Below are 49,416 nucleotides of genomic sequence, written 5' to 3'. Positions count from 1 at the left end.
TCTTGGCGGAAACACATGATCAAGCAGAGGCCGCCTTGCTGTCCGGCAAACGGCCACCCTCACCAAGAAACGATCTTGATGGGTTAAAACTCAAGCATAGGGGCGCGGGGAACTGCGCGACCTGCCGCAACCGCCCCGCAGACGGCAGACGCCGTTCCCGGCCGACCCGCCGAGCGGCAGCGCTAACGCTTGACCTGGCCTGCCTTCAGCCAGAACTGGTCCAGCAGGATGTCGCACTGGTCGCCGTCCTGGCAGGACAGGCTGATGGTGTTGGAGCCCTTGTTGAGGGTCGGGTAGGCGTACGTCTGCGTCCAGCCCTTGGCGTAGTCGCCCTCCGAGGCCTTGGCGAAGTTGCCCAGGTTCAGCTTGGTGCCGAAGACCTTGCCGTTGATGGTGAGCGTCATGCTCTGGTCCTTGCCGGGGACGCTGTAGCCCGCGAAGAGGGTGTAGACGCCGGTCTCCGGAATGTCGCCGACGGTCCAGGTGACCGAGGCGCCGACGTTGTTGAGGCCGGTGACGTATATGCCGCCGTCGGCGCTCGCGCCGTCGACGTCGGATGCCGTCGTCACCCCCGGCGCGAGGTTGAGGGCCTTCGCGTCGATCTTCGGCAGGTCCGTCTGCGCCGCCTTGCTGGCGCTCGGCGACGTGCTCGGCTCGGCGCTCTGGGAGGCGGTCGGGGTGGCGCCGCCGTCGCCCGCCTTGTCGTTCTCGGAGTCGCCGCCCAGCATGGCCACGCCGATGCCGATGACGACCGCGGCGACCACCGCGATCGCGCCGATCAGCAGCCCCTTGGTGTTGGGGCCGCGGCCGCGCCCGCCGCCGCCCTGCGACTGCTGCCGGCCGGTGGGAGCGCCGCCGGGAAGGGTCTCCGGCGCGGCGTAGTGGGCGTTCGGCTGGCCGTAGGCGCCCTGCTGCTGCGGGGCCTGGCCGTACGGCGCGGTCGGGGCCGTCGGCTGGCCGTACTGGCGCTGGCCGACCGCGCGCACCCGGTTGACCGAGTTCGGGTAGCCGTAGCCGCCGCCGGAGGGCGGCTGGGCTCCGTTGGCCTGCCCGTCGGCGTAGAGGTAGCCGAACGGGTCGTCGTCCTCGGGCGTGCTGGCGCCGTTGTTGCCGGACGTCATCCCTTGGTACTCCTCAACAGGTGCGGGGCGGAAGCGATACGTGAGGTCGGATGGCGAGCCTACCCCCACCTGGTGGCCCGAACGGGTGACGCAGATCGCACCGGCTCGCTGACCTGCGGGTCATCCCGCCCGTCTGTGCTGTTTGGGACGAGATCGTTTCTCTACGTACATCCGCTCGTCGGCGGACTTCAGCACTTCGTCGGCGGTCATCCCGCAGTGCGCCCAGCCGATGCCGAAACTGGCGCCGACGCGCATGGCCCGGCCGTCGACCCGGATGGGCTGGATGATCTCGTTGCGCAGGCGGACGGCGAGGTCCTGGGCGTCGGCCCGGCCGAGCCCGTCGGCGAGCACGACGAACTCGTCGCCGCCGAGGCGGGCGACGGTGTCGCCGTCGCGCACGCCCCGGGTCAGCCGCCGGGCGACCTCGATGAGGACCGCGTCGCCGGCGTTGTGCCCGAACCGGTCGTTGATCGACTTGAAGCCGTCGAGGTCGCAGAAGAGGACCGCGAGGCCCTTGGTGCCGTCGTCGCGCTCGCCCTCGGGGGCGACGGTGTGCACGTGGTGGTCGTAGGCGTCGTAGCTCTCGGCGTCCGGCCGGAAGTCGAAGCCGTGGCCGCTGGAGTCGTAGGCGGGGTGGCCGTAGGCGGCGTCCAGGGACGCCGGCGCGCCGGGCTGGGCGGGGCGCCGGCACAGCCGGGAGGAGAGGCGGGAGCGCAGCTCGGCCGAGTTCGGCAGGCCGGTGAGCGAGTCGTGGGAGGCGCGGTGGGCGAGCTGCAGCTCGCGGCGCTTGCGCTCCTCTATGTCCTCGACGTGGGTGAGCAGGAAGCGGGGTCCGTCGGCGGCGTCGGCGACCACGCTGTTGCGCAGGGACACCCAGACGTAGGTGCCGTCGCGGCGGCCGAGGCGCAGCTCGGCGCGGCCGCCCTCGGCGGAGGTGCGCAGCAGGGTGCCTATGTCCTCGGGGTGGACGAGGTCGGAGAAGGAGTAGCGGCGCATCGCGGAGGCGGGGCGGCCCAGCAGGCGGCACAGGGCGTCGTTGGTGCGCAGGATGCGGCCGTGCTGGTCCCCGCCCATCTCGGCGATGGCCATGCCGGAGGGGGCGTACTCGAAGGCCTGCCGGAAGCTCTCCTCGCTGGCCCGCAGCGCCTGCTGCTCGCGTTCGAGCCGGACCAGCGCGCGCTGCATGTTGGAGCGCAGCCGTGCGTTGCTGATCGCGATCGCGGCCTGGAAGGCGTACATCTGGAGCGCTTCGCGGCCCCAGTCGCCGGGGCGGCGGCCGTTGCGCGGCCGGTCCACGGACAGCACGCCGATCAGTTCGCCGGGGCAGCCGCCCGGCACGCCGGGGGTGTACATCGGCGCGAAGAGGCGGTCGGAGGGGTGCCACTCGTCCTCGAAGCGGGGCGCGGGCCCGTCGGTGTACCACTGCGGGACGTCGTCGTCGTCGAGGACCCAGCCCTCGGTGTGCGGGATGAAGACCAGGTCGCCCCAGCGTTCGCCCATGGTCAGGCGGCGGTCCCAGGAGTCGCGGGAGCCGACACGGCCGGTGATCAGTGCCTCGGCGGCCGGGTTGCCCGCGAAGGCGGCGACGACGAGGTCGCCGTCCGGGCGCACCAGGTTGACGCACGCCAGCTCGTAGCCGAGGCCGTTGACCACGCCGTCGGCGACGGTCTGCAGCGTGTCCGCCAGGCTGCGGGCCGTGTTCATGTCCGCCATGACCTGATGCAGTCGTCGCAGGGATGTGAGACGGACGTAGGGCTCCGACTCGGTCTCCATGCTCGCCCTCCCCCCGAGACCTCGCAGCGAATCAAGGGTGCTCATCGGCGCTTGTGGTTCAGTGGTGCCCTTGCATCTTCCCCGCCACTGAATCACAGCGCGCTGCCCACTCGGTACACAGGGTCAACAATTAATGCTTCTTGTGACTCAAGTCACAGCAAAAGATGAACAATTGAGTGGTGTTTCCGCGTTTTAGCTGTGCGTTTACCGAAAGCAAGCTTTGCGTACCCGTGGAGATGCCGCACAAGGCTACGCGGTGCATTGGTTGTGCGGTTGCATTGGTCCGGTGGTCCTAGGACCGGGCTGGTTCCGGGGTCCGATGCGGTTGCGGGGGAACGGAGATTAGCGTTTCCGTCGTGTCCAACACTCCTGCCGCACCGCCCCGTTCCGTCCCGCTGCCCGCCGCCCGGCATGCTGAGGGGGTGAGCAACGACGAGTTCCGCGCCGCCATGGCCCGGCTGGCCGCCGGCGTGGTCCTGGTGACCGCGCAGGAGCCGCCGCTGGACCCCGACGACGCCTCGGCGCCGCCCGGCGAGGACGTCGGCATGACGGCCACCGCCTTCATGTCGGTGTCGCTGGACCCGCCGCTGGTCCTGGTCAGCCTGCGGGAGGGCTCCCGCATGGACGACCTGCTCGCCGAGCAGCCCCTGTGGGCGGTGTCGGTGCTGTCCGAGGGCCAGCGCCAGATCGCCGGCCGCTTCGCCATGAAGGGCCGCGTCAGCGACCGGCTGCTGTTCGCCGACATCCCCCACGTCCGCGGCCGGATCACCGGATCGCCCCTGGTGGGCGGCGCCCTGGCGACCCTGGAGTGCCGCACCGAGCAGCGGGTGACGGCGGGCGACCACACGCTGGTGATCGGCCGCGTCCTGTCGGCGGACGTGCCGGGCGCGGAGGGCGGCCCCCTGACGTACTTCCGCGGCCGCTACCGGCACCTGGGCTGAGCCGGCGGCCGGGGCGGTCGCCGGCGCCCGGCGTCCGTCTACAGGACGCCGATGTCGAGCCGGGACACCCGCTCGGGGTCGGTCGCGATGTCCAGCACGGCGATCCGGCTCCGCACGAACGTGAAGGCCAGGGCCCGTTCCACGCGCCCGTCGACGAGCACGACGAGCCCTGTGGCGCCGTTCACCAGGGCGGGCCGCGCCACGCGCGCCAGGTGGGCGAAGCTCGCCGCGTTCCGCGCCACCGCCGCCGCGCCGGCGGTCACCCCGGCCTCGGTCCGCGCCAGGACGTCCGGGTCGAGCACCGCGACCAGGCCCTCGAAGTCGCCCTCCCGCGCGGCGGCGAGGAAGGCGTCCACGACCTCCCGCTGCCGCGCCAGGTCGGCGTCCGGCGCCTCGGCCCCGCGCACCCGGCGCCGGGCCCGGCTGGCCAGCTGCCGGACCGCGACGGGCGTACGCCCGAGGATCGCCGCGATCTCGTCGAACGGCACCGCGAACAGGTCGTGCAGCACGAACGCCAGCCGCTCGGCGGGCGTCAGCGTCTGCAGGACGACCAGCAGCGCGACGCCCACCGAGTCGGCGAGCAGCGCGTCCTGCTCGGGGTCGCCGGGGGCCGCCGCGGCGGCCGGCACGGTGGTCTCCAGCGGTTCCTCCGCGCGGGACCTGCGGGAGCGCAGCATGTCCAGGCAGACCCGGCCGACCACGGTCGTCAGCCAGCCCGCGAGGTTGTCCACCTGCCGGGTGTCGGAGCGGCTCAGCCGGAACCACGCCTCCTGGACGGCGTCGTCGGCCTCGGCGACCGAGCCGAGCATGCGGTGGGCGACGGCGTGCAGACGGCTGCGGTGGGATTCAAATCGCCGGGCGAGGAATTCCGTGGTCTCGGCGTCGTTTCCGGCGTTCGGGAATTCGTCCTCGTTCATTCGGTCACAACTCCTCGCGTGGCGGTGGCCGGTCTCGACGACATGACGAACGGGACGGGGAGGATGTGACACCGGCCGCATTGCGCGGGGAGGAGAGAGGGGCACGGCGATGTTTCCCGGCGGAACAAAAGGCGTTCGGCAAACGGACCGCGATGTCCACGCGGCGGCGGGGGTTACATCCGGTAGCGGTTGACAGCCAGTCGCGGTTCAGGACCAGTCGCGGTTCAGGACCAGTCGCGGTTCAGGACCAGTCGCGGTTCAGGTCCAGTCGCGGCCGGAGCGTCCGCGCTTGGTGTCGGAGCGCTGCTTCTTCTCCCGCAGCCGGCGCTCGTTGATGCCGCGCGGAATCCGGGTCGGCCGACGCGGCTTCGGCGGCGGCGCGGTGGCCTCGGCGAGCAGGGCGGCGAGACGGACGGCTGCGGTCTCGCGATTGCGCCACTGGGAGCGGTGCTCGGAGGCACGTACGGTGACGACGCCGTCGACCAGCCGCCCGGCCAGCCGCTGCAGCGCCCGCTGCTTCCACACCTCGGGCAGCGCCTCGGTCGCGGCGAGGTCGAAGCGGAGCTCCACCTGGGTGTCGCTGGTGTTGACGTGCTGTCCGCCGGGTCCCGAGGATCGCGAGAAACGCCACATGAGCTCGGCCTCGGGGAGCGAGACGGAGCCGCGGATCAGATAGGGACCGGACATGGGCTCCATGTTCCCGGTTCTGTCCGGTCCACGTCACCCTGTTTTCGGTTGGTAAAAGAGGTAAAGGCATCAGGAACCATGCGTACCTCTCTCGACGTTCATACGGGTAGCTGTAGCTTTCATCACGCACCGCGTACGCAACGAGGGAAGGACTCCCGAACCATGGCTGTAAGCCTGTCCAAGGGTGGCAACGTCTCGCTCACCAAGGAGGCTCCGGGCCTGACCGCCGTCACCGTGGGTCTTGGCTGGGACGTCCGTACCACCACCGGTACCGACTTCGACCTCGACGCGTCCGCGATCGCGGTCAACGCGCAGGGCAGGGTCTACTCCGAGGCCCACTTCGTCTTCTTCAACAACAAGCAGACGCCGGACAACACGATCGTCCACACCGGTGACAACCGCACCGGTGAGGGACAGGGCGACGACGAGGCGATCAACGTCAACCTCGCCGGCCTCCCGGCCGACATCGACAAGATCGTCTTCCCGGTCTCCATCTACGACGCCGAGAACCGCTCGCAGAACTTCGGCCAGGTCCGCAACGCCTACATCCGCATCGTCAACCAGGCCGGCGGCGCCGAGATCGCCCGCTACGACCTGTCGGAGGACGCGGCCACGGAGACGGCGATGGTCTTCGGCGAGCTGTACCGCAACGGTGCGGAGTGGAAGTTCCGCGCGGTCGGCCAGGGCTACGCCTCGGGCCTGGTGGGCATCGCCCAGGACTTCGGCGTCAGCGTCTGACCCACGCCCGAACCCAGGGCGACGCACGTCTGACACGCACACGCTGAGCGAGGCCCCCGGCCACCCGGCCGGGGGCCTCGGCGTCCGCGTCACGAACGCCGTGCGGCGGTCCTGAGCGGGCCGCCTAGCATGAGGGGGACGATCCCGGCCCCGGCACACATGAGGAGCGAGCGCCATGACCATCGCACCGGGCCATGCGCGGCGAGGCACCTCCCTCCCCTGCCGGGCCGTGCGAGTGGAGCGCGAGCGGTGACCGGCGGGCCGCCGGACCACGGCATGTTCCTCGAGCGGCTGGCGCCCGCCGACGGCGCGCTTCCCGGTGAGCTGCTGACCGAGCTGACCCGGCTGTACGCCTCCAACCGGGAGTTCCACGCCCTCAGCGGCGACTTCCCGGACCCCGACGACATCCGCCCGGAGCAGGTGGCGGCCGCGCTGGCCGACGAACTCGTGCATCCGGACGTCGAGGTGCTGCTGGCCCGCAGCGGCGGGCGGGTGGTCGGGATCGTGATCACGCTCGCCCACCATCCGGACCCGGCCGACCCGGACCCGTGGATCGGCCTGCTGATGGTGGACGCGGACGTGCACGGGCAGGGATTCGGGCGGCGGATCGCACGGAGCGTCGAGGACGGCTTCCGCGCGGCGGGCCGGGACGCCGTACGCCTGGCCGTGCTGGAGGACAACCTCCGGGGCTTCCGCTTCTGGACGTCCCTGGGCTACGAGGTGATCGACCACCGCGAGGACCGGCAACTCGGCCGGCCGTGCGCGGTGTTGCGCAAGGAACTGTCCGCCCCAGCCGCGTGAGCCGCTCTCCGGGAGCTGCCGGAGGTCCTCTCCGCCGGAGATCCTCGCGCCGGTGAACCTCCGCCGGACGCCGCCGAGTGCCGTGGACACCGCCTGCGGCACGCGCGGGCCCCGGCTCCGGCCCCGGCTCCGGCTCCGGCTCCGGCTCCGGCTCCGGGTGTGATGTTCTACGGCCCAAATCCGCTGTAGCTACGTGGAGTTGGCCGCGATCAGCGCGTCCGTATACCGGATCCGCAGCAACGGCTTTCGGATACGAACACGTAAAGTCTTGATGGCGCTCTGTCAAAAAGGCCGGTCGGAATGCCACTCTCTCCTCGCTCGCCGCAACTCTGTGCCCCACCTGTGCCCCCTCCGTGCCCCCACCACGAGGGCAGTCCCAAGGAGACCGAGTGAGACAGCAGTTCCGTGCTCCCCGCACCGCCGTCCTGCGCGCCACCGCCCTGATCGGCTCGGCCGCGATGGTCGTGCTCGCGCTGCAGAACGGCGCCGCCACCGCGGCGCCCGAGCGGACGAACGGCGCCACCGCCCTCCCGCTGACCGCGTCGGCGCGCGCCGCCGCCATCAAGTCGGCCCAGGCGGCCGCCGGTTCGACCGCCCATGAGCTCGGCCTCGGCGCCGAGGAGGCGCTCGTCGTCCGGGACGTCGTCAAGGACGCCGACGGCACGGTCCACACCCGCTACGAGCGCACCTACGCCGGACTGCCCGTCCTCGGCGGCGACCTCGTCACGCACGTGTCGAAGGGCGGCGCCCTCAAGGGCGTCAGCAGGGCGACGAAGGCGCGGATATCCGTCGCGTCCACCGACGCGGCGATATCGGCCGCCGCCGCGAAGAAGTCCGCCCTCGCGGGCACCGGTTCGTCGAAGGCCACCGCCCGCAAGGTGATCTGGGCGGCCGGCGCCAAGCCCGTCCTGGCCTACGAGTCGGTCGTCCGGGGCACGCAGCACGACGGCACCCCGAGCGAGCTGCACGTCGTCACGGACGCCGGCACCGGCAAGAAGCTCTACTCCTACGAGGCCATCGACACCGGTACGGGCACCAGCCAGTACAGCGGCACGGTGACCCTGGGCACCACCGCCTCCGCCTCCGGCGGCTACGACCTCGTCGACGGCGGCCGCGGCGGCCACACGACGTACGACCTGAACGGCGGCACGTCCGGCACCGGCACCCTCTTCCACGACGCCGACGACGCCTGGGGCGACGGCACACCCGCCAACCGCCAGACCGCCGCCGTCGACGCCGCCTACGGCGCCGCCGTCACCTGGGACTTCTACAAGTCGGCGTTCAACCGCAACGGCATCGCGGGCGACGGCAAGGCCGCCTACTCGCGCGTCCACTACGGCAACGCGTACGTCAACGCCTTCTGGTCCGACACCTGCTTCTGCATGACGTACGGCGACGGCCAGAACAACGTCAAGCCGCTGACCTCCCTCGACGTGGCCGGCCACGAGATGAGCCACGGCCTGACCGCCGCGACCGCGGGCCTGAAGTACAGCCGGGAGTCCGGCGGCCTCAACGAGGCCACCTCCGACATCTTCGGCACCTCGGTCGAGTTCTTCGCCAACAACTCCTCCGACGTCGGCGACTACCTCATCGGCGAGAAGATCGACATCAACGGCAACGGCACCCCGCTGCGCTACATGGACAAGCCCAGCAAGGACGGCTCCTCCGCCGACTACTGGTCCCGCACGGTCGCCCGGCTCGACGTGCACTACTCGTCCGGCGTGGCGAACCACTTCTTCTACCTGCTGTCCGAGGGCAGCGGCGCGAAGACCGTCAACGGGGTGTCCTACAACTCCCCCACCTACAACGGCTCCGCGGTCACCGGCATCGGCCGGGCCAAGGCCGAGCAGATCTGGTACAAGGCCCTGACCACGTACTTCACCTCCTCGACCGACTACGCGGGGGCGCGGGTCGCCACCCTGCAGGCGGCGAGCGACCTGTACGGCGCGGGCAGCGCGGAGTACCAGGCGGTGGCGGCGGCCTGGACCGCGGTCAACGTCAACTAGCGCCCAGCTCGGAGGAGTTCGGCCGGGCCGTCCGTCAGGGGCGGTCCGGCCTGCCCGCTCCGTACAGCCAGTCGTGCCAGACCCGGGTGAAGTCCTCGCGCGGCGCCGCCTTCTCCACGTAGGCCGTGAAGTCGGCGGTGTCCGCGTTGCCGTGGCGGTGGGCGGCGGCCCAGCCCCTCAGCAGGGCGCGGAAGGCGGTGTCGCCGACGGTCCGGCGGATCTCGTGCAGGACCATCGCGCCGCGCTGGTAGACGGGCGTGCCGGACAGGTGCGCGGCGTCGCTCGGCCGGGCGGGCGGGAAGTCCCACAGGCCGGGGTACTCGTCCTCGCCGTGGGCGTAGAGCGCGTCGAAGGTGTGCTGGGCGCTCGCGCCTCCGTGGTCCTCGTCCCACAGCCATTCGGCGTAGGTGGCGAAGCCCTCGTTGAGCCACATGTCCCGCCAGGTCCTCGGGGTGACGGAGTCGCCGAACCACTGGTGGGCGAGTTCGTGAACGAGCGTCTCGACGTCGGGGGCCTGGGCGAAGACCGGCCGGTTCTGGGTCTCCAGGGCGTAGCCGACCTCCGGCGCGGCGTCGACCACCGCGCCGGTGGAGGAGAAGGGGTACCGGCCGAAGGCGTCCTGCGCCCAGGCCATGATCTCGGGGATGCGCGCGAGCACCGGGCGGCTCGCCGCCGCCTCGGCCGGGTCGACGGCGACGTAGACCGGCAGGCCGTCGCGGGTGGTGGAGCGGCGGACGTCGTAGCGGCCGACGGCGAGGGTGGCGACGTAGCTCGCCATGGGTTCTGCGGTGTGCCAGGTGAATCTGGTGCGGCCGCCGCTGGTGGTCTCGCCCGTCAACTCTCCGTTGGACACGGCCCGCAGGCCCTTCGGCACGGTGACGGCGAGGTCGTAGGACGCCTTGTCGGACGGGTGGTGGTTGCCGGGGAACCAGGTCATGGAGCCGGCCGGCTCGCCCAGCGCGAGAACGCCGTCGGCGGTAGGCAGCCAGCCCTCCTGGGTGCCGTCGGGGTCGGTGAGGGTCTCGGGGGCGCCGGAGTAGCGGACGGTGACGCGGAAGGTGTGGTGGGCGTCGAGTCCGTCGTGGGGGCGGACGGTGAGCTCCTGCCCGGCCCGGCTGAAGCGGGCCGGACGGCCTTCGACGGTGACGCGGCGGACGTCCAGTCCCTTCAGGTCGAGGTCGAACGCGGAGAGGTCCCGCTCGGCGCGGGCGGTGAGGGTCGCGGTGCCGGTCAGGCGGGGGCGCGGGCCGGGCCGGTAGGCGAGGTCGAGGGCGTAGTGGGTGACGTCGTACCCGCCGTTGCCCGCCTTCGGGTAGTAGGGGTCGCGGACGCCGGAGGCGCCCGGGGTGCCGTGCACACCGCCGCCGCACGCGGTCAGCGCGAAGGTGAGGGCGAGACAGACCGCGGAGACAACGGGGACAGTCGGGACAAGAGGTGCAGACCAGGACACGTGAGTGATCCTAGGCGGCCGTGACACCATCTCGTACGTGCTCGACATCGGCTACGCCCTCTCCAACCGGTTCCCGGATCCGCCGCAGACGGACTACCGGCGCGTGGACGTCCACGCCCTGCGCCACGACCTGTTCTGCGGTGACGTCTATCTCGCCGACACCGAGTCGGACCGGGAACTGTCCACAGCCTGGGGATGGGTGCCGGTGCTCGACTTCGCGTGGGCGCTGTGCGACATCGTGGAACGGCTGGACCGCGACCCGGCGGGCTCCCGCGCCGCCCGCCCCCAGCACGCCGAGCTGGACTTCACCGAGTCCACGGACCGGATGTTCTTCGAGCGCCGCTTCGGCTGGGTGGACGTGGATGCCGACTGGATGCCGGCGGACGAGCCCCCGATCACCTTCTCCCACGCCGAACTGCGCCGCGAGGCACGCGACTTCCTGCACGACCTGATCGCCGACCTGGTGGACCTGCACGAGGACCTCGGGGAGAACCCGGCCATCTGGACGCTCCAGGCACGCTTCCCCCGGGTCCCGTGAGCCCGGGAGGGGCGGTCAGGAGACCCGGGAGGGCAGTCAGGAGCCCCGGAGGAGTGATCAGGGGTCCGGCAGGGGCGGTCAGGGCTCCACGCGGATGCCCAGCTGGGCCGCCAGCGCCGGTGCCAGGTCCAGCAGCTGGGCCGGGCTGATCACCGCGCCCGCCAGGCGGTCCAGGCCCCGGGCGACGCCGACCGCGGCCGCCGCTCTGAGGTCCACGTCCTTCAGCACCGCCGCGGTGAGGTCGGCCTCCTTCAGCACGCAGTCGACGAACTCCACGCGCTCCAGCCGGGCGCCTTGAAGGTCCGGTTCCACCAGGACGCAGCCCTCGAAGACGACGTCCTTGAGCTTCGCGCCGCGCAGGTTCAGGTAGTCGATCTTGCCGCCGCGGACCACCACCCGCTCCAGCACGGCGCCGTGCAGCTGGGTGCCGCCCAGGCGGGCGTCGGTCAGCTCGACGTCGCGCAGGGTGGCCTCGGCGAGGTCCGTGCCGACCCCTCTCGGCGCCGTCAGCACCGAGTCGAGCAGGCGGGCGTGGCGCAGCCGGGTCCCGTCCAGCGCGCACCCCGTCAGCGCGCAGTCCAGGAAGCGGGCGCCCCCGCCGTCCTGCCCGGCGAGGTCGGCCTGCCCGAACTCCAGCCCGTCGTAGTCCCCGTCCGACTCCAGTCCGCCGCCGTCGTACGGCCGCAGCAGCGGCAGCCGCACCTCCGGCCGGCGCGCGCCCTTCACTGTGCTCCCACCGGTCGCGCCGGCCCTGGTCCTCGCCATGCCCCCCATGCTGCACCCCGCCACTGACAATCGCCCTGACCGGCCGGAACGGCCGATGTCACATTCCGGGCGCGCGGGGCGTCGTATCCACGGACGAGCGAATCCGGCGACTGCCCCGGAAGGGGCCGGCGGGCGCTTGACCTCAAGCAAGCCTGAGGTTGAAGAGTGAGCTCGTCCAGAGGGAAGCGTCCGGTCGACAGCCATGGCTGACGAGGAGCACAGCATGCGCGCCATCCGCCTTCACGCCTTCGGGCCGCCAGAGAACCTGCGCCTGGAGGAGGTCGACGACCCCCTGCCGGGCCCGGGCCAGGTCCGCGTCGCCGTCAGGGCGGCGGGGGTGCATCTGCTCGACACCGCCCTGCGCGAGGGCGCGCGGGGCCCGCTGCCCGAGCCGGTGCGGCTGCCCACCGTGCCGGGCCGCGAGGTCGCCGGCGTCGTCGAGTCGCTGGGCGAGGGGGTGGCCCGCCTGTGGCTGGGCAGACGGGTGACAGCGCATCTGGGCTTCGCGCCCGGCGGGTACGCCGAGCTGGCCGTCACCGATGTCGACCGGGTGCACGAGATCCCCGGGAACCTGGACTTCGCGCAGGCCGTCGCCATGATCGGCACGGGCCGTACGGTGCTGGGGATCGTGCAGTTCGCCGAGTTCGGCCCGGACACGGTGGTCCTGATACCGGCGGCCGCGGGCGGCGTCGGCGGCCTGCTCGTGCAGTACGCGAAGAACGCCGGCGCGCACGTCGTGGGCCTGGCGGGCGGGGCGGAGAAGACCGCGCTGGTGCGGGCCGGCGGGGCGGATCTCGCCGTCGACTACACGGAAGCGGGGTGGGCCGAGAAGGTCCGCGCCCAGCTCGGCGGACGGCACGCCACCCTCGTCCTCGACGGGGTGGGCGGCGAGGTGGCCCGCGAGTGCGTCGCCCTGCTCGGGCCCGGCGGCCGGCACCTCGTCTTCGGCTGGTCGGCCGAGGGGATCCGGGACGGCGGGCCCTACCTCGTCGACGGCGTCTCCGAACAGGTCCTCGGCCCGGTGATGACGCGCAGGGCCGGCGGACCCGACCCCATGCGCACGCTGGAGCTGCGCGCCCTCACCGAGGCGGCGGCCGGGCGGCTGGTCCCGGCCGTGCGGCGCTTCCCGCTCGGCGAGGCGGCGGCCGCGCACCGGGCGCTCCAGACCCGCCGGACGACGGGAAAGGTGGTGCTGGAACCGTGAGCGGTCACCAGTCCCCCGCGGATGCAACGGGCACCGATCCGTGGTCTTCTGGCCGGGTGAGTGCCCCCCGGACAGGCGAGTCCGCTCCCGTGGAGGCCCCTGCGCCGGACGCCGATCCCCGGCGCTGGTGGGGCCTGGTCGTCATCGCGCTCGCCCAGCTGATGGTCGTCCTCGACGCGACCATCGTGAACATCGCGCTGCCCTCCGCCCAGCACGACCTGAACATGTCCGACGGCAACCGCCAGTGGGTGATCACCGCCTACACGCTGGCCTTCGGCGGGCTGCTGCTGCTCGGTGGCCGGATCGCCGACCTGGTGGGCCGCAAGCGCACGTTCGTCTTCGGGCTGATCGGCTTCGCCGCCGCCTCCGCGCTCGGCGGGGCAGCCACCGGCCCCGGCATGCTGTTCGGCGCCCGCGCCCTGCAGGGCGTGTTCGCCGCCGTGCTGGCGCCGTCCGCGCTGTCCCTGCTGACCACGACGTTCACCGACCCCAGGGAACGCGGGAAGGCCTTCGGCATCTACGGCGCCCTGGCCGGCAGCGGCTCGGCGATCGGCTTCATCGTCGGCGGGCTGCTCACCGAGTACCTGAACTGGCGCTGGTGCCTGTACGTCAACGTGCCCATCGCGGTCGTCGCCGTGTTCGGCGCCTTCGCCCTGCTGCACGACCGGCCCGGCCACGCGGGCGCCCGCCTGGACGTGCCGGGCGTACTGCTGGGCTGCGGCGGACTGGTGGCGATCGTCTACGGCTTCAGCGAGGCCCAACCGCGGGGCTGGACCGACCCGCTGGTGCCGACGCTGCTCGCGGGGGGCGTCGTCCTGCTGGCGGCGTTCGTGTGGTGGCAGACCAGGGCGCCGGTGCCGCTGCTGCCGCTGCACATCGTCCGGGAGCGCAACCGCGCGGGCTGCTTCCTGACCATGGCACTCGCCGTGATCGGCATGTTCGGACTGTTCCTGTTCATGACCTACTACCTGCAGGACGTCCTCGGCTACTCGCCGGTGCGGACGGGGCTGGCGTTCCTGCCGCTGACCGCGTCGATCATCGTCGGCTCCACGCAGATCGCGGCCCGGCTGCTGCCGCACGTCGCCCCGCGCGCGCTGCTGGTCCCCGGCATGGTGCTGGCCGCGGGCGGCATGCTGCTGCTGACGCGGATGACGGTGCACTCCGCGTACGCCACCGAGATCCTGCCCGCGCTGCTGCTGATGGGCGTCGGCATGGGCCTGACCTTCATGCCGGTCTTCTCCACCGCCACCGCGGGCATCGCCCCGCAGGACGCGGGCGTCACCTCGGCGACCGTCAACACCGCCCAGCAGGTGGGCGGTTCGATCGGCACCGCGCTGCTCAACACGATCGCCACCAGCAGCGGCACCGCCTACGTCGCCGCCCACCTCCACGACCCCGCCCAGCAGGCCCTGGTCGCCCGCGAGGGCGTCGTCCACGGCTACACCGTCGCCATCGGGTGGGGGGCCGGCATCATGCTGCTCGCCGGCCTGGTCGCGGGCCTGATGGTGACGCTGCGGGCGCCTCGGCGGTGACGCTCCGCTGGGTGGCGCGCCGGGCCTCCGGCCGGGGCCGGCGGCCGGACTGCCGTGTGCGTTCGGCCGGCGGCCGTCTGCCGTGTGCGTTCGGCCGGCGGCCGTCTGCCGCGCCGTCGCGGCTGGTCGCGCAGTTCCCCGTGCCCCTTCAGGGCGCGCAGGTCGCCGCGTGCCTTCAGGGCGCGCAAGTCGCCGCGGGCCTACAGGGCGCGCAAGTCGCCGCGGGCCTTCAGGGGGCGCCGGTCGCCGGGGGCCTTCTGGGGGTGGGTTCGGGTCAGTGGCGGCCTGCTACTCGGTCGGCCAGGCGGGCCAGGCGGGAGGACTCGGGGCTGTGGGTCGTGGTCTCCCTCCGGTCCGCCGCGCGGTAGGTGGCGTACATGCCGTGCACGCCCAGCCAGCGCAGCGGCTCCGGCTCCCACTTGCGCACCCGGTGCCCGACCCACGGCAGCCCGGTGAGCTCGGTGCGCCCGCCCTCGCCGGAGTCGAGCCGCACCAGGTCGCGCAGGGTGCGGGCGGCGAGGTTGGCCGTGGCCACGCCGGAGCCGACGTATCCCCCGGCCCAGCCGAGCCCCGTCGAGCGGTCCAGGGTGACCGTGGCGCACCAGTCCCGCGGCACCCCGAGGACGCCCGACCAGGCGTGCGCGATCCGCACCCCGGCCAGCGCGGGGAAGAAGCGGACCAGGATCTCGCGCAGCGCCTCGATCGTCGCCTCCTGCGTGCGGCCGTCGTTGTCGGTCCGCGACCCGAAGCGGTACGGCACCCCGCGCCCGCCGAGCGCGATCCGCCCGTCGGCGGTGCGCTGGGCGTACATGTAGGCGTGCGCCATGTCGCCCAGGGTCTCGCGGCCCTCCCAGCCCACCGACGCCCACTGCTCCGCCGTCAGCGGCTCGGTGGCGATCATCGAGGAGTTCATGGGCAGCCAGGTGCGCCGGTGGCCCTTCAGGCTCGCGGTGAAGCCCTCCGTGCAGCGCAGCACGTACGGCGCCCGCACGGTCCCGTACGGCGTGACCGCGTGCCTGGGCCGGATCTCCGTCACCGGCGTCGACTCGTGGACGGCCACCCCGAGCGCCTCGACGGCGGCCGCGAGCCCCTTGACCAGCTTCGCGGGATGCAGGCGCGCCCCGTGCGGGGTCCAGGAGGAGCCGACCGCGCCGGCGACCCCGATCCGCTCGGCGGTCTCCTCGGCGCCGTAGAGCTCGCGGTCGTTCTCGCCGTACGACAGTTCGTGCTCGTGGAAGGCCCGCAGGCGGGCCGCCTGGGCCGGCGAGGTGGCGACCTCCAGGACTCCGCCCTTGTGGACGTCCGCCTCGATCCGCTCCTCCGCCGCGGCCCTGACGACCTCGTCGACGGTGTCGTTCATGGCCTGCTGCAGCCGCACGGCGGCCTCGTGGCCGTGCAGCCTCGCGTACCGGTCGCGGCCCGCGATGCCGTTGTAGAGCCAGCCGCCGTTGCGGCCGGAGGCGCCGTACCCGCAGAACTTCTGCTCCAGGACGACGATCCGCAGGGAGGGTGCGGCCTTCTTCAGGTAGTACGCCGTCCACAGGCCGGTGTATCCGCCGCCCACGATCACGACGTCCGCCGTCGTGTCGCCGGGCAGCGGCGCCCGTGCCGCCGGGAGGCCGTCGTCCGCGTACCAGAAGGAGATGCCGCCGTTGACGGCACTGCTTGCCGAGCTGCTCATGGCGGGACGTTAATCCCTGATCGAGGCCAGTGTCTCCTTCGGATTCCATGCTTTTCCACGGCCTGTGGACAGCGGACGGCACCCGAGCCCGACGAGGACCGCCACGGCGTGCCCGAGATCGGTGAAGGTGGGCGCCAGGGCGAGCGGAATGCCGTAGACGGCGACGACGGCCGCCAGGTACACGTAGCGCCAGGGCACCGCGATCCGGTAGGTCAGCACGGCCATCACGCCCGCCAGCGCGTAACTGACGCCGATGTCGACGGTGTCGGCCGCCGAGCGGGGGGCGAGCCCGTTCCGTATCGCCAGCAGCAGGACGCCCTCGCTGACGAGCGTCGCCAGGACGTGCGCCGCCGCGCACACCAGCAGCCAGCGCGCCGTGCCCAGCCGCCGTTCGGCCTGCGCGTGGAAGACGGTGTAGAGCCCGGCGTACGGCAGCCAGTGCCCGCCGTCGATCCACATGGCGCTGGCGATCAGCACCCGGACGGGGTTCTCCGACAGCTCGTGGAGGTTGGTGGAGCGCTGCCGCAGGAACTCGCGCTCGAACTCCGGCGACATGTGGTGCAACGCCACGGTGGTGACGAACAGGACGGCCAGCCACACATAGGTGCCGGGGGCGTCGCGGACGTACGCCCACACCCTGTTCGGCCCCCGCTCGCTTCGCCCACGGCGCTTCACACGGGCAATTATCGATCCGCCCGGAGCGATCGGCGCGGGCGCGACCGGCCGTCCGGGTGCCCGCTCGCACCGAGCCACTTCTGGATTCGGTTCGGTGAGTTCACCGACGGCCCGACCGATGGCTCACTGCGCGGCCGCCCGGCCGCGCAGTACCGTCCCGGACGTGATCGACATTCCGCGTGAGCTGATCGACCGGCACGAGCGGTTCGGCGGCGCAGCCGGGCGCGCCTTCGTCGCCGGGCTGCCCGAACGGGCCGCGCGGTTCCTCGACCGCTGGGAGTTGCGGCCGGACGGGCCGCCGTGGTGCGGCCGCTGGGCGCTGGTGCTGCCCGTGCTCCAAGCCGACGGGACGCGGGCCGCCCTCAAGCTCCAGGACGTCGACGAGGAGACCGTGGACGAGCCCGTCGCGCTGCGCGCCTGGGACGGTGAGGGTGCCGTCCGGCTGCTGGCCGCCGAGCCGGCGGCGGGCACGCTGCTGCTGGAACGGCTCCGCGCGGAGCGGCCGGCGGCCGGTCTGCCGGACTCCCGTGAGGCGACGCTGGTCGTCGCCCGGCTGCTGGCCCGGCTGACGTCCGTCCCGGCCCCGGCGGGGCTGCGCCGACTCGGCGACCTCGCGCCGCGGCTGGCGGACCGGGCCGCGGCGGTGCTGCCCCGCCTGCCCGACCCCGGCGTGCGGCGGCTGCTCGCGGACTGCGCGGCGGCGGTGCGCGAGGTCGCCGGGGACCCCGGCGACCGGCTGCTGCACTGGGACCTGCACTTCGACAACGTCCTCGCCGCCGACCGCGCGCCCTGGCTCGCCATCGACCCCAAGCCGCTGGCGGGCGATCCCGGCTTTGAACTCTTCCCGGCCCTGTGGAACCGCTTCGACGCCGACGAGGTCGCCTGGCGCTTCGACGCCATGACGGACGTCCTCGGGCTGGACCGGGACCGGGCGCGCGCCTGGACGCTGGGCCGGGTGCTGCAGAACTCGGTGTGGCAGCTCGAGGAGGACCGGGCCCCGCTCGCCGCCCACCTGGAGATCGCCCGCCGGCTGCGCGGCCGTACGGGTTAGCCTCGCGGCATGATCCGCACCGCGACACCCGCCGACGTCCCCGTCATCCACGCCATGGTCCGTGAGCTCGCCGAGTACGAGAAGGCCGCCCACGAGGCGAAGGCCGACGAGGCACAACTGCACGAGGCCCTGTTCGGCGAGCGCCCGGCCGCCTACGCCCACATCGCGGCCGACGACAGCACCGGCGAGCCGGTGGGCTTCGCCCTGTGGTTCCTGAACTTCTCCACCTGGCGCGGCGTCCACGGCATCTACCTGGAAGACCTCTACGTCCGCCCCGCCGCCCGCGGCGCCGGCCACGGCAAGGCCCTCCTCACCGAACTGGCCCGCATCTGCGCGGAGCGCGGCTACCAGCGCCTGGAGTGGTCCGTCCTGAACTGGAACGCCCCGTCGATCGCCTTCTACGAGTCCCTCGGCGCCCGCCCGCAGAGCGAGTGGACGGTGTACCGCCTCACGGACGAGCCCCTGACCCGCCTGGCCGGCGGAAGCTGATCGACACGGCCGAATGGACCTGCCCCGCCCGGCCGACGGAACCCGACCGCCGCGGCCGACGGAACCCGAGCGGGACGAGCGGAACCGGAGCCGGACCCGAGCGGAACCGGAGCCGAACCACAGCGGAACCGGAGCCGAACCCGAGCGGAGCCCCGTCAGTCCCGCCGGACCACTGCCCCCGCCGCCAGCGCCCGCCCCAGCGCCAACGGATCGGCGGCGCCGTCCAGTTCGGTGTGCAGGGCGATGGCCAGCTCCGGGCGGGCCAGCAGGCCGGTGCCGGCCGGATCGCCCTCGGCGCGGGCGGCCAGGCCCAGGCCCACCCAGGTCTCCGGGTCGGCGTCGCCGCGCAGGACGCGTTCCCGCAGGGTGTGCAGCGCCTCCGCGGTGCGGCCCTCGACCAGGGCGACGTCCTCGGGTCGGGCGCCGGCCACGGTGGCGCCCGGGTCGTCACGCAGGTCCGCGTAGCCCGCCGGGTCGGCCAGCAGCCAGCGCAGCAGCACCGCCCGCGTGTCCAGGCCGCGTCCCGGGCTGCCCGGCACGACCACCGGTTCGTCCGCGTCCGCGGGCAGCGGCCCGCCGCGGGTCCAGGCCGCCGCGTGGGCGCGCACCGTCAGCGGATCGGGCCGCAGGTGGTACGCCCGCCAGGTCGCCCGGTGGTCCGCGACCGCGAGCGCGGCGGCGGCCCGCGTCCGCTCGTCCACCGGTTCGGCGAGCCAGGGCCGCGTCCGCCGCGTCAGCTCCGCCACCAGCCGCCGTCCCAGGCCCGTCAGTCCGCGCGCCGCGCCGATCGCGTGCAGCGCGTGCGCGGTCTGGTCCCGCCACAGCGCGTACTCGAACCGGCCGAGCGGATGCGGGCGGCGCCGCCAGAACGCGGTGACGCCGAAGAAGGCGTACACGCCCTGCAGCAGCCCGCCCAGCGGCCGGGGGTCGTCCCGCCACGGGGCGTAGAACAGCCGGTCGCCCGGGTCGTCGTACAGGGTGAACAGGTGCATGAACGCGCTGAGCTTGTTGTGCTGGAACTCGTGCACCAGCGTCGAGGCGAACTGCTCGCCGTCGTCCGGCACCGACGCCAGCGCCGTGCCGAACGCGTCGCCCGAGGAGGCGCTGTGCGGGCGGAACCGCTCGGCGCGCGGCCGGGGCACCACCGTCGTCAGCCCGCCGGCCAGCGCCCGGGCCCCGTCGTCGTCGGTGTCGCACAGCACGGTCCAGGCCGAGTCGAACAGCTCCTGCCAGCGCGCCGCCGTGCCGGCCGGCTCGGGCAGCACGGGGCCGCGCAGGGTGCGGTAGGGGTCGGTGTCGTCCAGCAGCAGCGTGCAGCCCTCGGCGCGCAGCTTGGTCAGCGGGTGCCAGTGCGGTCCGGCCGGCGGACGGCCGCCGATCAGCACGCTCCCGTCGCGGGCCGACACCTCCGCCACGCTCCACGACTCCCGGTCCCCGGGCAGCCGCATCGCGCCGAGCATGGGCAGCACCGCCCACCCGTGCCGCACCGGCACGGCCGTACGGAAGTCGAGCCCGGCCCGGATCGCGGCGACGGCGGCGATCGCGTGCAGGTGCCCGAGGTGCACCCACAGCGGCGCGTCGTCGTCGGCGCTGCCGCGCAGCCGGCGCAGGGTGTGCGCCGCCCAGACGCCCACGTGCGGGTAGCGCAGCAGTTCGTCCACCTTCCCGGCGGCCGCGGCATCGGCCCGCGCCAGCAGCCGCCAGCCCTCCGCGGGCGGCGCCAGCGGCCCGTGCGGCGCCCCCGCCGCCGCGTCGAGCAGCGCCCGTACGGTGAGCAGCCGCCAGCTGCGTTCGCCCCGGCGCAGCTCCTGGACCGCGGCGGGGCCGCCCGCGCCGGCCAGCAGGCCGCCGAACGCCTCCGAGGTCAGCTCATGGGATCGGGCCGTCTGCCGCATGCCGGGTCCTAGGCGTCGTCGCGCTGCGGGTCGGCGTCGTCGCGCTGCGGGTTGTACCCGCCGAGGCTGCTCGCCGGGTCGTCGATACGGCTGAGCAGGCGCCGCATGGAGCCCTCGGCGTCCGCGTCCGGCAGGTCCAGCGACGGCCAGGCGTGCAGCGGGACGTCGCCGAGGTCGATCAGCTCCGACTGGACTGCTGGCTGCTCCATGTCGCCGTCCCTGTGCCCGTGTTGATGAATAGGTGTCAGATATCCGGTCTGTACCCGTACAGTGAAGTTTCGGGCACTATTTCGGACCTCGTGGTGACCCTAGTGCATCGCGCGCACCGCACGGCCCGGTTGGCGGCGCGGACGCGGAATCCGCCCGGATCGAGTGACGGAACGACCGAGCGGGTAAGGAAGCGTGTGTGATTGAACTCGCTGAGCTGATAGAGGAGTTGCGCCGGGAACTGACCACGGCAAAAGCCGCCGCGGACGGCGCGGACCTCTACTTCGAGGTCGGCCCGGTGGAGGTGGAGGTGGCCGTCGCGGTGGAGCGGTCGGCGACGGCGGGCGGCAAGATCCGGCTGTGGGTGGTGGAGGCCGGCGCGGACGGGCGGCTGGCCGGCAGCGTCACTCACCGGGTGAAGCTCACCCTGGACCCGCACACCCGCAGCGCCGGCGGACGGGCGCCGTGGGTGTCGGGCGCCGAGGGCGAGGGCGAGCGCTGAGCGCCGTGCCGGGGGGCGGACGCCGGGGCCTGGACCCGGTCCGGGTGGCGGAGGTGCTGGTGCGGCCGGCGACCGGCCCCGGACGGCGCGGCTCCGGCTACCGGGTCGCGGAACGGTGGGTGCTCACCTGCGCGCACGTGGTCCACGACGCCGACGCCCTCCGGGTGCGCTTCGAGGCCGACCGGGCCGACGAGTGGACCGCGCCCGCCGAAGTCGCGCTGGCCTGCGACAAGGCCGACGTGGCCCTGGTGCGGATCACCGGTCCGGTGCCGCCGGGCGTGCACGCGGGGGCGACCGCGCCGCCGGTGTACGGCGCTCTGCCCGACGCCGACGTCGTGCTGCCGTGCAGCACGGTGGGCTTCCCCCGCTTCAAGCTCCGCACGGACCGGATGCGCGCCCTGGACGACGGCTCGCCGTCCCAGTACCGCGACTCCTGCCACGCCACGGGCAGGACGTCGGTGCTGTCCAACCGGCGGGAGGGCACCCTCGAACTCGTCGTCGAGCCGCCCGCGTCCGACGTGGAGAAGGACCGGTCGCCCTGGGAGGGCATGTCCGGCGCCGCGGTCTGGCACGACGGCACGATCGTCGGCCTGGTCGCCGCCCACCACCGCACCGACGGGCTGGGCCGGCTGGCCGCGGTGCGGGTGGACCGCCTCCACGGCCTGCTGACCCCGGCCGAACTGACCGTGCTGGAGCAGCACGCCGGGCTGCCGGCGTCGGCGTCCGCCCTGGCGCGCCCGTCCGCCGGCCCGGACCCGGCGGACGCCCCGGTCAGCCTGGCCCACCTGCCCGACGGCCTGCCGCTGAGCGAGCTGAACGGCCTGGTGGGCGCGTTGACCGCGCTGCCCGCGGTGAGCAACCCGACCACCCTGGCGCTGCTGCTGGACAGCATCGACCCGATGGTCGCGGCCATGAGCCCGCGCTCGCCCTCCCTGCGCCCGGACGTCTTCGGCATCCTGCGAACCTGTCTGCGCTACCCGGGCTCCTTGGACCAACTCCTGGAATCCATAAGGCTGATGGAGGGCGACTCGGCCGGGGTGGCCCGCCTGGACCAGGAGGCGGTGGAGTTGTCCCGGCGGCACCGCCCGCACCGGCGAGAGCCACTGACCTGATATAGCGGCGCCGCGGAGGAGCGGGGTTTCATCGCTCGCACGATGGGTCACTATCTAGAGGATGTGGGCAGCCCAGCACAACTGAAGCCGGGGGAGAGGGGTTTGGCCGTCATGGAGCCGTCTGTGGCCGCCGTCGAGTCCAGTCTGGTCGACCTCGCGGGGGTATCTCTTGAAACGCTGCGCTCCATGGACAGCCACGTTCTCGCCGCGTCGCTGCGGGAGTTGCTTTCAGGGATCGACCACCAGACCGCCAGTGTCGCAGGCATCGACGGCGGCGCCGAACGTTTCGACTGACCGGGCCGGGGCCGCTGATGAGCGCTGAGCCCGCGCTGCCGCATCATCGCCTGCCGCCCGGCAACCTGGCCGAGCTGGTCAGCGGCGAGGGCGGCCCGGAGACTCTCACCCTGCTGCTGGCCGCCGAACGCAGCCGCCGTCTGCTGCTGTTACGGGCACTCGACGACACCGTGGACCTGGGCCCCGCCTGGGACCTGCTCAGCCGGGCCCAGCGGCGCGCGCCCGACGTCGTCGACGACCTGCTCATGTACCCGCAGACAGGCATGTGGCTGGCCACCGCGCTGCGCGGACTGCGCGAGGTGACGGCGGACGACGATCCGCCGCAGTGGGTGCTGCTGGGCCATTTCGCCGCCCTCGCGGCCGCGGCGGGGCTGCGGGCCGGGCTCGACTTCACCCTGGAGGTGCCCGTCCGGCACGGGCGCGTGCCGCTGCCGACCCTCGGCTGTGCGGTCCTGCCGGTGACCGGGCCCTGGGCGACGGGCACCGTGGCCGCCAGGTCCGGACGAGCCGTGGTCGAGGCGGGCGGCGCCCGCGTCGCCGTACCGATGCCGCCCGGGTCGGCGGGGCCGGGCTGGCATCCGTTGCGCCGGATCGCGGTGGGCCCGGCGGGCCGGCGGCTCGACGTCGTGCTGGACGACGTGGACCCGTACCGGACGTATCCGCGGCCGACCGAGCCCCGCCCGCTGTCCGAGGAGTCCGTGGCGCACTGGCGGCAGCTGCTGGAGCAGGCCTGGGAGGTGCTGCTGGCGGAGCAGCCGGAGACGGCCGGAGCCATGCGGCGAAGCCTTCTGTCGCTCACGCCGACGGCGGCAAGGGAAAGGTTTCGGCCACGGAGTGTGACATCGGGGGACGCCTTCGGCGGCATCGAGGCGTCGGAGCCGGACGACCCCGTACAACTGGCCGTCACCCTCAAGCACGAGTTCCAGCACACCAAACTGGGCGGCCTGCTGCACCTGACACCCCTGCTCACGCCGGCCGCCGACAAGGAACCGGAGTGGTGGTACGCGCCCTGGCGGGACGACCCCCGGCCGCTCGCGGGACTGCTGCAGGGCATCTACGCGTTCGCCGGCATCACCGACTTCTGGAGCGCGCACCGCACCGCCACGCGTACGCAGACCGCCATGGCGCACTTCGAGTTCGCGCTGTGGCGCCGCCGTACGGCCACGGCGCTGGAGCAGGTACGCCGTCATCCCCGGCTCACACGGGTCGGTTCGACTCTGCTGGAGACCCTGCACGCCCGGTGCGCCGAGTGGCTGGCCCAGCCGGTCCCCGAGCAGCAGGCCGCCCTGGCCCGGCTGTGCGCCGACGACCACGTCGCCCGCTGGCGGGTCCACCATCTGCGGCCCCCCGCACCGGCCGTGGACGCGGCCGTGCGCGCCTGGCTCGACGGAGCCGGCGCGCCTCCCGGCGCCCTGGCGGCCGAGGCGGAGACCGTGCCCGATCCGTCGGCCCGCTGGCTGGACAGCCTGGCGACGCTGGTCCGCTATCGCCTCAGCGGCGCCGACGACGACCGTCTCCCGGCCGATGGGGCCGAGAAGGCCGCGGCCAGGGTCACCGGAGCGCTCGTCGGCGACGCCCTGCTGGCCGCCGGCGACGCCGTCGGGGCCCGGACGGCGTACCTGACCCAGCTGGCCGACCACCCCATGCGGCCCGGCGCCTGGGCGGGCCTGGCCGGTGCCCTCACCACGGGCGGGACCGAACCCGCGGCGGCCCGCCTGCTGCTGCGTCACCCGGAACGGGCCCGCGCGGTCCACCAGGCCCTGCTGCGCACCACGGGCACGGCACCGGACCCGGTCCGACTCGCCGCCTGGCTCGGATCGGCCCCCGCGTGACCGCACGCCGGGCGTCCGGGCGCTCGGATCACGCGCCCGGCCGGCACCTCACATCGGCATCGGGTCGATGTCGCAGTCGTTGCGCTGCCCCGCCCGCGCCTGCTCGGTCGCCGGGTGGGCAGCGGCGCCGCCGGTGTGCATGCGCGGCTCGTCCAGCACTCTCTCCATGCGCGCCAGGGTGTCCTCGCGCAGCGCCCGGCCCTCCGTCTCGTCACCGAGCGCGACGAGGTCCAGGGCGAGGTTCGCCGCGCCCACCAGGGTGGTCGGGTGGTCCTCGCCCAGCCGCTCCCGGCACAGCGCCAGGGTCCGCTCGCCGAGTTCCCGGGCCTCGCGCACCTCGCCCATGGCGCTCAGGTCACTGGCGAGGTTGATGGCACAGGCCAGCGCGATCGGATGGCTCTGTCCGAGGCGCTCGGTCAGCGACGCCAGCGCCGACTCGTCCAGGCGCCTGGCCTCCTGCGCCAGCCCCAGCCGCCGCAGCGTCACCGCCAGGTCGACGTCGGCCCCGCGGACGTGCGGGTGGTCGGCGTGGAAGATCTGCCGGTAGCGTTCGCACGCCTTCTCGCCCCGTTCCCGGGCCTCTTCCAGGTCGCCGTTCTGCCGCAACGCCACCGACAGGGCGAGCTCGGCCGTCAGGGCATCGGGGTGCAGGCTGCCGTAGCGGCGGGTGAACTGCTGGAACGTCTCACGCGCCAGTTCCAGCGCGGTGACGTTGTCACCCTCCTTCCGGCATGCCTCGCTGAGCTGCCGCATGGTCTCCAGCGTGGTGGGGTTCCGCGGCCCGAAAGCGGTGCGGTAGCCGTCGAAGACCGCCTGCTGCAGCGCCCGCGCGCCCACGTAGTCGCCCGTCTCGCGCACATCGACGGCGACACTCGCCTCGGTCACCAGCGCCTGCTGGTGATCGCGGCCGAACAGCCGGGTCTTCATCGCGTGCGTACGCCGGTCGAGTTCCAGCGCGCGCGGGAAGTCGCCGACCAGCCGCAGACTCACGCCGAGGTTGTGGGCGGTGACGAGAGTGGTCGGATCGTCCTCGCCGAAGGCCCGCCTGGCCTGCCGGTAGGCGACCTCGTCGATCTCGGCGCCGGCCGCGAAGTCGCCCTGCACCCGCCGCACCGCGGCTTCGAGGTTCCTCGTCACCAGCGCGTCCTCGCGGTTCTCCTCCCGGTCCGCGGGCGCGGTGCGGTCGTAGACCTCCCTGAGCCGGGCGACGACCCGGGAGGCGTCGTCGTAGCGGCCCACCTTGAGGTAGAGGAAGCCCAGCCACCAGCCCATCAGCAGGGTCTGCTGGTCCTCCTCGCCGAACTTCTGCGTCCAGGTCTGGTACGCCTGCTCGGTGAACTCCCGCGCGACCTTGTGATCCCCCCAGTACCACAGGTACTTCGCGACGTTCATCACCAGCTCGCGCACCCACGGCTGGTCGGACTCGACGGCGCCGGAGGCGATGACGTGGCCGTACAGCTCGGCGTAGCGCGGCCAGTTGGCGGCCTGGTTGGGGCCCTTGGGATCGGCGGCGGCCAGCAGCGTGTGGGCGCCGTTGCGCATGCGGGTCTGTTCCTCGGGACTCATGCGGTTCATCAGAACCGCCTGGACCAGGCGGTGCATCTCGATCGAATTGGTCCGGTGGTCTATGCGGGCGAGGGAGTAACGGTTGATCTCCCTTATGGCCCGGGCGAGCCGCATGGGGTCGTTGAGGGCACGGTCGAGTTCCGGGTCGATGCTGGAGCCGCCCAGGCCCGCGAAGATGGACCGCGAGATCGGGTCGGGCGCGAAGTAGGAGCACAGCTGGAGCAGGCGCAGCGCGGTGAGGCTGCGGGTCTCCAGGTGGTCGAGGGAGACGTTCCAGGCGGCGGCTACCGGGAGCTGGTAGTCCGGCGGCGGGGAGACCTCGAGCAGCTCGCTGCGCTTGTGCTCGAACAGGCGCAGGTACTCCGAGACGGGCATCCCCGTCTCCGCGCGCCAGGCGGCGGCCTGCTCCAGCGCCAGCGGGAGGTCGCCGAGCGCGTCGGCGAGCCGGTCGGCGTCGGCGTCGTCGAGGTCGTCGTCGTGCGGGCCGGAGCGGCGCAGCAGCTCCTTGCTCTCCGCGCGGGTGAACACGTCCACCTCGAGGGAGCTGCCGAGCAGGCTCCAGCGCCGGTTGCGGGAGGTGACGAGGATGGTGCCGCTGCCGCCGGTCGGGAAGTAGTCGCGGACCCGCTCGGGGCTGTCGGCGTTGTCGAAGATCAACAGCCAGCGGGAGTACGGCCGGCCCTCACGCAGCGCCTCGCGCACCGCGGGCCCGGCGATGTTGGCCTCGGCGCTGGTGACCAGCCCGAGGCGCTGGGCCAGCTCCACCAGGGCCTGGCCGATCTGGCCGGGGCGCTCGGCGGGGATCCACCAGACGATGTCGTACTCGGACTGGTGGCGGTAGGCGTACTCGATGGCCAGCTGGGTCTTGCCGACGCCGCCCATGCCGTGGATGGCCTCGGGCAGCACCGTGGTGGTGCCTTCCCGGCGCAGGCGGTCGCTGAGCATCTCCAGAAGGTCCACGCGGCCGGTGAAGTTCGGGTTCCGCGGGGGGACGTTGCCCCAGATCCGCGGCTGCGTCGAGCGCCCGCTCTCCACCGTGGGCTGCTGCGTGGCGGTCATGGCCGTCGCTCCTTCTGAAGTTGTCCCGGGCCCCTCGGGGGCGCTGTCGGCAGCCTGGTCCCCGGTGCGGTCCGGGGCGCCCGCGCCCTTGCGCAGGCTGACGGTGTTCTGGTGGTCGTACGCGCGCAGCGCCTCGGCGAGCCGCTCGGCGCGCGGCAGGAATCGGCCGGAAAGGGCCCGCAGGGCGAGCAGTTCGACGCGCAGGAAGGCGACGTTGCGCCGGGTCACGAGCGGCACCGGGGCCGTCTCGTACGGCACGCCGGCGTCCGGCTCCGCCGCCTCGGCCCCCTCGCCGCCCGCCTCCACCAGCGGCCGCACGTCCCGCAGCACCCGGGCGGTGTCGCGGCGGCGGCTGAGCGCGAGTAACTCCTGGCGGATGTCGGGGCCGAAGACGAAGGCGACGTCGTCCGCCCGCTCGGCCGCCGCCCCGGCCGGCCGGACGAGGCCGCTCATCAGCAGCTCGGTCAGGTGGGCGGGCCCGGCGCCCGGCACGGTGGCGCACACCGCGCGCATCACCGGCAGCGTCAGCGGAGCCGCCGCGAGCCGGGTGGCCAGGGCGAAGGCGGTGGGCGACGCGGCGGCCCGGAACTCCGAGACCCGCTCCCAGGCGGGAACGGCGCTGCCCGGATCGGGCACGTCCTCCACCCAGGGCACGGCGCGCGCCGCGTCCTGCCGCCGTTTCCACTCCCGGGCCCTGATCCCGGACATCTCCGCCCAGCCGTCGACGCGTCCGGCGACCAGGTCCACCCAGGCGGAGGTGGACCGTTCGGCCAGTTCCAGCACCGGCACGGGCACCACCCCGGCCCGCGCGTCGGCGTCGTCGACGGCTTCGAGGGGCGAGGTGTGCAGCTCCCAGCGCAGGCCGGCGTTGGGCGTCCAGGGCCGTTCGGCGTGTAACCGCATCCGGTGCACGTCCAGCCCGCTGCGGCCCCACAGCCGCTGCGGCAGCAGATGCAGCACGGCGAGCGGTTCGCTGCGGCCCAGCACCTGCAGCAGCGGCAGCACCGCGTCCGAACGCCAGCCCGCGGCCAGCCCGTCGGTCACCACCAGCACGGCACGCCGGCTGCCGGTCGCCGGGGGCAGCTCCGCCAGCCGGATCCGGGCCGGCTCGGTGTCGTCCGAGGACAGCAGGGGCACGCGGGACACCCGGCCCACACCCGGCTGGCCGGCGAGCGAGGCGGCCAGTTCGTCGACGGTCTCCTGCCAGACCCGCATGGTCACGTGGGCGTCCACCACGAGCAGGACGTCCGGGAGGTCCGCGGAGTCGGGGTCCCGGAGGGCGTTCAGGGTGTGCGGCACGAGGTCGAGCGGGGCACCGTCGGTCCCCGGCGCCCGCGCTGATCGTGGGACGTCATCACAGCGCATGAGCACTCGCAGCACGTCCGGCGACACCCGGGAACGTACGGAGTGCCGAAGACGAGTCCCGCGTTCCGCGGGCATGCGTGACATCCACGTGCCAAGCCTGGCAGTGGTGTGCGAGAGGTGCAAGACGGCAGGCCACAGGGGGGTGACGGAGTGCGGAGGCACTGGGACGCCGGGTACGCGCTCCCCCGTGCTGCCGGGCGCGCCCGACGACCGGCGACGGGCCGGTCCGCGCACCAGCGTGGCACTTCGGCCGGGCGGGTGCAAGGGCATCCCCTGTGCGGCCCGGCGTGGCGGCCGGACCCCCGCCCCGGGCTCGTCCCGGGTCCGCGGCGGCATCGTGGCCTACACCGGCCCGGCCGGGCCGGGCTTGCGTTCCGGGTCGTCGAGGAGGATGGCCATATGGCGGCCGACGTGCTGGTCCCAGCCCGCGGGTCCGAGGGCCAGCGCCTTGTTGCGCCACCGCCCGACGCGCTCCACCAGGCTGCCGAGCTCCCGGTCCTGAAGGATCTCGCTGATGGCGTCCTGGAAGGTCGGGTCCGAGCAGTCGGCGCGGTGCCAGAGCATCGCCGGCACCCCGGCCCGCAGCCCGGCGAGCACCTCGCGCCGGCCGATGCCCGATTCGTCGTCCGGGGGCCGGCTGAGCACCAGGCACACCGCGTGGCTGTCCTCCTTCAACTCCCGCTCCAGGTGGAAGAAATAGCCGTCCTCCTCGTCCGGGCGGCTCCAGTGCGGGTGGCTGTCGGCGGGCCGCTCCCGCAGCTGCCGCCACTTGTTGTGCCAGGGCCGGTGCCAGGCGGCCCGCTGCAGCCGCTCCAGGCTGCGCACCACCACCGGGTAGTCCAGCGTCAGCGGGGTCGGCGCCTCGGAGTCGGACTCCTTCAGCCACCACTCGACGGGCTCGTTGAGCAGCTCCCACGGCAGCACGAACTCCAGGATCACCGGCTGCCGCAGGTCGGCCCAGAGGGCCTCGGCCTGCTCGATCAGCTTCTCCACCGCGCCCGGCAGGTCGTCCCGGCCCAGGTTCTCCGTCTCGCCGCGCACCGGGTGCCAGCCCTCGGAGTCGGACTGCCGCCAGTGCGAGAGGTAGTAGCGGTCCGGATCCATGCGGTCCGGCTCGAACTGGATCAGCAGGTAGGCGGGGATGAGCGACGGCTCGGGCGGCGGGAACTCCGGGTGCTGCCAGCCGGCCAGCAGGCTCTCGTGCCCGAGCGCCTTGGCCTGGCCGCGGTTGAAGCGGCGCAGCAGCTCGGCGTCGTCCGGGCGGCCGTCCTCCATCAGCCGGTCGGCGGCCAGCGCCAGGAAGGCCATGCCGGGCGGCAGTTCGCCGTCCGGGGAGTTCACGCCCGACAGGCGCAGGAAGACCTGCCACGCCGTCTGGCACCACGGGGGCAGTTCCTGCACCCGGGAGCGGCTGGCCCGGCGGGCCATCAGCGGCAGGTCCGGCGAGTTCATCGACAGCAGCACGGGCATCAGCCCGCGCAGGTCGGCGTTCGGGTAGAAGTCGAACGCCTCCCACTCGTCGACGAGCGGCCAGAGCCCGGCGACCGTGGCCGACTGCTGCTCCACGTACTCCAGCGCCCGCACCAGACAGGCCAGGCCGTCCCCGACCTCGGTGCACATCCGCACCACCTGCAGCAGCCAGGGCCGTAAGCGGTCGCCGCCGAACGGTTCGACGGGCGCGGCCAGCTCGCCCGCCAGCATCTCCCGCCACAGATCGCGGCTGCTCGACTGGTTCACGGTGGGCGAGCCCTGCAACGCGTCCACGATGGAGACGATCAATTCGTTGCGGACACGCTCCGGACTGCGCCCTTTCACCCCGTTACCTCCAGACAGCCGGCGCGGTTCCCTGATGGTGCCGACCAGCGTACGGCCACGGGGCGTGACGGGGCAGAGAAAGCACAGCCATCGTGCGCCGGACGGCGCGCCGCCCGGCGCACGGGTGAAGCCTCGGAGCCCCCTGTCGGATTCGAACCGACGACCTTCGCTTTACAAGAGCGGCGCTCTGACCAGCTGAGCTAAGGAGGCCTGCACGCACGCGGGAGGTGCGCGCCCGTGCAGTGTACCCACGTCCGGGGGACGGCCCGCCGGAAATTTCCGTGAAGTTCACATGGCCCGGAGTGCTGACAGATCGGGTGGACGCCAGGTAGCGTCCTGAGCCGGTTCACTCTCGTGGACTACACCACCACCTTCCTACAACGGATCGTCCGGCACGTTCCTGCCGGTAGAAGGGGGCCCATTCACCATGGCCACTGTTTCGTTCGACAAGGCGACCCGGATCTACCCGGGTTCCACCAAGCCCGCCGTCGACTCGCTTGAGATCGAGATCGCGGACGGCGAGTTCCTCGTCCTGGTCGGCCCGTCCGGCTGCGGCAAGTCCACCTCGCTCCGGATGCTCGCGGGGCTCGAGGACGTCAACGGCGGCGCCATCCGCATCGGTGACCGCGACGTCACCCACCTGCCGCCCAAGGACCGGGACATCGCCATGGTGTTCCAGAACTACGCGCTCTACCCGCACATGACGGTCGCCGACAACATGGGCTTCGCCCTGAAGATCGCCGGCGTCAACAAGTCGGAGATCCGCACGAAGGTCGAAGAGGCCGCGAAGATCCTCGACCTGACCGAGTACCTGGACCGCAAGCCGAAGGCGCTGTCCGGCGGTCAGCGCCAGCGTGTCGCGATGGGCCGCGCCATCGTGCGTGAGCCGCAGGTCTTCCTCATGGACGAGCCGCTGTCCAACCTGGACGCCAAGCTGCGTGTGTCCACCCGTACGCAGATCGCCTCCCTGCAGCGCCGCCTCGGCATCACCACCGTCTACGTCACCCACGACCAGGTCGAGGCCATGACGATGGGCGACCGCGTGGCCGTGCTGAAGGACGGCCTGCTGCAGCAGGTCGACTCGCCGCGCAACATGTACGACCGCCCGGCCAACCTCTTCGTCGCCGGCTTCATCGGCTCCCCGGCCATGAACCTGGTCGAGGTCCCGATCACCGACGGCGGCGTGAAGTTCGGCAACAGCGTCGTCCCGGTCAACCGCGACGCGCTCAAGGCCGCCGCCGACCGCGGCGACCGCACGGTCACCGTCGGCGTCCGCCCGGAGCACTTCGACATCGTCGAGCAGAACGGCGCCGCGGCCTCGGCCCTGTCGAAGGACACCGAGGACGCCCCGGCCGGCCTCGCGGTCTCCGTCAACGTCGTCGAGGAGCTCGGCGCCGACGGTTACGTCTACGGCACCGCCGAGGTCGGCGGCGAGACCAAGGACCTGGTCGTCCGTGTCGAGGGCCGCCGGGTGCCGGAGAAGGGCGCCACGCTGCACGTCGTGCCGCGGCCGGGCGAGACCCACGTGTTCTCCACCTCCACCGGCGAGCGTCTGACCGACTGACCCGCCTGACCGACCGACCCGCAAACCCCCGGCCGGGAAAACCACCGGCCGGGGTGAATTCACCCGGGTTGACGAAGAGGGGCCCCGCAGCCTGCTGCGGGGCCCCTCTTCACTGTCGGCCAATACCCCGGCAGAACGGTCATTTCGAGCGGTGTACGTCAACCCGCCACCCATCGGGAAGCGCCACCCTGTCCCCCGAAACGGTGACTAAATGTCGCCAAATCATTACCGGGCGCTACCCTCACTCGCGTGAAGCACTCCACTAACCAACAGACACGACGCGGCCGGGGCCCCGCCCGCCGGGTCGGCCGCAGCCTCGCCCTCGTCCTGCCCGTCGTCCTGGTGCTCTCCGGGACCCTCGCGGTCACCCGAGTCGACTGGTCCGGGAACTCCTCGGACTCGGTGCTCACCGCCTCCGCGGCCACGGACGTCACCACGGGCGCCGCCGCGGCCCACCGTGCCCCGCAGGACCTGCTGCGCGACCGCCTCCTGGCCGAACTGCAGGAGAAGGACCCCGGCACGGTGCTCACCCACCTCCAGCAGGCCGTCAGCCGGCGGCCCTCGCTCGCCGGGCACTGCACGTCCATCGCCCGCACGCTCGGCCGCGCCGCGGTGCGCAGGTACGGGCCCTCGCGCGCGCAGTCGTACGCCCGGCCGGTGTGCGACACCTCCTTCGCCTCGGGGGTCACGGCCGCGCAGAGCTGAGCGGCCGGCCCGCAACGGCCCTCCTCCGGACCCGCCGGGTACGGAGGAGGAAAACAGCCGGTCAATGACGGCCGCCCGGCCCGGGCCGCGGGCGGGGCGCGCCGTACAGTGCGTTCATGACCGATCCGCACGTCGCCTCCCGCCCCGTCCAAGCCGTCATCCTGGCCGGAGGCCAGGGGTCCCGGCTGCGCCCCTACACCGACGACCGGCCCAAGCCGATGGTCGAGATCCCCGGTACGGGCACCCCGATCATCGGCCACCAGCTCGCCTGGCTGGCCGAGGAGGGCGTGACGGACGTGGTGGTGAGCTGTGGCCACCTCGCCGACGTCCTGGAGAAGTGGCTGGAAGACGCCGACCTGCCGGTGAACGTGACGACCGTCGTCGAGACCGAGCCGCTGGGCCGCGGCGGTGGCCTGAAGTACGCGGCCGCCCGCCTGCCCGACCCGGACCGGCCCTGGTACGCCACCAACGGCGACATCTGGACCCGCTTCTCGCTGCGCGACATGGCCGGTTTCCACGCCGAGCGCGACGCGGCCGCGACCCTCGCCCTGGCCCGGCCGCGCCTTCCCTGGGGCGCTGTGAAGACGGACGGGTTCGGGCACATCACCGACTTCATCGAGGCGCCCCCGTCGACCTTCGAGATCAACGCGGGGGTGTACGTCTTCTCCCCCGAGTTCGCCGGGATGCTTCCGGCGCGCGGCGACCACGAGCGCACCACGTTCCCGCGGCTGGCGCGGGAGCGGCGGCTGGCGGGGTTCCCGATCCCGCAGGGCGCCTACTGGCGGGCGATCGACACCGCCAAGGACCTCACCGAGGCCGCGAAGGAGCTGGCCGCCCTGGGACGCTGACGACCCGTCCCCGTACCGCGAGACGCGACGCCCCGTCCTGTCAACCACGAGACCGTGAAGGGGTCCCACCGCGTGTGACGTGCGGTGGGACCCCTTCGGTGTGCGGGCCGGTGATTCAGCCGGTGGGCCTGCCCAGCATGCCGCCCACCGGCTCGGCTACCCCAACAGGCCGCCCACGAGGCCCGGCTGGCCGGTGGAGGAGCCCGAACCCGAGCCGCCGGACGAGCCGCCGGTCGAACCGCCGGACGCGGTGCCGCCGCCCGTGGTGCCGCCGGAGGTGGGGCCGGAGCTGGTGCTCGGGGCCTGTCCGGCCGGGGCGGGCTGCTGCGGCGGGGCCTGTCCCGCGGTGCCCTGCGTCTGGCTGGGCGAGCCGCCGGTGACCGCGCCCGTCGAGCGTTCCGCGCCCGGGGTGGTCGCGGCGCCGGTGGGGTCGGTGCCGGCCGTGGCGCCCTGGGTGGGCCCGTTCGAGGCGGACGGGGACTGCCGGTGCCGCTCGCCGGGCTCCTGCGGGAGCGGGGAGCCCGGCAGCTCGTTGCGCGGGGCCTCGCCGGGTCCGGGGACGACCACGCGGCCGGCGTCGCGGACGGCCCCGCCGAGCACCGAGCCGACGAGCAGGGTGAGTCCGGTGACGATCGCGGTGACCAGGGCGCCGCGGCGCAGCACGTAGCTGCGCAGCTCCCAGATGTCGGAGCGGGGCCCGAGACGGCGCCAGGCGCTGCCCGCGAGGCGGCCGTCGATGGAGTAGACGGGCGCGCCGGCGATGATCAGCGGGGACCAGGCGGCGAGATAGATGATGTCGGGGGCGTCGTAGGCGGGGACGGTCTTCCAGCTGACGGTGACGATGAGCGCGGCCGACAGCAGGGCGCCGAAGACGGCGGCGACGCGCTGCCAGCAGCCGAGGACCGTGAGGACCCCGACGAGCACCTGGGCGAAGGCGATGACGAGTCCGGAGCCGACCGGGTGGTGCAGGGCGAACTGGCGCAGCGGCTCGGCGGCTTCCCAGGGGTGCAGGCTGTTCAGCCACTTGACCATGGAGCCGCGCTTGCCGCCGTCGAAGTAGACGGGGTCGCAGAGCTTGCCCATGCCGGCGTAGACGGAGATGAAGCCGAGGAAGATCCGTAGGGGCAGCAGGACGACGCCGAGGTTCATCCGGCGGCCGGGGAAGTAGGCGTGCCGGGCCGGGTCGTCGCCGTGGCGCCTGCCGCGCCGGCCGGCGCGGGCACCGGTCCCGGTGGCCTCTGCGTCCTCGTCGGTGTCGTCGTAGTCGTCGTAATCCCGGTACTCGGCGTGCTCGTCGTATGCGCCGTACCCGCCGGTGTCGTCGTAGGCGCCGTACCCGTCGTCCCGGTAGCGGGGCTCGTCGTACGCGCTGCCCACGGTGCGCATGTTCGGCAGCAGACGCGTCTGGCCGGGCGTGCGCTGGTGGCCGACGACGGGGGTCTCGACGGTGCGGGTCAGGGCGTCGTCGTCGTAACCGGGGTCGGCCACGACGCGCGGGATGACCTGCGTGGCCCCGGCGTCGCCGGACTGATGCTCGCCGTGCCGGACGCTGCTGCCCCGCGCGGCCTGCAGCAGGCGGTGGGCGCCGGTGTCGTCGGGGGCGGAACGGCCGCTCCAGACGACGGGGCGGCGGCGGGCGGTCGCGCCGGCGGCCGGGACTCGGGCGGTGTCCGCGCCGACGCTCGCGTGCCGTGCGCCCCGCGGCGACAGGGAACGCCGGGACGACGCGCCCAACTGCACGCGGAAGCTCGCATGATTGACGATGACCTGCGCCGGATCGCTCGGCACCTTCACCATGCTCAGCGCGGGAGAGTCGCCGGCCTGCGGCGAGCGGTCCCCCGTGGGTGTGCGGGGTGTTCTGGTGTCCACACTCATCTAACCGAGTGACGTGTGGTTAGGACACTGCCGTGACCGTCCCGAAGTGTCCGGACCGCGTCAAGCTCGCCCAAGACGCCCAGAACACCCCGATCAGGGGACGGCGTCGAACGTCCGTTCAGTCCCGGCGGCGGGCCGCCTCGTAGAGCACGATCCCCGCCGCGACACCGGCGTTGAGCGACTCCGCGCCGCCCGGCATCGGGATGCGCGCCCGGAAGTCGCAGGTCTCGCCGACCAGGCGGGACAGGCCCTTGCCCTCGCTGCCCACGACGATGACGACCGGACCGCCCAGGGCGTCCAGCTCACCGATCTCGGCCTCGCCGTCGGCGGCGAGGCCCACGACCACGAGGCCGGCCTTCTTGTACGCCTCCAGCGCGCGCGTGAGGTTGGTGGCCCGGGCGACGGGTGTGCGGGCGGCCGTGCCCGCGGACGTCTTCCAGGCGCCGGCGGTCATGCCGGCCGCCCGCCGCTCCGGCACGACCACGCCGTGGCCGCCGAAGGCGGAGACGGACCGGACCACGGCGCCGAGGTTGCGCGGGTCGGTGACGCCGTCGAGGGCGACGATCAGCGGGTCCTGGTCGTCGTCGTGGGCGGCGGCCACCAGGTCCTCGGGGTGGGCGTACTCGTACGGCGGGACCTGGAGGACCAGGCCCTGGTGGTTGAGCCCGTTGGTCATGCGGTCGAGCTCGGGGCGCGGGGCCTCCATGAGGTTGATGCCGCCGCGCTCGGCGGCGAGTTGCAGCGCCTCGCGGACCCGCTCGTCGTTGTCGATGAACTGCTGGACGTAGAGGGTGCTCGCGGGCACGCCCCCGCGCAGCGCCTCGACGACCGGGTTGCGGCCGACGACCAGCTCGGACGTCCCCTTGCCGCCCCGGCGCTGCGGCGGACGCCCCTGTGCGCGGCGCACCTTGGCCTGCGCGGCGCGCTGCTTGGCGTGCCCCTTGCGCATCTCGGCGGGCGGGGTCGGGCCCTTGCCCTCCAGGCCCCGGCGCCGCTGGCCGCCGCTGCCGACCTGCGCGCCCTTCTTGCCGGACATGCGGCGGTTGTTCGCGGCCATGACCTACCTGTCTGTCGTGAGAATGTCGTACGTACGTCTATGCAGTGTGCCGCCCGGGAGGCCGGGCGGCACAGTCGATCTTCGGTGCTGCGCGTCAGCGCGCGCCGAGGTTCCAGCGCGGCCCCTGCGGGCTGTCCTCGATGGTGAGGCCCGCCTGGCCGAGTTGGTCGCGCAGGGCGTCGGCGGTGGCCCAGTCCTTGCGGGAGCGGGCCGCCTCGCGCTGGTCGAGGACCATGCGGACGAGGCTGTCGACGACGCCGTGCAGGTCCTCGCCGCGGTCGGCCTCGCCGGCCCAGTGCGCGTCGAGGGGGTCCAGGCCGAGGACGCCGAGCATGGCGCGCACCTCGGCGAGGCGGGCCACGGCGGCTTCCTTGTCGTCGGCGGCGAGGGCGGAGTTGCCCTGCCGGACGGTGGTGTGCAGCACGGCGAGGGCCTGCGGCACGCCGAAGTCGTCGTCCATCGCCTCGGCGAAGGCGGGCGGCACGTCGGCGGCCGGCTCGACGGTGCCCGCCTTCTCCACCACGCGCTGGATGAAGCCCTCGATCCGCGCGAACGCCGACTCGGCCTCGCGCAGCGACTCCTCGCTGTACTCGATCATCGAACGGTAGTGCGGGGTGCCGAGGTAGTAGCGCAGCACGATCGGGCGCCAGTGCTTGACCATCTCGCTGACCAGCACCGAGTTGCCGAGCGACTTGGACATCTTGTCGCCCGCGATGGTGACCCAGGCGTTGTGCAGCCAGTACCGGGCGAACTCGTCGCCGAAGGCCTTGGCCTGGGCGATCTCGTTCTCGTGGTGCGGGAAGATCAGGTCCAGGCCGCCGCCGTGGATGTCGAAGGCGGAGCCGAGGTACTTGTGGGCCATCGCCGAGCACTCCAGGTGCCAGCCGGGACGGCCGCGCCCCCACGGGGTGGGCCAGGTGGGCTCGCCCGGCTTGGCGGCCTTCCACATGGCGAAGTCCCGCGGGTCCCGCTTGCCGGTCTCGCCCTCCCCCGACGGCTGGAGCAGGTTGTCCAGCTCCTGCCGGGACAGCTCCAGGTAGCCGGGGAAGGAGCGCACGTCGAAGTAGACATTGCCGTCGGCCTCGTAGGCGTGACCGCGCTCGATGAGCCGCTGCATCATCTCGACCATCTCGGTCACGTGCCCGGTGGCGCGGGGCTCGTACGTCGGCGGCAGGCAGCCGAGCGCGTTGTAGCCGTCGTTGAACGCGCCCTCGTTCTCGTAGCCGATGGACCACCACGGGCGGCCCTGCTCCTGGGCCTTCGCGATGATCTTGTCGTCGATGTCCGTGACGTTCCTGATGAAGGTCACGTCATAGCCGCGGTACTCGAACCAGCGGCGCATGATGTCGAAGTTGAGGTACGAGCGGACGTGCCCGATGTGGGGCGGCGCCTGCACGGTGGCACCGCACAGGTAGATCGAGACACAGCCCGGCGTGAGCGGGGCGAAGTCGCGGATCTGCCGGGCGTTGGTGTCGTACAGGCGAATCGTCACCACTCCAGGGTAGTGGGCGCGGGGCAGTGCCCCACTACCCCTGGCTCAAGGAGGACGCTTTCGTGACCTGTGCGGGGCGCTCAGACGTTGCCGACCACCTTCCGCGGGACGATCCGTACGACGACCCGTTCGGCGTCCTGCGCGGACGCCGGGTTGAACTCGGCGTACTCCTTGCCGGTGTACTTCAGCGAGAGCCGGTCGATGAGCTCCTGCCCGCCCTCGGTGGTCAGCTCCGCGTGGCCCCTGATCTCCGCGTACTCGTACGGGGAGTCGGGGATCTGGACGACGACGCTGACACGCGGGTCGCGGTCCAGGTTCCGCTTCTTACGGCGGTCCGCGGTCGTGGAGATGAGGAGGTCGTCCCCGTCGCGCGCCACCCAGACGGGGGAGAGCTGGGGGCTGCCGTCGGGCTGGATCGTGCCGACGTTCACGAAGACGGGGCTGTCGAGCAGTTCCTTGAGCCGGTCGGACAGTACGGCTGACATGGGGCACCCTCCGTGGACCTGGGTCGTTTCCCGGGAACGGGTACCCCGTCGGCCGTCAGCTCACCCGTACCACCAGCGCGGTGGCGATCGCCATCAGCCCCTCGCCCCGCCCCGGGAAGCCGAGCCCGTCGGTGGTCGCCCCGGACACCGACACCGGCGCCCCGGCCGCCTCGGACAGGATCCTCTGGGCCTCCTCGCGCCGCTTGCCGATCTTCGGGCGGGGGCCCACCACCTGCACGGCGACGTTGCCGATCCGGAAGCCCGCCGCGCGCACGATCCGCGCGGCCTCGGTCAGCAGCGTCACCCCGGACGCGCCCGACCACTCGGGGCGCCCGGTGCCGAAGTGCTGCCCCAGGTCACCGAGTCCGGCGGCGGAGAACAGCGCGTTGCAGGCCGCGTGCGCGACGACGTCCGCGTCGGAGTGGCCGGCCAGTCCCGGCCCCTCGCCCTCCCACTTCAGGCCCGCGCACCACAGCTCGCGGCCCTCCTCGAAGGCGTGGATGTCGGTGCCGATGCCGACCTGGGGAAGCAGGACCCCGTCGATCCCGTCAGAAGAAGCCATCGTTGAGCCTCCTGCGGGCCAGGACCGCCTCCGCGAGGACCAGGTCGAGCGGGCGGGTGACCTTGAAGGCCTCCTCGTGGCCCGGCACGGCCACCACCGTCAGCCCGAGCCGCTCCACCATGCCGGCGTCGTCGGTGACATCGTCGGTGACCGTCTCGTGCGCCCGGACCAGCGTCGCCCGGTCGAAGCCCTGGGGCGTCTGGACGGCGCGCAGCCGGGCCCGCACCGGGGTGGCCACCACCGGCTCCGGGTCCCCGGGGACGGCGGCCGGCTCGACCTCCTTCACGGTGTCCGCGAGGGGCAGCGCGGGGACGACGGCCGGGGCGCCGGCGCGCACCGTCTCGATGACCGCGTCCACGGTGTCCACCGGCACCAGCGGCCGCGCCGCGTCGTGCACCAGCACGATGTCGTATTCGGGCGGCAGCGCGTCCAGGCCGAGCTTCACGGACTCCTGGCGGCTCTCCCCTCCGGGGACCACCAGGAAGTCGGTCCGGTCGGGCAGCGCGTGCGCGTCGAGCAGCGACTTGACCTCGGCGACGCCCTCGGGCGGGGCCACGACGACGACCAGGGACACGGCGCGGGAGGCGGCCATCGCGCGTACCGCATGGATGAGCATGGGGGTGCCGCCCAGTGCGCGGAGCGCCTTGGGGGCGCCCGGACCGAGGCGTACGCCCCGGCCGGCGGCCGGAATCACGGCTGCCGTACGCAGCTCCGTGGGCGAAGGGCGCGAATCGTCAGACATCGGTTCCTGTCAGGTTTGTGTGCCGGCCCGGCTTGGGTATGGCAGGGGAAGTGCCGGGCACGACGCCTTGACCGGACCCTTCCGTGACACTGGTCGAGCCGATGCCCGGGCCCGGCACGGCGAGTATCGACACCAAGTATCGGGGGAAGTCTCCCCGATTGGTGTCGAGAGGTGTACAGACGGCGCAGGTGTACAGACGGCGTCCGGGTACGGACATGCCGCAGCGCCCGGCGACGGGAAAACGTCATCGGGCACCGCGGCATTCGCATGTTCCGAGTGCTGAAGCGGGCTCGCGCCTGCGTCAGGCGTTCAGGACGCGAGAACCTCGTCGAGCAGGGCCTCGGCCTTGTCCTCGTTCGTGTTCTCCGCGAGGGCGAGCTCGCTCACCAGGATCTGGCGTGCCTTGGCGAGCATGCGCTTCTCACCGGCGGAGAGTCCGCGCTCACGCTCACGACGCCACAGGTCACGCACGACTTCCGCGACCTTGATGACATCGCCGGAGGCGAGCTTCTCCAGATTTGCCTTGTAGCGGCGCGACCAGTTCGTGGGCTCCTCGGCGTACGGCGCGCGCAGCACCTCGAAGACCCGGTCCAGCCCGTCCTGACCGACCACATCACGCACGCCGACGAACTCCGCATTGTCCGCTGGCACACGTACCGTCAGGTCACCCTGGGCGACCTTCAGCACCAAGTAGGTCTTGTCCACGCCTTTGATCTGGCGAGTTTCGATGGCCTCGATCAGCGCGGCCCCGTGATGGGGATAGACCACGGTGTCGCCAACCTTGAACGTCATGTGACAGGTACCCCTTCCGTGGCTATCCAGGGTAACACGGAAACCGCGCGTTCTGAATGGCGTTTCCGCAGGTCAGGGCATATCTCAGGGCTTGACAACAGCAACCGGAACGTGCTGCGCGGGGCCGGCGGGAGAAGGTATTCGCAGGTCGGAGCCGCTGTCCGGGGCAGGCGAAACGCGTACGTTACACGCGTCCGGGGGCCCGCCGGAGCGTCCGAACGTCCCCAAATGTCTGGTTCCACACGTGCGACTTCCGCTACTCCGTTCGGCAGACCGGAGTCGGCTGTGAGACGTTTCCGGAATTGATCACGGACACCCGGCCGGGTGGTCTGTGATCGATTTCCGGGCCGCCGCGCATTCCTTCACGGAAATTTTGCGAGCCGGCTTATGTGAATGCCGTACGGGCGTCACGGCAATGTGACTGGTGAGTCGCATGTGGCAGGTGATGTGACCGTGAGACCGATGAAGCGTTACGCCCCGCGGAGGGAAGACGGGGCCTTGGGGGAGGGTCGGGTGCGGGCCCCGGGGAACGGCTCGGTAACCTGAGGCCGCTGACAGACACTTAGGGCGGCTTTATGGTCGCCACGCTCGAGTCAAGGAGTTGCCGCCGCCGTGAGCAGCAGCCTTCGACGCGGCGCCCTCGCCGCCTCCGCCATCGCGATCTCGTTCGCCTCGCTCGCCGCGTGCGCAGCGGGCAACAACGCCCAGACGCTGCAGATCAAGCCGGACAACGCGGCGACCGCAGTCGGTGACCTCAGGCTCCAGAACGTCCTGATCATCACGCAGCCCGACCGTGAGACCACGGGCCCGGCCGTGATCTCCGCGACCGTGTTCAACACGGGCGACAGCGATCAGACGCTGGACTCCGTCACGCTGCCCGGCACCAGCACGTCCGCCCGGATCAAGCCCGCCGAGGGCACCGGTCCGCTGACCGTCCCGGCCCACGGCTCCGTCGTGATCGGCGGCAGGGGCAACGCCTCCGCCGTCCTGACGAGCAGCCGCGAGGCCGTCCAGGACGGCAACGCGCAGAAGATCACCTTCACCTTCAGCAAGACGGGCGAGATCAGCCTGCGCGCGTTCGTCGTCCCGGCCGAGAGCTACTTCTCCTCCTGGGGCCCGAGCGAGACCCCCTCGCCGACCGCCACGGCCACCGAGACGCCGTCCGCGTCCGCCTCGGCCTCCGCGTCGGCCTCGTCGAGCCAGTCGCCGTCCGCCGGGGCCACCGCGACCGGTACGGCCACCGCGAGCGCCACGGCCACGGCCGGCTGAGCAGCCGTACGCCGAAGGGCGGGACCTCCCCGGGAGGTCCCGCCCTTCGGCATGTCCCGCACGGCCGGCGACCTGGTTGGCCCAGGTGGTACGGCGCTGCGAGGTCGGCGGCTCGGGGTCCGCGGTCTACGGCTCGAACTTGTAGCCGAGGCCGCGGACCGTGACCAGGTAGCGCGGCGCGCCCGGGTCCGGCTCGATCTTCGCCCGCAGCCGCTTGACGTGGACGTCGAGGGTCTTGGTGTCGCCGACGTAGTCGGCGCCCCACACCCGGTCGATGAGCTGCATACGGGTCAGCACCCGGCCGGCGTTGCGCAGCAGCATCTCCAGCAGGTCGAACTCCTTCAGCGGCAGGTCGACCTTGGAGCCGGAGACCGTCACCACGTGCCGGTCGACGTCCATCCGGACCGGGCCCGCCTCCAGCGCGGCCGGCGTGACCTCCTCCGGCTCGCCCCGGCGGCGCAGCACCGCCCGGATGCGGGCGACCAGTTCCCGCGAGGAGAACGGCTTGGTGACGTAGTCGTCGGCGCCTATCTCCAGGCCGACGACCTTGTCGATCTCGCTGTCCTTGGCCGTCACCATGATCACGGGGACGTTGGAGCGGCCGCGCAGCTGACGGCACACCTCCGTACCGGGCAGACCCGGCAGCATCAGGTCGAGGAGGACGAGGTCGGCGCCGTTGCGCTCGAACTCGTCGAGTCCGTCGGGCCCGGTGGCCGCCACGGCGACCTCGAAGCCCTCCTTGCGGAGCATGTACGACAGGGCGTCGGAGAAGGACTCCTCGTCCTCGACGACGAGCACACGGGTCACGGAAGGACCTCCGGAGCGGGAAGCGGTTCGTACGGGGTGGTGTCAGGAGATACATCGAGGGACTGCCCGGTCTCGTCATCGTGACCGGGGTGCTCGTGCGCGCGGTCGCGGGCGGCGCCCGCCTCCGGCAGTCGCAGGGTGAACGTGGAGCCCTGTCCCTCGGAACTCCACACCGTGACCTCCCCGCCGTGCGAGGCGGCCACGTGCTTGACGATCGCCAGGCCCAGGCCGGTGCCTCCGGTGGCGCGGGAGCGGGCCGGGTCGACGCGGTAGAAGCGCTCGAAGATGCGCTCCTTGTCCTTGTCGGAGATGCCGATGCCCTGGTCGGTGACGGCGATCTCGATGCTGTCGCCGCCGGGTCCGACCACCCGGCGGGCGGCGATGCCGACGCGGGTGCGGGCGGGCGAGTAGTTGACGGCGTTCTCGACGAGGTTGCCCAGGGCAGCGGCGAGCTGGCCGCGGTGGCCCCACACCCGCAGGCCGGCCGTGCCGCCGGAGGCCATCGTGATCTGCTTGGCGCCGGCCGCGTGCCGGCAGCGGTCGACGGCCTCGGCGACCAGTTCGTCGACCCGGACCGGTTCGGCGTCCTCGAGCGGGTCGTCGTTCTGCACCCTCGACAGGTCGATGAGCTCCTGCACCAGGCTGGTCAGCCGGGTCGCCTCGATCTGCATGCGGCCGGCGAAGCGCTGCACCGCCTCGGGGTCGTCGGAGGCGTCCATCACGGCCTCGGACAGCAGGGAGAGCGCGCCGACCGGGGTCTTGAGCTCGTGACTGACGTTCGCCACGAAGTCGCGCCGGACCGCCTCGATGCGGCGGGCCTCGGTGAGGTCCTCGACGAGCAGCAGCACCAGCCGGGAGCCGAGCGGGGCCACCCGCGCGGAGACGGCGAGGGCTTCCCCGCGTCCGGTCCCGCGTCTGGGCAGGTCGAGCTCGACCTGCCGTATCTCACCGTCCCGCCGGGTGTCCCGGGCCATCTGCAGCATCGGCTCGATGGAGAGCCGGCCGCCGCGGACCAGTCCCAGGGCGTACGCCGCCGAGCTGGCCTTGACGACGGCGTCGGCCTCGTCGAGGACCACGGCGGACGACCGGAGCACGGACAGGACGGTGTCCACGCCAGGCGGTAGCACCGGGTCGGTGTGCAGAGAGGTGCGGGTGGGGCGTTTCAGCTCCCGCTCGCTCCAGCGGAACGCCAGCATGGCGATCACACCGGTGAGCACACCGGCGATCGCTGCCGCTGCGGCGACCGCCGCGTTCACGTCCATGCGTCCAGGTTAGGCATGGGGTCAGACATGCCCACAGCCGTCGCGGTGCGACCTCGGACACTCGTCGCCCAGAGTTCACCTTGGAGCCAGGGATGGTTCATTTGTGGTGCCGGAAACGGACGCGTACGGGCCGGAACGTGGGAGCGTGGGGTGCGAAGCGCCGGTTTCGCGCCGGGCACCGGCCCCCGGGCAGCCCCCGGATGAACACGTACGAGAGGGAATGCGAAGATGCGGGACGCGTACCACGAGGAACTGGATTCGATCGGCGACGGTCTGGTGGAGATGGCCCGGCTGGTCGGGTCGGCGATCGGGCGCGCCACGACCGCGATCCTCGACGCCGATCTGAAGCTGGCCGAGAGCGTCATCGAGGCCGACAAGAAGGTGGACGAGCTCCACCACGAGCTGGAGGCCCGCGCCATCGCGCTGCTGGCCCGCCAGCAGCCGGTGGCGACGGATCTCCGGATCGTCGTCACCAGCCTGCGGATGTCCGCCGACCTGGAGCGCTCGGGCGACCTCGCCCAGCACGTGGCGAAGCTGGCCCGGCTGCGCTTCCCCGAGCGCGCGGTGCCGCGGGACCTGCACGCCACGATCCTGGAGATGGGCCAGCTCGCGCAGCGCCTGATGGCGAAGGCGGCGGAGTGCATCATCACCAAGGACGTCGACCTGGCGCTGCAGCTGGAGGCGGACGACGACGCGATGGACCTGCTGCACCGCACGCTGTTCCAGCACCTGATCGACGACCGCTGGAAGCACGGCATCGAGACGGCGGTGGACGTCACCCTGCTCGGCCGCTACTACGAGCGGTTCGCCGACCACGCGGTGGCGGTCGCCAAGCGGGTGGTGTTCCTGGTCACCGGCGAGCACGCGGACGAACTGCAGGCGGACGTCCAGCCGGTGACGGGCGGCGAAGGGGCGTAGCCCTTCGGGGACGGGGCCTTCGGGGGCGCAACGCATGGGCGCCCCCCTCCGGTCGCCCTGACCGGGCGGTGTGCGCCGTTGCCTCCGTGCGCCGTTGATGCGCCCAGGGGGGCGGGGATGCAATGGGCACAGGCACTCGCCTAGAGGAGGACCCATGGCCGAAGCCCCCATCACGCCCGACCCCACGCAGGAGCGCGAGACGGACCAGCCCGCCGAAGCCCGGAGCCTCCCGCTCTTCGGCGCGTGCGGCTGCGGCTCGGGCTGCGGCTGCGGCTGCCAGTCGGGCGGCGCGTGTCAGTGCGGCTGACGACGCCGCACGGCACATAGGACGACGAGGGGGTCCCGGCACCTGACGGCCGGGGCCCCCTCGTACGCTGTGCCCGCCGGTCAGGTCAGAGAGTGAGGCGAACGGCGTTCCCCTGCCCCAGCAGACGGTCGACGTGTTCGTCCCAGTAGCGCGTCAGCGCGGGCACGTACCGCTGCTCGACGGGCTCACCGGACCGCACGCCCTCCAACGTCGGCCCGGCGCAGTCGGGCCGGCCGGCCACGTGAGACCGAGCGTCCCGGCGTCGAACGGCTCGGTGGCCGAGTCCACGTCGAACCGCACGAACAGCGCGTCACCGCCGCCCAGCCCGAAGAGGTCGCGGCAGCAGGCGGCGCCGAGACCGGCGCACCCCTCATCGGCGGCCGTCCCGTCGACGCTCGCTGCGCCGCAGTGCGCGGCGCTGCTTTCCCGGCAGGGTGGCGGCCAACTCGCCCACCGGGGCGACATCATGGCAGTCGCCGTCCCGGCCGCCCCGGCACCACCACACCGGCGGGTCCGCCGCATCCGTTTCGCCCCGGTACCAGTCATCAGCGGTACCGGCGGGACGCGGATGCATGCCGATCCTGTGTTCCCGGCAGGTCGGCCAGACCTGCCACAGCAGTTCCATGACGGTCTCCTGCGCGGCAGCCGCGACCACGGTCAGGACCGCCGCCGCATCGTCCGGCTCCGGCGGGTCGCCCTCCTCCAGGTCACAGGCGTTCACCTGATTCCCGTGCCAACGGCCGTCCGCCATCGCCACGTAGACCTGGTCCCCGTCGTCGATCCCGCCCGGTGACGAAGGCCGCCGGGACGGCACGACCATCAGCACCAGCGCGTCCCGGCCCGGCAAGGTCGCCGCCAGGTCCCGGTTGACCACAGCGAGCGCGGCCTCCAGCTTCGGCCACTCGCCGGGCTCGGCCCGCCTGGGCTCCGGGAAAGGCCGCCGGTCATGACCGTCACCGAGGCCGACATACGAGAAGTAGTGCACTCAGGCATCGTCCCAGCCGACGCCGCAGGGACACCGGCGGCCCCGGCGGTGGGTCACCGGAACCGTGTGCCGCGCCAGGGCCTTCGGCTTCTGGCGCGGCATGGGGCCTGCGGAGGAGCAGCGTTGTGCCGGCACAGGTCGCTGCCCTCCCGTCCGGAACGAAAGGGTGCGGAGATCAGCCGACGCAGCCGGGGACCGGTGTCGGGCTGTTGAGGCAGTTGTTCGGCTTGTTGGCGGCCACCAGGCTGGCACGCAGGGTCACGGTGCCGCCGTTGTTGTAGATGCCGCCCGGGTTCGTACCGCTTGCCGAGTTGTTGACGATGGCGCTGGCGGTCACCGTGGAGGTGCCACCGGCGGCGGCGGGTACACCGTTGGCCAGGCCCCCGCCGCCGTTCGGCGCCGTGTTGTTCATGATGCTGGTGCCGCTGACCGTCAGTGTCCCGATGTTGGCGATGCCGCCGCCGACGTTGCCGGCCGTGTTGCCGCTGATCTGGGAGGCGGTGACGGACGCCGTGCTGTCACTGACGACGGCGCCGCCGTTCTGGGTCGCGCTGTTGCCCGTGAAGACGCTGGCGCTGATCTGTGCCTGGGATCCCCTGAACACACTGACGCCACCGCCGAACGCGGCGTGGTTGTTCCTGATCACACTGGCGGCGAGGTTCAGGCTGCCGTTGCCGGTGACGACGATGGCGCCGCCGGCTCCGTTCGCGATCGAGCTGCCCGTGGCGTCACCGTTGCTGAGGACGATCTCTCGGAGGGTCAGGGAGCCGCCGTTGACCGTGAGTATGCGGAACGTCCCCGACACCCGGCTGATGGTGGCGCCATTGCCGTTGATGACGATCGGCGAGGTGATGGCGGGCAGTTCGGCGGTCAGCCGGTACGGGCAGCTGGGCGCCAGGTTGAGGGTGTCGCTGCCGGGCGTGCCGTTGGCCGTGTTGATGGCGGACTTCAGGGCGGCCTCGCTGCACGCCACGGTCAGTGTCGCGGCCGAGGCGACAGGAGCCAGGGCCAGGGGGACGAGCGTTGCGGCGGTGCCTGCGCAGAGCACCTGGGCGGACCGGACGCAGAATTTACGCGTGAACATGCCACTCCTTTTGGGGACGCCTGCCGCGGACGAAGAGGCACGAGACGGCCTCGTGCGGCGCCGCGGCGAAGATGTTGTGCGAAAGGTGCCCGACACGCCGTACAGCATCACGAATAACCTCCCGGTTTACATCTAATGGCCCTATTCAGTGCGTTCGGGCCGGTGGAGAGGCCGGTCCCCGAGACCCCTGTTGTCGTGAACGGCGTTCATGAGCACACCTCCGGCCGCACGCGCACAACGGGCGCGGCGGCGCCGCGGCGGCCTCCTGGCGATGCGCCGTACGAGGGATGCGCGCATGACACGGCGTCAGGTGCCGTGGCCGGTGGTGGGCGGCGTGGGTAACTGGGTTTCCTTGCACCGGAGAAGCCGCTCTTCCGGTACGGACGGCACATGGCGATGCGCCCAGGGCGTGTGTGTCCTCGGGACAGCCGTCGTAGGCAGGCGCGGCGTCGGCCGGTGCCGTCACCGGGCGAACCGATCCGTGGTTCGCCGACCGCTTTGGAGGCTTTGTGCAAGTCTTCCGTGGCCTGCGCTCGTTCTCGGCCCTCGCAGCGCTGGGCGTGGCCCTGGCTGTCTTCCCCGCATGGTCCCCCACGCCCGCCGCCGGCGCCGCTCTCGAGCGCACGGGGCGGGAGCGGCCGGTCCGGTCACCCGACTCGGGACCCGCGCTGCACCACGACACCTCGCCGCCCTTGCGCACGCTGGCGCAGACGCCCGCCCAGGTTCCGCCCGCGCCACCCACCGCACCTCGTCCCAGGAGGCTGCCGCCTTCCACTCTCCCCGGGCGAGCCGCCCCGGATCCGGTGGTGCAGCGGCACCAGGGCAGCCGGTCCCCGGTCCAGCTGCGCCGCAACTTCGAGGGCATCTCCCAGGGCGGCACCCATCCGCCGGACCCGAACGCCTCGGTGGGCACCAGCCAGATCATGCAGGTCACCAACATCGAACTCGCGATCTACTCCAAGAGCGGGAGCACGCTGCTGGGGCCGACCCCGACCAACACCCTGTGGGAGGGCTTCGGGGGACCCTGCGAGACCGGGTTCAACGTGGACCCCGTCGTCCGCTGGGACACCCTCGCCCACCGCTGGGTCTTCACCCAGTTCTCCTACCCGGAGAAGCGGCTGTGCGTGGCCGTCTCCACCACGTCGGACGCGACGGGCTCCTACCACCGCTACGCCTTCGGGTACCAGTACGACCCCGACTACGAGAAGGTCGCGGTGTGGCCCGACGCCTACTACGTGACCATCAACCCCGTCGGTCTCGACATGAAGGAGGCGTGCGCCTGGGACCGCAGCAGGATGCTGCGTGGTCAGGACGCCGACCAGCAGTGCTACTACCTCCCGGTGAACCCCATCCCGCTGGCCTCCGACCTCGACGGCACGAATCCGCCCCCGCTCGGCGAGCCGAACACGCTGGTCACCCTGGGCGACGACGACAGGTCCCTGGACTACTTCCGCTTCCACGTCGACTGGAGGAACCAGGCCGCCACCTCCGTGACCGGCCCGAGGAGGTTGAGTGTGGCTCCCTTCACCCGCGCGTGTGAGCGCACCAATGTCAACGGGCGAATGTGCGTCCCGCAGGCCGATACCACGCAGAAGCTGGACTCACTCTCCCTCTGGCCGATGTACCGGCTCGCCTACCGCAACATCGGCGGCCGCGAGTCGCTGGTGTTCAACCACTCGGTCGACGCGCGCGGCGCCGTGGGCGTGCGCTGGTACGAGCTGCGGCTGCGCAACGGCCGGCCGGTGGTGAAGCAGCAGAGCACCTACGCTCCGGACCCCACCTACCGGTGGATGGGCTCCATCGCCCAGAACCGGGTGGGTGACATCGCGCTGGGTTACTCGCAGTCGTCCTCCCAGGACCATCCCTCGATCCGCGTCACCGGACGTCTGGCCGGCGACCGGCCGGACCGGATGACGTTCCGCGAGACCACGGTATGGACCGGCTCGGCCTCCCAGACCGAAGACGACCGCTGGGGCGACTACACCTCCATGGCCATCGACCCGTCGGACGACTGCACCTTCTGGTACACCAACCAGTACCAGGCGTCCGAAAGCGCCGATGACTGGCACACCCGGATCGCCTCCTTCCGGCTCTCCGACTGCCGCGACCACCAGCACCGTTCCTGAGCGACCCCACGCCGGACGGCGCGCCGCCGTCCGCCCCGCGCCCGGACGCCACGCACGGCGTCCGGGCGCACGCCTGTCCGTGACCACTCCCCTTGTCCGGCCGGAACAGCCGCATGACGGTGAGCGGAGAGGGGGTCCGCGCCGGGGCGCGGGAGAGCACACGTGGGTTCGTGTACGCCGCGGCCGGCTGGCCACACCTTTCACTACACAGACCCGTCACTCACAGTGGTCACACCACAGAAGTTGAGCCAGAACCGGATCGGGTTCTGGTCCACTTCTTGTGGTGTGGTGACGGGTTGTCACGAGGTAGGGGTGTGATGGTTCACCGCCGCGGCGACAGGCCATGGTGCCCGAAGCTTCGCAGTGGTCTCCCGAGGGGGATGGGGAGCAGGGCTGGGCGCACCGGACCCGCGTTTTGAGGGGGAGTGCGTGGTCGTTGTGGTCGCTGCGGCCCGGGCAGGGTGCCGGGGCCGCAGTGAGGGCTTGCGGCGGCGGGTGTTACTGCTTGGCGGTGGGTTCC

At 72.6% G+C, this 49,416-nt stretch carries 43 protein-coding genes and 1 tRNA gene; 20 read left to right on the top strand and 24 right to left on the bottom strand.

Annotated features, from left to right (window positions below):
- Nucleotides 1-182 precede the first annotated feature (182 nt).
- Nucleotides 183-1,121, bottom strand: a complete 939-nt coding sequence (locus tag ACZ5GT_RS35250) for a carbohydrate-binding protein (RefSeq protein ID WP_469034622.1) — start codon at nucleotides 1,119-1,121, stop codon at nucleotides 183-185.
- 120 nt (nucleotides 1,122-1,241) lie between these two features.
- On the bottom strand, nucleotides 1,242-2,894 hold the full coding sequence (gene cdgB, locus ACZ5GT_RS35245; protein WP_469034621.1) for a diguanylate cyclase CdgB: 1,653 nt from the start codon (nucleotides 2,892-2,894) through the stop codon (nucleotides 1,242-1,244).
- Between the two features lie 356 nt (nucleotides 2,895-3,250).
- Here cdgB and ACZ5GT_RS35240 point away from each other — a divergent pair, with 356 nt between their 5' ends.
- A complete protein-coding gene (locus ACZ5GT_RS35240; RefSeq protein ID WP_469034618.1) occupies nucleotides 3,251-3,835 on the top strand; it encodes a flavin reductase family protein in 585 nt (194 codons plus the stop codon).
- Between the two features lie 38 nt (nucleotides 3,836-3,873).
- Here ACZ5GT_RS35240 and ACZ5GT_RS35235 read toward each other — a convergent pair whose 3' ends face one another.
- Both ACZ5GT_RS35235 and arfB read right to left on the bottom strand, forming a co-directional pair.
- Entirely contained in the window at nucleotides 3,874-4,752 is an 879-nt protein-coding gene (locus tag ACZ5GT_RS35235) for a sigma-70 family RNA polymerase sigma factor (protein ID WP_469034617.1), read from the bottom strand.
- 258 nt (nucleotides 4,753-5,010) lie between these two features.
- Nucleotides 5,011-5,448, bottom strand: coding sequence for an alternative ribosome rescue aminoacyl-tRNA hydrolase ArfB (gene arfB, locus ACZ5GT_RS35230; protein WP_469034615.1), 438 nt, complete (start codon nucleotides 5,446-5,448; stop codon nucleotides 5,011-5,013).
- A 153-nt stretch (nucleotides 5,449-5,601) separates the two neighbouring features.
- Here arfB and ACZ5GT_RS35225 point away from each other — a divergent pair, with 153 nt between their 5' ends.
- From ACZ5GT_RS35225 to ACZ5GT_RS35215, 3 genes are all read left to right on the top strand, one after another.
- Complete coding sequence (locus ACZ5GT_RS35225) at nucleotides 5,602-6,177, top strand: TerD family protein (RefSeq protein ID WP_469034613.1); 576 nt, start codon at nucleotides 5,602-5,604, stop codon at nucleotides 6,175-6,177.
- Between the two features lie 249 nt (nucleotides 6,178-6,426).
- Nucleotides 6,427-6,978, top strand: coding sequence for a GNAT family N-acetyltransferase (locus ACZ5GT_RS35220; protein WP_469034611.1), 552 nt, complete (start codon nucleotides 6,427-6,429; stop codon nucleotides 6,976-6,978).
- A gap of 389 nt (nucleotides 6,979-7,367) precedes the next feature.
- Nucleotides 7,368-8,984: a M4 family metallopeptidase gene (locus tag ACZ5GT_RS35215; RefSeq protein ID WP_469034609.1), complete on the top strand. Its 1,617-nt coding sequence runs from the start codon at nucleotides 7,368-7,370 to the stop codon at nucleotides 8,982-8,984.
- A 34-nt stretch (nucleotides 8,985-9,018) separates the two neighbouring features.
- Here the strand turns inward: ACZ5GT_RS35215 and ACZ5GT_RS35210 are convergent, their stop codons facing one another.
- Nucleotides 9,019-10,464 (bottom strand): M1 family metallopeptidase, encoded by a 1,446-nt coding sequence (locus ACZ5GT_RS35210; protein ID WP_469034624.1) that lies wholly within the window; start codon nucleotides 10,462-10,464, stop codon nucleotides 9,019-9,021.
- A 7-nt stretch (nucleotides 10,465-10,471) separates the two neighbouring features.
- Here ACZ5GT_RS35210 and ACZ5GT_RS35205 point away from each other — a divergent pair, with 7 nt between their 5' ends.
- Nucleotides 10,472-10,972, top strand: a complete 501-nt coding sequence (locus ACZ5GT_RS35205; protein WP_469034607.1) for a hypothetical protein — start codon at nucleotides 10,472-10,474, stop codon at nucleotides 10,970-10,972.
- 78 nt (nucleotides 10,973-11,050) lie between these two features.
- On the opposite strand, the gene ACZ5GT_RS35200 is transcribed toward ACZ5GT_RS35205, so the two are convergent.
- Complete coding sequence (locus ACZ5GT_RS35200) at nucleotides 11,051-11,737, bottom strand: pentapeptide repeat-containing protein (protein WP_469034605.1); 687 nt, start codon at nucleotides 11,735-11,737, stop codon at nucleotides 11,051-11,053.
- A gap of 223 nt (nucleotides 11,738-11,960) precedes the next feature.
- On the opposite strand from ACZ5GT_RS35200, the gene ACZ5GT_RS35195 reads away from it, so the two are divergent.
- Both ACZ5GT_RS35195 and ACZ5GT_RS35190 read left to right on the top strand, forming a co-directional pair.
- A complete protein-coding gene (locus ACZ5GT_RS35195) occupies nucleotides 11,961-12,941 on the top strand; it encodes a zinc-binding dehydrogenase (protein ID WP_469034603.1) in 981 nt (326 codons plus the stop codon).
- 56 nt (nucleotides 12,942-12,997) lie between these two features.
- Nucleotides 12,998-14,473 carry an MFS transporter gene (locus ACZ5GT_RS35190; RefSeq protein ID WP_469034602.1) on the top strand — a complete coding sequence of 492 codons (1,476 nt, stop codon included), beginning with the start codon at nucleotides 12,998-13,000 and terminating at the stop codon, nucleotides 14,471-14,473.
- A 274-nt stretch (nucleotides 14,474-14,747) separates the two neighbouring features.
- On the opposite strand, the gene ACZ5GT_RS35185 is transcribed toward ACZ5GT_RS35190, so the two are convergent.
- Together ACZ5GT_RS35185 and ACZ5GT_RS35180 are read right to left on the bottom strand one after the other, a co-directional pair.
- Nucleotides 14,748-16,154, bottom strand: a complete 1,407-nt coding sequence (locus ACZ5GT_RS35185; RefSeq protein ID WP_469034600.1) for an NAD(P)/FAD-dependent oxidoreductase — start codon at nucleotides 16,152-16,154, stop codon at nucleotides 14,748-14,750.
- A gap of 9 nt (nucleotides 16,155-16,163) precedes the next feature.
- Nucleotides 16,164-16,829: a rhomboid-like protein gene (locus ACZ5GT_RS35180; RefSeq protein ID WP_469034598.1), complete on the bottom strand. Its 666-nt coding sequence runs from the start codon at nucleotides 16,827-16,829 to the stop codon at nucleotides 16,164-16,166.
- Nucleotides 16,830-16,947: 118 nt separating this feature from the next.
- On the opposite strand from ACZ5GT_RS35180, the gene ACZ5GT_RS35175 reads away from it, so the two are divergent.
- Both ACZ5GT_RS35175 and ACZ5GT_RS35170 read left to right on the top strand, forming a co-directional pair.
- Complete coding sequence (locus ACZ5GT_RS35175; protein WP_469034595.1) at nucleotides 16,948-17,880, top strand: aminoglycoside phosphotransferase family protein; 933 nt, start codon at nucleotides 16,948-16,950, stop codon at nucleotides 17,878-17,880.
- 9 nt (nucleotides 17,881-17,889) lie between these two features.
- Nucleotides 17,890-18,369 carry a GNAT family N-acetyltransferase gene (locus ACZ5GT_RS35170; RefSeq protein ID WP_469034592.1) on the top strand — a complete coding sequence of 160 codons (480 nt, stop codon included), beginning with the start codon at nucleotides 17,890-17,892 and terminating at the stop codon, nucleotides 18,367-18,369.
- A gap of 155 nt (nucleotides 18,370-18,524) precedes the next feature.
- Here ACZ5GT_RS35170 and ACZ5GT_RS35165 read toward each other — a convergent pair whose 3' ends face one another.
- Both ACZ5GT_RS35165 and ACZ5GT_RS35160 read right to left on the bottom strand, forming a co-directional pair.
- Entirely contained in the window at nucleotides 18,525-20,264 is a 1,740-nt protein-coding gene (locus ACZ5GT_RS35165) for an HEXXH motif domain-containing protein (protein WP_469034590.1), read from the bottom strand.
- 8 nt (nucleotides 20,265-20,272) lie between these two features.
- A complete protein-coding gene (locus tag ACZ5GT_RS35160) occupies nucleotides 20,273-20,473 on the bottom strand; it encodes a hypothetical protein (RefSeq protein ID WP_360744376.1) in 201 nt (66 codons plus the stop codon).
- 197 nt (nucleotides 20,474-20,670) lie between these two features.
- On the opposite strand from ACZ5GT_RS35160, the gene ACZ5GT_RS35155 reads away from it, so the two are divergent.
- The 4 genes from ACZ5GT_RS35155 to ACZ5GT_RS35140 all read left to right on the top strand — a co-directional run bounded on the left by ACZ5GT_RS35155 (nucleotide 20,671) and on the right by ACZ5GT_RS35140 (nucleotide 24,211).
- A complete protein-coding gene (locus ACZ5GT_RS35155) occupies nucleotides 20,671-20,973 on the top strand; it encodes a trypco2 family protein (protein WP_469034588.1) in 303 nt (100 codons plus the stop codon).
- Nucleotides 20,974-20,978: 5 nt separating this feature from the next.
- On the top strand, nucleotides 20,979-22,085 hold the full coding sequence (locus ACZ5GT_RS35150; RefSeq protein WP_469034584.1) for an effector-associated domain 2-containing protein: 1,107 nt from the start codon (nucleotides 20,979-20,981) through the stop codon (nucleotides 22,083-22,085).
- A gap of 123 nt (nucleotides 22,086-22,208) precedes the next feature.
- Nucleotides 22,209-22,379 (top strand): hypothetical protein, encoded by a 171-nt coding sequence (locus ACZ5GT_RS35145; protein ID WP_469034583.1) that lies wholly within the window; start codon nucleotides 22,209-22,211, stop codon nucleotides 22,377-22,379.
- Between the two features lie 17 nt (nucleotides 22,380-22,396).
- Entirely contained in the window at nucleotides 22,397-24,211 is a 1,815-nt protein-coding gene (locus ACZ5GT_RS35140) for an HEXXH motif domain-containing protein (RefSeq protein WP_469034581.1), read from the top strand.
- A 48-nt stretch (nucleotides 24,212-24,259) separates the two neighbouring features.
- Here ACZ5GT_RS35140 and fxsT read toward each other — a convergent pair whose 3' ends face one another.
- The 3 genes from fxsT to ACZ5GT_RS35125 form a co-directional block, all read right to left on the bottom strand.
- Complete coding sequence (gene fxsT, locus ACZ5GT_RS35135) at nucleotides 24,260-28,135, bottom strand: FxSxx-COOH system tetratricopeptide repeat protein (protein WP_469034579.1); 3,876 nt, start codon at nucleotides 28,133-28,135, stop codon at nucleotides 24,260-24,262.
- 408 nt (nucleotides 28,136-28,543) lie between these two features.
- Entirely contained in the window at nucleotides 28,544-30,016 is a 1,473-nt protein-coding gene (locus ACZ5GT_RS35130; protein ID WP_469034576.1) for a VMAP-C domain-containing protein, read from the bottom strand.
- A 136-nt stretch (nucleotides 30,017-30,152) separates the two neighbouring features.
- A tRNA-Thr gene (locus ACZ5GT_RS35125) sits at nucleotides 30,153-30,226 on the bottom strand.
- Nucleotides 30,227-30,443: 217 nt separating this feature from the next.
- Between ACZ5GT_RS35125 and ACZ5GT_RS35120 the strand changes: the two genes are divergently transcribed.
- From ACZ5GT_RS35120 to ACZ5GT_RS35110, 3 genes are all read left to right on the top strand, one after another.
- On the top strand, nucleotides 30,444-31,580 hold the full coding sequence (locus tag ACZ5GT_RS35120; protein WP_469034572.1) for an ABC transporter ATP-binding protein: 1,137 nt from the start codon (nucleotides 30,444-30,446) through the stop codon (nucleotides 31,578-31,580).
- Nucleotides 31,581-31,829: 249 nt separating this feature from the next.
- Nucleotides 31,830-32,285, top strand: a complete 456-nt coding sequence (locus tag ACZ5GT_RS35115; protein WP_469034570.1) for a hypothetical protein — start codon at nucleotides 31,830-31,832, stop codon at nucleotides 32,283-32,285.
- A gap of 116 nt (nucleotides 32,286-32,401) precedes the next feature.
- Nucleotides 32,402-33,133, top strand: a complete 732-nt coding sequence (locus tag ACZ5GT_RS35110) for a nucleotidyltransferase family protein (protein ID WP_469034568.1) — start codon at nucleotides 32,402-32,404, stop codon at nucleotides 33,131-33,133.
- A gap of 156 nt (nucleotides 33,134-33,289) precedes the next feature.
- Here the strand turns inward: ACZ5GT_RS35110 and ACZ5GT_RS35105 are convergent, their stop codons facing one another.
- The 7 genes from ACZ5GT_RS35105 to ACZ5GT_RS35075 form a co-directional block, all read right to left on the bottom strand.
- On the bottom strand, nucleotides 33,290-35,008 hold the full coding sequence (locus ACZ5GT_RS35105; protein WP_469034565.1) for a DoxX family protein: 1,719 nt from the start codon (nucleotides 35,006-35,008) through the stop codon (nucleotides 33,290-33,292).
- Between the two features lie 118 nt (nucleotides 35,009-35,126).
- Nucleotides 35,127-36,065 carry a 23S rRNA (guanosine(2251)-2'-O)-methyltransferase RlmB gene (rlmB, locus tag ACZ5GT_RS35100; protein WP_469034563.1) on the bottom strand — a complete coding sequence of 313 codons (939 nt, stop codon included), beginning with the start codon at nucleotides 36,063-36,065 and terminating at the stop codon, nucleotides 35,127-35,129.
- A 94-nt stretch (nucleotides 36,066-36,159) separates the two neighbouring features.
- Complete coding sequence (cysS, locus tag ACZ5GT_RS35095; RefSeq protein ID WP_469034560.1) at nucleotides 36,160-37,557, bottom strand: cysteine--tRNA ligase; 1,398 nt, start codon at nucleotides 37,555-37,557, stop codon at nucleotides 36,160-36,162.
- 80 nt (nucleotides 37,558-37,637) lie between these two features.
- A complete protein-coding gene (locus tag ACZ5GT_RS35090; protein ID WP_469034558.1) occupies nucleotides 37,638-38,042 on the bottom strand; it encodes a PPOX class F420-dependent oxidoreductase in 405 nt (134 codons plus the stop codon).
- A gap of 55 nt (nucleotides 38,043-38,097) precedes the next feature.
- Nucleotides 38,098-38,604, bottom strand: a complete 507-nt coding sequence (gene ispF / locus ACZ5GT_RS35085) for a 2-C-methyl-D-erythritol 2,4-cyclodiphosphate synthase (protein ID WP_469034557.1) — start codon at nucleotides 38,602-38,604, stop codon at nucleotides 38,098-38,100.
- Nucleotides 38,591-39,346, bottom strand: a complete 756-nt coding sequence (gene ispD, locus ACZ5GT_RS35080) for a 2-C-methyl-D-erythritol 4-phosphate cytidylyltransferase (RefSeq protein WP_469034555.1) — start codon at nucleotides 39,344-39,346, stop codon at nucleotides 38,591-38,593. Before ispD ends, ispF begins: the two co-directional genes overlap by 14 nt.
- Nucleotides 39,347-39,655: 309 nt before the next feature.
- Nucleotides 39,656-40,138 carry a CarD family transcriptional regulator gene (locus tag ACZ5GT_RS35075; RefSeq protein ID WP_003953493.1) on the bottom strand — a complete coding sequence of 161 codons (483 nt, stop codon included), beginning with the start codon at nucleotides 40,136-40,138 and terminating at the stop codon, nucleotides 39,656-39,658.
- A gap of 612 nt (nucleotides 40,139-40,750) precedes the next feature.
- On the opposite strand from ACZ5GT_RS35075, the gene ACZ5GT_RS35070 reads away from it, so the two are divergent.
- On the top strand, nucleotides 40,751-41,407 hold the full coding sequence (locus ACZ5GT_RS35070) for a copper chaperone PCu(A)C domain-containing protein (protein WP_469034552.1): 657 nt from the start codon (nucleotides 40,751-40,753) through the stop codon (nucleotides 41,405-41,407).
- Nucleotides 41,408-41,533: 126 nt separating this feature from the next.
- Here the strand turns inward: ACZ5GT_RS35070 and phoP are convergent, their stop codons facing one another.
- Together phoP and phoR are read right to left on the bottom strand one after the other, a co-directional pair.
- The gene (phoP, locus tag ACZ5GT_RS35065; RefSeq protein WP_018568744.1) at nucleotides 41,534-42,205 is read right to left on the bottom strand and encodes a two-component system response regulator PhoP; all 672 of its coding nucleotides are present in this window, start codon (nucleotides 42,203-42,205) and stop codon (nucleotides 41,534-41,536) included.
- Between the two features lie 5 nt (nucleotides 42,206-42,210).
- Complete coding sequence (phoR, locus tag ACZ5GT_RS35060) at nucleotides 42,211-43,476, bottom strand: two-component system sensor histidine kinase PhoR (protein ID WP_469034550.1); 1,266 nt, start codon at nucleotides 43,474-43,476, stop codon at nucleotides 42,211-42,213.
- A 228-nt stretch (nucleotides 43,477-43,704) separates the two neighbouring features.
- On the opposite strand from phoR, the gene phoU reads away from it, so the two are divergent.
- Both phoU and ACZ5GT_RS35050 read left to right on the top strand, forming a co-directional pair.
- A complete protein-coding gene (gene phoU, locus ACZ5GT_RS35055) occupies nucleotides 43,705-44,394 on the top strand; it encodes a phosphate signaling complex protein PhoU (protein ID WP_469034548.1) in 690 nt (229 codons plus the stop codon).
- A 154-nt stretch (nucleotides 44,395-44,548) separates the two neighbouring features.
- Nucleotides 44,549-44,701 carry a hypothetical protein gene (locus ACZ5GT_RS35050; RefSeq protein WP_360744427.1) on the top strand — a complete coding sequence of 51 codons (153 nt, stop codon included), beginning with the start codon at nucleotides 44,549-44,551 and terminating at the stop codon, nucleotides 44,699-44,701.
- Nucleotides 44,702-45,071: 370 nt separating this feature from the next.
- Here ACZ5GT_RS35050 and ACZ5GT_RS35045 read toward each other — a convergent pair whose 3' ends face one another.
- Entirely contained in the window at nucleotides 45,072-45,686 is a 615-nt protein-coding gene (locus ACZ5GT_RS35045) for a hypothetical protein (RefSeq protein ID WP_469034544.1), read from the bottom strand.
- Between the two features lie 175 nt (nucleotides 45,687-45,861).
- Entirely contained in the window at nucleotides 45,862-46,770 is a 909-nt protein-coding gene (locus tag ACZ5GT_RS35040; RefSeq protein WP_469034541.1) for a hypothetical protein, read from the bottom strand.
- An 806-nt stretch (nucleotides 46,771-47,576) separates the two neighbouring features.
- Between ACZ5GT_RS35040 and ACZ5GT_RS35035 the strand changes: the two genes are divergently transcribed.
- Nucleotides 47,577-48,896: a hypothetical protein gene (locus ACZ5GT_RS35035; RefSeq protein ID WP_469034540.1), complete on the top strand. Its 1,320-nt coding sequence runs from the start codon at nucleotides 47,577-47,579 to the stop codon at nucleotides 48,894-48,896.
- Nucleotides 48,897-49,416: the final 520 nt, after the last annotated feature.

The organism is Streptomyces sp. NPDC031340 (assembly GCF_055569945.1).
This window is presented reverse-complemented; position numbering and strand designations above follow the sequence as displayed.

Bases quoted from the DNA above. Each gene is read 5' to 3' on its own strand.
- ACZ5GT_RS35120 (WP_469034572.1), top strand. From the start codon at position 30,444: ATGGCCACTGTTTCGTTCGACAAGGCGACCCGGATCTACCCGGGTTCC.
- ispD (WP_469034555.1), bottom strand. From the start codon at position 39,346: ATGTCTGACGATTCGCGCCCTTCGCCCACGGAGCTGCGTACGGCAGCC.
- rlmB (WP_469034563.1), bottom strand. From the start codon at position 36,065: ATGGCCGCGAACAACCGCCGCATGTCCGGCAAGAAGGGCGCGCAGGTC.
- ACZ5GT_RS35175 (WP_469034595.1), top strand. From the start codon at position 16,948: ATGGCTCACTGCGCGGCCGCCCGGCCGCGCAGTACCGTCCCGGACGTG.
- phoU (WP_469034548.1), top strand. From the start codon at position 43,705: ATGCGGGACGCGTACCACGAGGAACTGGATTCGATCGGCGACGGTCTG.
- ACZ5GT_RS35160 (WP_360744376.1), bottom strand. From the start codon at position 20,473: ATGGAGCAGCCAGCAGTCCAGTCGGAGCTGATCGACCTCGGCGACGTC.
- arfB (WP_469034615.1), bottom strand. From the start codon at position 5,448: ATGGAGCCCATGTCCGGTCCCTATCTGATCCGCGGCTCCGTCTCGCTC.
- ACZ5GT_RS35040 (WP_469034541.1), bottom strand. From the start codon at position 46,770: ATGTTCACGCGTAAATTCTGCGTCCGGTCCGCCCAGGTGCTCTGCGCA.
- ACZ5GT_RS35075 (WP_003953493.1), bottom strand. From the start codon at position 40,138: ATGACGTTCAAGGTTGGCGACACCGTGGTCTATCCCCATCACGGGGCC.
- ACZ5GT_RS35195 (WP_469034603.1), top strand. From the start codon at position 11,961: ATGCGCGCCATCCGCCTTCACGCCTTCGGGCCGCCAGAGAACCTGCGC.
- ACZ5GT_RS35210 (WP_469034624.1), bottom strand. From the start codon at position 10,464: ATGGTGTCACGGCCGCCTAGGATCACTCACGTGTCCTGGTCTGCACCT.
- ACZ5GT_RS35090 (WP_469034558.1), bottom strand. From the start codon at position 38,042: ATGTCAGCCGTACTGTCCGACCGGCTCAAGGAACTGCTCGACAGCCCC.
- ACZ5GT_RS35050 (WP_360744427.1), top strand. From the start codon at position 44,549: ATGGCCGAAGCCCCCATCACGCCCGACCCCACGCAGGAGCGCGAGACG.
- cdgB (WP_469034621.1), bottom strand. From the start codon at position 2,894: ATGGAGACCGAGTCGGAGCCCTACGTCCGTCTCACATCCCTGCGACGA.
- ACZ5GT_RS35105 (WP_469034565.1), bottom strand. From the start codon at position 35,008: ATGAGTGTGGACACCAGAACACCCCGCACACCCACGGGGGACCGCTCG.
- ACZ5GT_RS35235 (WP_469034617.1), bottom strand. From the start codon at position 4,752: ATGAACGAGGACGAATTCCCGAACGCCGGAAACGACGCCGAGACCACG.
- ACZ5GT_RS35170 (WP_469034592.1), top strand. From the start codon at position 17,890: ATGATCCGCACCGCGACACCCGCCGACGTCCCCGTCATCCACGCCATG.
- ACZ5GT_RS35165 (WP_469034590.1), bottom strand. From the start codon at position 20,264: ATGCGGCAGACGGCCCGATCCCATGAGCTGACCTCGGAGGCGTTCGGC.
- phoR (WP_469034550.1), bottom strand. From the start codon at position 43,476: ATGGACGTGAACGCGGCGGTCGCCGCAGCGGCAGCGATCGCCGGTGTG.
- ACZ5GT_RS35110 (WP_469034568.1), top strand. From the start codon at position 32,402: ATGACCGATCCGCACGTCGCCTCCCGCCCCGTCCAAGCCGTCATCCTG.
- ACZ5GT_RS35200 (WP_469034605.1), bottom strand. From the start codon at position 11,737: ATGGCGAGGACCAGGGCCGGCGCGACCGGTGGGAGCACAGTGAAGGGC.
- ACZ5GT_RS35140 (WP_469034581.1), top strand. From the start codon at position 22,397: ATGAGCGCTGAGCCCGCGCTGCCGCATCATCGCCTGCCGCCCGGCAAC.
- ispF (WP_469034557.1), bottom strand. From the start codon at position 38,604: ATGGCTTCTTCTGACGGGATCGACGGGGTCCTGCTTCCCCAGGTCGGC.
- ACZ5GT_RS35225 (WP_469034613.1), top strand. From the start codon at position 5,602: ATGGCTGTAAGCCTGTCCAAGGGTGGCAACGTCTCGCTCACCAAGGAG.
- ACZ5GT_RS35250 (WP_469034622.1), bottom strand. From the start codon at position 1,121: ATGACGTCCGGCAACAACGGCGCCAGCACGCCCGAGGACGACGACCCG.
- ACZ5GT_RS35185 (WP_469034600.1), bottom strand. From the start codon at position 16,154: ATGAGCAGCTCGGCAAGCAGTGCCGTCAACGGCGGCATCTCCTTCTGG.